This window comes from Brevibacillus sp. HB2.2 (genome assembly GCF_013284275.1).
Classification (GTDB): Bacteria; Bacillota; Bacilli; order Brevibacillales; family Brevibacillaceae; genus Brevibacillus; species Brevibacillus brevis_D.
In genome coordinates this window covers 1-57,671 of record NZ_JABSUV010000012.1, presented here as the reverse complement: position 1 = coordinate 57,671, position 57,671 = coordinate 1, and the positions used below count along the sequence as shown (strand labels likewise).

The 57,671-nt window shown below is 45.7% G+C and carries 63 protein-coding genes (1 of these 63 running past the window's edge); 1 reads left to right on the top strand and 62 read right to left on the bottom strand.

Going from position 1 to position 57,671, the window contains the following annotated elements; genetic code table 11:
* From HP401_RS10960 to HP401_RS10655, 62 genes are all read right to left on the bottom strand, one after another.
* Nucleotides 1–910 carry the 5' portion of a proline--tRNA ligase gene (locus HP401_RS10960; RefSeq protein ID WP_173605058.1) on the bottom strand. It extends 836 nt beyond the left edge of the window, so only the first 910 of its 1,746 coding nucleotides appear in the window; the start codon lies at nucleotides 908–910; its stop codon lies off the left edge, out of view.
* Nucleotides 911–953: 43 nt separating this feature from the next.
* A complete protein-coding gene (gene ispG, locus HP401_RS10955; RefSeq protein WP_015891719.1) occupies nucleotides 954–2,036 on the bottom strand; it encodes a flavodoxin-dependent (E)-4-hydroxy-3-methylbut-2-enyl-diphosphate synthase in 1,083 nt (360 codons plus the stop codon).
* Nucleotides 2,037–2,091: 55 nt separating this feature from the next.
* Nucleotides 2,092–3,357, bottom strand: coding sequence for an RIP metalloprotease RseP (gene rseP, locus HP401_RS10950; protein WP_173605011.1), 1,266 nt, complete (start codon nucleotides 3,355–3,357; stop codon nucleotides 2,092–2,094).
* 43 nt (nucleotides 3,358–3,400) lie between these two features.
* Nucleotides 3,401–4,549: a 1-deoxy-D-xylulose-5-phosphate reductoisomerase gene (locus HP401_RS10945; RefSeq protein ID WP_173605010.1), complete on the bottom strand. Its 1,149-nt coding sequence runs from the start codon at nucleotides 4,547–4,549 to the stop codon at nucleotides 3,401–3,403.
* Nucleotides 4,550–4,589: 40 nt separating this feature from the next.
* Complete coding sequence (locus HP401_RS10940) at nucleotides 4,590–5,375, bottom strand: phosphatidate cytidylyltransferase (protein WP_173605009.1); 786 nt, start codon at nucleotides 5,373–5,375, stop codon at nucleotides 4,590–4,592.
* A gap of 17 nt (nucleotides 5,376–5,392) precedes the next feature.
* Nucleotides 5,393–6,163, bottom strand: coding sequence for an undecaprenyl pyrophosphate synthase (locus HP401_RS10935; protein WP_041749488.1), 771 nt, complete (start codon nucleotides 6,161–6,163; stop codon nucleotides 5,393–5,395).
* A 65-nt stretch (nucleotides 6,164–6,228) separates the two neighbouring features.
* A complete protein-coding gene (gene frr / locus HP401_RS10930; protein WP_015891724.1) occupies nucleotides 6,229–6,786 on the bottom strand; it encodes a ribosome recycling factor in 558 nt (185 codons plus the stop codon).
* A 2-nt stretch (nucleotides 6,787–6,788) separates the two neighbouring features.
* Nucleotides 6,789–7,511, bottom strand: coding sequence for a UMP kinase (gene pyrH, locus HP401_RS10925; protein ID WP_007719254.1), 723 nt, complete (start codon nucleotides 7,509–7,511; stop codon nucleotides 6,789–6,791).
* A gap of 160 nt (nucleotides 7,512–7,671) precedes the next feature.
* Nucleotides 7,672–8,559, bottom strand: a complete 888-nt coding sequence (tsf, locus tag HP401_RS10920; protein ID WP_015891725.1) for a translation elongation factor Ts — start codon at nucleotides 8,557–8,559, stop codon at nucleotides 7,672–7,674.
* Between the two features lie 137 nt (nucleotides 8,560–8,696).
* A complete protein-coding gene (rpsB, locus tag HP401_RS10915; protein WP_015891726.1) occupies nucleotides 8,697–9,407 on the bottom strand; it encodes a 30S ribosomal protein S2 in 711 nt (236 codons plus the stop codon).
* 246 nt (nucleotides 9,408–9,653) lie between these two features.
* Nucleotides 9,654–10,349, bottom strand: a complete 696-nt coding sequence (locus HP401_RS10910; protein WP_173605008.1) for a DNA polymerase III subunit gamma/tau — start codon at nucleotides 10,347–10,349, stop codon at nucleotides 9,654–9,656.
* Entirely contained in the window at nucleotides 10,324–10,848 is a 525-nt protein-coding gene (locus HP401_RS10905; RefSeq protein ID WP_173605007.1) for a DUF6115 domain-containing protein, read from the bottom strand. The genes HP401_RS10910 and HP401_RS10905 overlap by 26 nt, the downstream gene beginning before the upstream one ends.
* A gap of 23 nt (nucleotides 10,849–10,871) precedes the next feature.
* Nucleotides 10,872–11,210 carry a hypothetical protein gene (locus HP401_RS10900; protein WP_173605006.1) on the bottom strand — a complete coding sequence of 113 codons (339 nt, stop codon included), beginning with the start codon at nucleotides 11,208–11,210 and terminating at the stop codon, nucleotides 10,872–10,874.
* A 46-nt stretch (nucleotides 11,211–11,256) separates the two neighbouring features.
* Nucleotides 11,257–12,675 (bottom strand): flagellar assembly protein A, encoded by a 1,419-nt coding sequence (locus HP401_RS10895; protein ID WP_173605005.1) that lies wholly within the window; start codon nucleotides 12,673–12,675, stop codon nucleotides 11,257–11,259.
* Nucleotides 12,676–12,706: 31 nt separating this feature from the next.
* Nucleotides 12,707–13,495: a FliA/WhiG family RNA polymerase sigma factor gene (locus HP401_RS10890; RefSeq protein ID WP_015891732.1), complete on the bottom strand. Its 789-nt coding sequence runs from the start codon at nucleotides 13,493–13,495 to the stop codon at nucleotides 12,707–12,709.
* A 16-nt stretch (nucleotides 13,496–13,511) separates the two neighbouring features.
* Complete coding sequence (locus HP401_RS10885; protein WP_173605004.1) at nucleotides 13,512–13,895, bottom strand: hypothetical protein; 384 nt, start codon at nucleotides 13,893–13,895, stop codon at nucleotides 13,512–13,514.
* 3 nt (nucleotides 13,896–13,898) lie between these two features.
* A complete protein-coding gene (locus HP401_RS10880; RefSeq protein ID WP_015891734.1) occupies nucleotides 13,899–14,384 on the bottom strand; it encodes a chemotaxis protein CheD in 486 nt (161 codons plus the stop codon).
* Entirely contained in the window at nucleotides 14,371–14,997 is a 627-nt protein-coding gene (locus tag HP401_RS10875) for a chemotaxis protein CheC (protein ID WP_015891735.1), read from the bottom strand. Before HP401_RS10875 ends, HP401_RS10880 begins: the two co-directional genes overlap by 14 nt.
* A 5-nt stretch (nucleotides 14,998–15,002) precedes the next feature.
* On the bottom strand, nucleotides 15,003–15,479 hold the full coding sequence (locus HP401_RS10870) for a chemotaxis protein CheW (RefSeq protein ID WP_015891736.1): 477 nt from the start codon (nucleotides 15,477–15,479) through the stop codon (nucleotides 15,003–15,005).
* Between the two features lie 16 nt (nucleotides 15,480–15,495).
* Entirely contained in the window at nucleotides 15,496–17,520 is a 2,025-nt protein-coding gene (locus tag HP401_RS10865) for a chemotaxis protein CheA (RefSeq protein ID WP_173605003.1), read from the bottom strand.
* Between the two features lie 21 nt (nucleotides 17,521–17,541).
* Nucleotides 17,542–18,657, bottom strand: a complete 1,116-nt coding sequence (locus tag HP401_RS10860) for a protein-glutamate methylesterase/protein-glutamine glutaminase (protein ID WP_173605002.1) — start codon at nucleotides 18,655–18,657, stop codon at nucleotides 17,542–17,544.
* A gap of 31 nt (nucleotides 18,658–18,688) precedes the next feature.
* Nucleotides 18,689–19,552: a MinD/ParA family protein gene (locus HP401_RS10855; protein WP_173605001.1), complete on the bottom strand. Its 864-nt coding sequence runs from the start codon at nucleotides 19,550–19,552 to the stop codon at nucleotides 18,689–18,691.
* Between the two features lie 4 nt (nucleotides 19,553–19,556).
* Nucleotides 19,557–20,903 carry a flagellar biosynthesis GTPase FlhF gene (gene flhF, locus HP401_RS10850; protein ID WP_173605000.1) on the bottom strand — a complete coding sequence of 449 codons (1,347 nt, stop codon included), beginning with the start codon at nucleotides 20,901–20,903 and terminating at the stop codon, nucleotides 19,557–19,559.
* The gene (gene flhA / locus HP401_RS10845; RefSeq protein ID WP_173604999.1) at nucleotides 20,900–22,942 is read right to left on the bottom strand and encodes a flagellar biosynthesis protein FlhA; all 2,043 of its coding nucleotides are present in this window, start codon (nucleotides 22,940–22,942) and stop codon (nucleotides 20,900–20,902) included. Before flhA ends, flhF begins: the two co-directional genes overlap by 4 nt.
* A gap of 18 nt (nucleotides 22,943–22,960) precedes the next feature.
* Nucleotides 22,961–24,058, bottom strand: a complete 1,098-nt coding sequence (gene flhB, locus HP401_RS10840) for a flagellar biosynthesis protein FlhB (protein WP_015891742.1) — start codon at nucleotides 24,056–24,058, stop codon at nucleotides 22,961–22,963.
* Nucleotides 24,055–24,837: a flagellar biosynthetic protein FliR gene (gene fliR, locus HP401_RS10835; RefSeq protein WP_015891743.1), complete on the bottom strand. Its 783-nt coding sequence runs from the start codon at nucleotides 24,835–24,837 to the stop codon at nucleotides 24,055–24,057. Before fliR ends, flhB begins: the two co-directional genes overlap by 4 nt.
* Nucleotides 24,838–24,840: 3 nt before the next feature.
* Entirely contained in the window at nucleotides 24,841–25,110 is a 270-nt protein-coding gene (fliQ, locus tag HP401_RS10830; protein ID WP_007719290.1) for a flagellar biosynthesis protein FliQ, read from the bottom strand.
* Nucleotides 25,111–25,140: 30 nt separating this feature from the next.
* A complete protein-coding gene (gene fliP / locus HP401_RS10825) occupies nucleotides 25,141–25,902 on the bottom strand; it encodes a flagellar type III secretion system pore protein FliP (RefSeq protein ID WP_087346826.1) in 762 nt (253 codons plus the stop codon).
* Complete coding sequence (locus HP401_RS10820) at nucleotides 25,899–26,579, bottom strand: flagellar biosynthetic protein FliO (protein ID WP_016743327.1); 681 nt, start codon at nucleotides 26,577–26,579, stop codon at nucleotides 25,899–25,901. The genes fliP and HP401_RS10820 overlap by 4 nt, the downstream gene beginning before the upstream one ends.
* Nucleotides 26,579–26,941, bottom strand: a complete 363-nt coding sequence (locus HP401_RS10815) for a response regulator (RefSeq protein WP_007719294.1) — start codon at nucleotides 26,939–26,941, stop codon at nucleotides 26,579–26,581. The genes HP401_RS10820 and HP401_RS10815 overlap by 1 nt, the downstream gene beginning before the upstream one ends.
* A gap of 36 nt (nucleotides 26,942–26,977) precedes the next feature.
* Nucleotides 26,978–28,345 carry a flagellar motor switch phosphatase FliY gene (gene fliY / locus HP401_RS10810; RefSeq protein WP_142496630.1) on the bottom strand — a complete coding sequence of 456 codons (1,368 nt, stop codon included), beginning with the start codon at nucleotides 28,343–28,345 and terminating at the stop codon, nucleotides 26,978–26,980.
* Nucleotides 28,338–29,333 (bottom strand): flagellar motor switch protein FliM, encoded by a 996-nt coding sequence (gene fliM / locus HP401_RS10805; protein WP_015891747.1) that lies wholly within the window; start codon nucleotides 29,331–29,333, stop codon nucleotides 28,338–28,340. Before fliM ends, fliY begins: the two co-directional genes overlap by 8 nt.
* A 39-nt stretch (nucleotides 29,334–29,372) precedes the next feature.
* Nucleotides 29,373–29,828, bottom strand: coding sequence for a flagellar basal body-associated FliL family protein (locus tag HP401_RS10800; protein WP_015891748.1), 456 nt, complete (start codon nucleotides 29,826–29,828; stop codon nucleotides 29,373–29,375).
* Nucleotides 29,829–29,843: 15 nt separating this feature from the next.
* Nucleotides 29,844–30,065, bottom strand: a complete 222-nt coding sequence (locus HP401_RS10795; RefSeq protein WP_015891749.1) for a flagellar FlbD family protein — start codon at nucleotides 30,063–30,065, stop codon at nucleotides 29,844–29,846.
* Nucleotides 30,066–30,134: 69 nt separating this feature from the next.
* Entirely contained in the window at nucleotides 30,135–30,953 is an 819-nt protein-coding gene (gene flgG / locus HP401_RS10790) for a flagellar basal body rod protein FlgG (protein WP_173604998.1), read from the bottom strand.
* A 101-nt stretch (nucleotides 30,954–31,054) separates the two neighbouring features.
* Entirely contained in the window at nucleotides 31,055–31,450 is a 396-nt protein-coding gene (locus tag HP401_RS10785; RefSeq protein WP_015891751.1) for a TIGR02530 family flagellar biosynthesis protein, read from the bottom strand.
* A gap of 24 nt (nucleotides 31,451–31,474) precedes the next feature.
* Nucleotides 31,475–32,692, bottom strand: coding sequence for a flagellar hook-length control protein FliK (locus HP401_RS10780; protein ID WP_173604997.1), 1,218 nt, complete (start codon nucleotides 32,690–32,692; stop codon nucleotides 31,475–31,477).
* A gap of 61 nt (nucleotides 32,693–32,753) precedes the next feature.
* A complete protein-coding gene (locus tag HP401_RS10775; protein ID WP_173604996.1) occupies nucleotides 32,754–33,662 on the bottom strand; it encodes a MotE family protein in 909 nt (302 codons plus the stop codon).
* Nucleotides 33,663–33,674: 12 nt separating this feature from the next.
* The gene (gene fliJ, locus HP401_RS10770; protein WP_016743321.1) at nucleotides 33,675–34,121 is read right to left on the bottom strand and encodes a flagellar export protein FliJ; all 447 of its coding nucleotides are present in this window, start codon (nucleotides 34,119–34,121) and stop codon (nucleotides 33,675–33,677) included.
* Between the two features lies 1 nt (nucleotide 34,122).
* A complete protein-coding gene (gene fliI / locus HP401_RS10765) occupies nucleotides 34,123–35,442 on the bottom strand; it encodes a flagellar protein export ATPase FliI (RefSeq protein ID WP_015891755.1) in 1,320 nt (439 codons plus the stop codon).
* Entirely contained in the window at nucleotides 35,439–36,257 is an 819-nt protein-coding gene (locus HP401_RS10760) for a FliH/SctL family protein (protein ID WP_173604995.1), read from the bottom strand. The genes fliI and HP401_RS10760 overlap by 4 nt, the downstream gene beginning before the upstream one ends.
* On the bottom strand, nucleotides 36,241–37,254 hold the full coding sequence (gene fliG / locus HP401_RS10755; RefSeq protein WP_007719331.1) for a flagellar motor switch protein FliG: 1,014 nt from the start codon (nucleotides 37,252–37,254) through the stop codon (nucleotides 36,241–36,243). The genes HP401_RS10760 and fliG overlap by 17 nt, the downstream gene beginning before the upstream one ends.
* A 12-nt stretch (nucleotides 37,255–37,266) precedes the next feature.
* Nucleotides 37,267–38,856, bottom strand: coding sequence for a flagellar basal-body MS-ring/collar protein FliF (fliF, locus tag HP401_RS10750; RefSeq protein ID WP_173604994.1), 1,590 nt, complete (start codon nucleotides 38,854–38,856; stop codon nucleotides 37,267–37,269).
* Nucleotides 38,857–38,886: 30 nt separating this feature from the next.
* The gene (fliE, locus tag HP401_RS10745) at nucleotides 38,887–39,183 is read right to left on the bottom strand and encodes a flagellar hook-basal body complex protein FliE (protein WP_015891759.1); all 297 of its coding nucleotides are present in this window, start codon (nucleotides 39,181–39,183) and stop codon (nucleotides 38,887–38,889) included.
* An 18-nt stretch (nucleotides 39,184–39,201) separates the two neighbouring features.
* Nucleotides 39,202–39,660: a flagellar basal body rod protein FlgC gene (flgC, locus tag HP401_RS10740; protein WP_087346853.1), complete on the bottom strand. Its 459-nt coding sequence runs from the start codon at nucleotides 39,658–39,660 to the stop codon at nucleotides 39,202–39,204.
* A gap of 2 nt (nucleotides 39,661–39,662) precedes the next feature.
* Nucleotides 39,663–40,073 carry a flagellar basal body rod protein FlgB gene (gene flgB / locus HP401_RS10735; RefSeq protein ID WP_015891761.1) on the bottom strand — a complete coding sequence of 137 codons (411 nt, stop codon included), beginning with the start codon at nucleotides 40,071–40,073 and terminating at the stop codon, nucleotides 39,663–39,665.
* A gap of 372 nt (nucleotides 40,074–40,445) precedes the next feature.
* Nucleotides 40,446–41,225 carry a GTP-sensing pleiotropic transcriptional regulator CodY gene (gene codY, locus HP401_RS10730; protein ID WP_015891762.1) on the bottom strand — a complete coding sequence of 260 codons (780 nt, stop codon included), beginning with the start codon at nucleotides 41,223–41,225 and terminating at the stop codon, nucleotides 40,446–40,448.
* A 39-nt stretch (nucleotides 41,226–41,264) separates the two neighbouring features.
* A complete protein-coding gene (gene hslU, locus HP401_RS10725; RefSeq protein WP_309145120.1) occupies nucleotides 41,265–42,662 on the bottom strand; it encodes an ATP-dependent protease ATPase subunit HslU in 1,398 nt (465 codons plus the stop codon).
* 20 nt (nucleotides 42,663–42,682) lie between these two features.
* Nucleotides 42,683–43,225 (bottom strand): ATP-dependent protease subunit HslV, encoded by a 543-nt coding sequence (gene hslV / locus HP401_RS10720; protein WP_015891764.1) that lies wholly within the window; start codon nucleotides 43,223–43,225, stop codon nucleotides 42,683–42,685.
* A gap of 15 nt (nucleotides 43,226–43,240) precedes the next feature.
* Nucleotides 43,241–44,185 carry a tyrosine recombinase XerC gene (xerC, locus tag HP401_RS10715; RefSeq protein ID WP_015891765.1) on the bottom strand — a complete coding sequence of 315 codons (945 nt, stop codon included), beginning with the start codon at nucleotides 44,183–44,185 and terminating at the stop codon, nucleotides 43,241–43,243.
* A gap of 61 nt (nucleotides 44,186–44,246) precedes the next feature.
* Nucleotides 44,247–45,560 (bottom strand): FADH(2)-oxidizing methylenetetrahydrofolate--tRNA-(uracil(54)-C(5))-methyltransferase TrmFO, encoded by a 1,314-nt coding sequence (trmFO, locus tag HP401_RS10710; protein ID WP_015891766.1) that lies wholly within the window; start codon nucleotides 45,558–45,560, stop codon nucleotides 44,247–44,249.
* Between the two features lie 39 nt (nucleotides 45,561–45,599).
* The gene (gene topA, locus HP401_RS10705) at nucleotides 45,600–47,678 is read right to left on the bottom strand and encodes a type I DNA topoisomerase (RefSeq protein ID WP_173604993.1); all 2,079 of its coding nucleotides are present in this window, start codon (nucleotides 47,676–47,678) and stop codon (nucleotides 45,600–45,602) included.
* Between the two features lie 106 nt (nucleotides 47,679–47,784).
* Nucleotides 47,785–48,903 (bottom strand): DNA-processing protein DprA, encoded by a 1,119-nt coding sequence (dprA, locus tag HP401_RS10700; RefSeq protein ID WP_173604992.1) that lies wholly within the window; start codon nucleotides 48,901–48,903, stop codon nucleotides 47,785–47,787.
* Nucleotides 48,904–49,026: 123 nt separating this feature from the next.
* The gene (gene sucD, locus HP401_RS10695) at nucleotides 49,027–49,929 is read right to left on the bottom strand and encodes a succinate--CoA ligase subunit alpha (protein WP_015891769.1); all 903 of its coding nucleotides are present in this window, start codon (nucleotides 49,927–49,929) and stop codon (nucleotides 49,027–49,029) included.
* A gap of 44 nt (nucleotides 49,930–49,973) precedes the next feature.
* A complete protein-coding gene (gene sucC / locus HP401_RS10690) occupies nucleotides 49,974–51,134 on the bottom strand; it encodes an ADP-forming succinate--CoA ligase subunit beta (RefSeq protein ID WP_016743310.1) in 1,161 nt (386 codons plus the stop codon).
* 186 nt (nucleotides 51,135–51,320) lie between these two features.
* Complete coding sequence (locus HP401_RS10685; RefSeq protein ID WP_173604991.1) at nucleotides 51,321–52,376, bottom strand: hypothetical protein; 1,056 nt, start codon at nucleotides 52,374–52,376, stop codon at nucleotides 51,321–51,323.
* 36 nt (nucleotides 52,377–52,412) lie between these two features.
* Entirely contained in the window at nucleotides 52,413–53,306 is an 894-nt protein-coding gene (locus tag HP401_RS10680) for an AlbA family DNA-binding domain-containing protein (RefSeq protein ID WP_173604990.1), read from the bottom strand.
* A gap of 84 nt (nucleotides 53,307–53,390) precedes the next feature.
* Nucleotides 53,391–53,729, bottom strand: a complete 339-nt coding sequence (locus HP401_RS10675; RefSeq protein WP_173604989.1) for an SCP2 sterol-binding domain-containing protein — start codon at nucleotides 53,727–53,729, stop codon at nucleotides 53,391–53,393.
* 71 nt (nucleotides 53,730–53,800) lie between these two features.
* Nucleotides 53,801–54,115 carry a YbjQ family protein gene (locus tag HP401_RS10670; RefSeq protein WP_015891773.1) on the bottom strand — a complete coding sequence of 105 codons (315 nt, stop codon included), beginning with the start codon at nucleotides 54,113–54,115 and terminating at the stop codon, nucleotides 53,801–53,803.
* 123 nt (nucleotides 54,116–54,238) lie between these two features.
* Nucleotides 54,239–55,051 (bottom strand): CBS domain-containing protein, encoded by an 813-nt coding sequence (locus HP401_RS10665; RefSeq protein WP_015891774.1) that lies wholly within the window; start codon nucleotides 55,049–55,051, stop codon nucleotides 54,239–54,241.
* Nucleotides 55,048–55,404: a hypothetical protein gene (locus HP401_RS10660; RefSeq protein ID WP_015891775.1), complete on the bottom strand. Its 357-nt coding sequence runs from the start codon at nucleotides 55,402–55,404 to the stop codon at nucleotides 55,048–55,050. The genes HP401_RS10665 and HP401_RS10660 overlap by 4 nt, the downstream gene beginning before the upstream one ends.
* A gap of 29 nt (nucleotides 55,405–55,433) precedes the next feature.
* Complete coding sequence (locus tag HP401_RS10655; RefSeq protein WP_173604988.1) at nucleotides 55,434–56,156, bottom strand: EAL domain-containing protein; 723 nt, start codon at nucleotides 56,154–56,156, stop codon at nucleotides 55,434–55,436.
* 491 nt (nucleotides 56,157–56,647) lie between these two features.
* Between HP401_RS10655 and HP401_RS10650 the strand changes: the two genes are divergently transcribed.
* The gene (locus HP401_RS10650; RefSeq protein WP_015891778.1) at nucleotides 56,648–56,956 is read left to right on the top strand and encodes a protease inhibitor I42 family protein; all 309 of its coding nucleotides are present in this window, start codon (nucleotides 56,648–56,650) and stop codon (nucleotides 56,954–56,956) included.
* Nucleotides 56,957–57,671 lie beyond the last annotated feature (715 nt).

The window sequence follows — 57,671 nt, the reverse complement described above, 5'->3', positions numbered from 1 at the left end:
CTTCATTGATCTCATGATCACCGCGCACCAGTACCATAACCAGCTTGTCGTCTACGCGATAAATGAGACTCTTGATGATTTGCTTTGCTTCGATTTGCAGTGCTTGTACCAATTGATCGATCGTTTTAATGCCAGGTGTATGCAATTTTTCTCGAGCTGGCGCTTCTGTTGCTGGCTTCGCAGATGGCTTGTACACGACTTCTGCCTTTTCCAAGTTGGCCGCAAAATCGCCTTCTTCAGAATAAGCAATCGTGTCTTCCCCAATGTCGCACAACGCCATGAATTCGTAAGTGCCTTTTCCGCCGATTGCACCTGCATCCGCTTCTACTGCACGGAAATTCAAGCCTACTCGGGTAAAGATGTTTGTGTACGCATCGTACATCGCCTGGAAGTTGCGATCCAGACCATCTTGTGACGTATCAAAAGAGTAAGCATCCTTCATAATAAACTCGCGGCAACGAATCAAACCGAAGCGTGGACGCACTTCATCACGGAACTTGGTTTGAATTTGATAAAGGTTGATAGGGAGTTTTTTGTAAGAGTTAATCTCATCGCGCACGAGACTCGTAATGACTTCTTCATGGGTTGGACCCAAGGCAAAAGGACGATCATGACGATCACGCAGGCGAACGAGCTCGGGACCGTATACATCCCAGCGACCCGTTTGATGCCACAGCTCAGCTGGTTGCATCGCTGGCATCAACAGCTCTTGTCCCCCAGCATTATTCATTTCTTCACGCACAATTGCTTGGATTTTGTGCAGGGAACGGAGCGCCAGGGGCAGGTACGTATAAATACCGGAAGCCAGTTGGCGGGCCATACCTGCGCGAAGCAGCAGCTTGTGGCTGGCAATCTCCGCGTCGGATGGCACTTCCCGCAGGGTAGGGATCAACATTTGACTTTGCTTCAACACGTGCGTGTCCTCCTTATGCCTTATCAGCAATCAACGTGCATTATCCTACAGTTGTAGGTTTTTGCTCGTTTACTATTTCGTTAATTTCTTTCATCAGTTCTTCAAACAACTCGGTTTCTTTTACTTTCCGAACAATTTCACCATTACGGAAAATCAAGCCCTCGCCATTTCCGCCGGCAACGCCGACATCTGCTTCACGCGCTTCACCAGGGCCATTTACCGCGCAGCCCATTACCGCCACTTTTAACGGTACTTTCAGCGTGGAAACGGCATCCTCGACTTTGGTTGCCAAGCCGATCAGGTCAATTGCGCATCGACCGCAAGATGGGCATGCAATCACCACTGGATCGTTGTTCACGATATCCAAGCTGCGAAGGATTTGTTTTGCTACTTTAATTTCTTCAACAGGATCAGCCGTCAGGGATACGCGAATCGTGTCACCGATTCCCATCGACAATACCGTTCCGATTCCAACTGAAGATTTAATGCTACCAGAGAACTGTGTACCTGCTTCTGTTACACCAACGTGCAGCGGATAGTTGCGTTTCTGTGCCATCAACGAATAGGTTTGGATCATCGTTGGAACATCGGAGGACTTCAAGGAAATGACAATGTTGTCGTAGTTCAGATCTTCCAAAATTTGCACGTGGTCCATCGCGCTTTCTACGATTGCTTCCGGAGAAGGATAACCGTATTTATCCAAAAGCCTTTTCTCGACAGAACCGGAGTTGACCCCGATACGGATCGGAACATTGCGCTCACGGCACGCTTCCACTACGCGTTGTGTTTTTTCTTTCGAACCGATGTTTCCTGGGTTGATCCGAATTTTATCAATCCCGCTCTCCAGTGCAATCAATGCCAGCTTGTGGTCGAAGTGAATGTCGGCAACAAGCGGCAATGGGGAGCGTTCTTTAATTTTTTTGATGGCACGTGCTGCATCTTCATTGATGACGGCCAAGCGAACAATTTGGCAACCGACATCGTGCAGTCTCTGAATCTCGGCCAGAGTTTTTTCTACATCACGTGTGTCTGCTGTCGTCATCGACTGGATGACTACGCTTTTTTGGCCCCCGATTTGCACTCCACCTACAAAAACCGGTTTCGTCTCCTCGCGCTTGAACATTTTGCACCATCCTTTTACATATGTCTGTTTTTCTTTCTATCGTGTTAGTACGTGATTAGGAGAATAATCGTTGCAGATCATTCCAAGTCACTACCAAAATCAGCAACATCAAAAAGGCAAAGCCCAAGAAATGAACCATTCCTTCTTTATGCGGGTCAACAGGTCGACCGCGCAGCGCCTCTACTCCCAAGAATGCGAGACGTCCGCCATCCAAGGCTGGCAGTGGCAACAGATTGAACAACCCAAGGTTAATACTCAATACAGCAGCCCATTTCAACAGAATCGCCATACCTTGTTGGGCAACCTCTCCAGTCATCTTGAAAATACCGACTGGACCACTCAAGTCCTTCAGACCGTATTCACCCGTCACGAGCATTCCTAAGCTTTTCAGGATCATCACTGTAAACTCGTAGGTGGAGGTTGCACCGTATTTAAGAACTTCTCCTGGGGCAAACGTGGTTGCATTAGTTACCATGATTTTACCCACGTTGTTCTCGTCTTTCCCCACTTTAACTGGCACAGTCATACGCTGTCCATTGCGCTCATACTCAAATGTTAATTGTTGGTCTGGCGCTTTGCTAATCTTCTCTACAATGTCTTTCCAAGAGGATACTGGCTGACCTTGAATCGCGATCACCTTATCACCTGGCAATAATCCAGCTTGAGCAGCAGGTCCATCGGGGATCACATTCCCCAGATAGCTGCCATTCGGCACGCCGTACAAGAAGCCGATCACGATAAACAAGACAAATGCCAGCAAAAAGTTTGCGGCAGGTCCTGCAAAAATTGCCCAAAAACGTTGTGAAACTGTCTTGCCTTTGAACTGTCTGTTTAGAGGGGCAATCTGTACTTCTTGTCCATCCTTGACCAGCTGAGCCTGTGGATGAACAGCAAACGTCTTCTGCTCTCCGTCCAGTTCCAGTACGATATTTAAATTTTGCTCCAAATCGAATTGTACCACCGTACCAGTAATCGCACGAGCAGAACCAGAACTTGGCCCATCGAGCAAAATATGTGTGACCTTTCCTAACGCATCCCGCTCCACGGTAACTTCCATGTGCGGTTTTAACATATCCATCTCCGGGTCTTCTCCCGCCATACGAACGAGACCACCGATGGGTAACAGGCGTAAGGTGTATTCCGTTTCTCCCCGCTTCACGCGAAAAATTTTTGGCCCCATTCCCAGTGCAAATTCACGACATAAGATTCCTGCCTTCTTGGCCAGAAGGAAGTGTCCTAGTTCGTGCACAAAGACAAGTACCCCAAATACAACGACAATCGCGAGAATTGATTCAACGGAATCCAGGTTGGGCAAAGGCAAGTGAACAGCCACCTTTCTGTCAAGTATCTAACACTCATATTCCTTAGATGGAGACGAGCGCATAAGAGCGTGCCCATTCATCAGCTGCAAAAATATCTGCAAGCTCCGGACTCGCTACACCAGGGTGAGCTTCGCATGTTTTTCGGACGACCTTTTCGATGTCTAAAAAACGGATCGCTCCCTTCAAGAACATATCAACTGCGACCTCATTGGCTGCATTCAGTACTGCAGTATGCGTACCTCCTGCCATGCCGCACTCATACGCTAATTTTAACAGAGGATAACGCTCATAATCCATGGCTGCAAAATGAAGCGTGGCGATCTTGACCAAATCAAGTGGTTCCGTAGGCAGTTCTTTTCTGATGGGATAGCTCATGGCGTACTGAATCGGAACCTTCATATCCGGTGTACCCAGTTGGGCCATGACCGCTCTGTCTTTGTATTCTACCATAGAGTGTATGATACTTTCATAATGCAATACGCATTCGATTTGCTCATAAGGTAGATCAAACAGCCAATGAGCCTCGATCACTTCGAAACCTTTGTTCATCATGGTCGCAGAATCGATGGTAATTTTTGCACCCATGCTCCAATTCGGATGAGCCAATGCCTGCTCTACCGTCACTTGCTCTAGATCCTCGCGTGAGAGGTGACGGAAGGAACCGCCTGATGCGGTCAAAATAATCTTTGCCACATCTTCCATACGTTCGCCTTGCAGACATTGGTAGACAGCTGAATGCTCGCTGTCTACTGGAATAATGGATACGCCTTTTTCTTTCGCTCGTTTCATGACGACAGGGCCAGCGCTCACCAGTGTCTCTTTGTTGGCCAGTCCAATTGTTTTTCCCGCCTCAATCGCAGCGAGTGTAGGTGCGACCCCTACACTGCCGACAACAGCGGTCATAACGAAATTGGCAGCTTCATGACGGGCAACCAGTTCCAATCCTTCCGCCCCGTAAACGATTTCTGGTCGAGACTTGCCCGCCAATCTATCACGCAGTTCAACGGCAGCCTTCTCATTTCCTACAGAAACGAGCTCGGGCTTGAATGTTTCCACCTGGAGTGTCAATAGATCGATGTTTGTTCCAGCAGCCATAGCCACCACTGAAAAATCCTCAGGATGCTGGCCTACGACTTCAAGTGTGCTCGTTCCAACTGACCCCGTTGAACCTAAGAGCGCTATTTTTTTCACGGATTTCACCCTCTATATCTCTTTCTATATGCAAAAGGTTTTAGACAATACCTAATAGATGTAGAACCGGAAAGACGAGCAAAAAACTATCAAAGCGATCCAAAACGCCCCCATGACCTGGGATCAGCTGCCCTGAATCTTTTACATGGAAATGTCTCTTGAAAGCCGACTCAACCAAATCACCCAATTGCCCGACGATCCCCGCAACAAGTGCGATGGTCAAAGCCTGATCAATCGCAAAATGTCCAAAGCTTGCATTGATGGAAAGAACAATCAAGACAGAAGCAGCGAGACCGCCTAAGGCCCCTTCCACCGTCTTGTTTGGACTTATTTCTGGCCACAGTTTACGTTTACCTATTGCTTTTCCGACAAAATAGGCGCCCGAATCAGTCGACCAGATTCCCATAATAACCATGACCGTAAGCATGAATCCCTCAGGTAGGTTTCGGGTAGCGGCCATATAAGTAAAACCGTAGCCTATGTATAACGCCCCCACCAACGTAAGGGCGACGTGTTCAATGTGAAACTGATTTTTCCGTAAAACGGAGTAAATCAACAAGAGCAGGATGACGGGCAGCATCAGATCCGGCATGCTGATACTGAGCCAATCCGAAAATAATAGAGACGGCCACAAAATGCTTAACATCAATACATATCCGAGCAATCCTGCCAAATAAAATGACTGAATGCCAGCCATTCTCATAAATTCAAAATAGCCAATGACAGCCAGTAAAAACACCAATAGTGAGTACCAAACTCCACCAGCATACATCAATAATAGAAATGCAGCCCCACCAATCAGGCCTGTAATTATACGTTGCTTCAACTGATTCCACCTCTCGGCTATACCGCCCCGTAGCGACGAGCTCGGCCTTGGTATTCCACGATTGCTTGATAAAAATGTTCACGGGTAAAATCAGGCCATAGCACGTCCGTAAACCATAATTCTGTATATGCTAATTGCCACAGCATAAAGTTACTCAAGCGAATCTCTCCACTTGTACGAATCAAGAGGTCTGGATCGGGAATTTCGCTTGTGTACAGATAACTCGATATCAATTCCTCAGTCAGTTGTTCTGGTTGAAGTTCGCCTGCTTTTACTTGTTCTGCCATTACTGAAAATGCTTTTGCAAGTTCATCTCGCCCGCCGTAATTCAGGGCAAAATTCAATTGCAAACCGCTATTGTCCTTCGTTCTCTCTTCTGCTTCCAGTAGCGCTTTCAACGTATGAGAAGGCAGCTCGTTTTTACTGCCCAGCATGCGTATGCGGACACCTCGTTCAATTAATTCATCCAATTCTGTCGACAAAAATTCCTGCGGAAGTTTCATGAGAAAATCCACTTCATCGCGTGGACGCTTCCAGTTTTCGGTAGAGAATGCGTACATCGTCATATAACGCACGCCAATCTCGTCAGCAGCCTTGACGACCTCTTTTACTGCTTTCATTCCTGCACGGTGCCCGGCAACCCGGGGTAAACTGCGCTTATTGGCCCAACGACCGTTACCATCCATAATAATCGCCACATGTTCCGGAATCTTACCGGAACGATCCAACTCGGCTGGCTCCGATTGCTTTTCTTTGCGGCCCCATTTGCGCGCCAGATGTTCTAACATAAGTGTTCCCCCGTAATGAGAGATATAGACGTACATCCCCCTCAAACGAGGGGGATTACCATTACCTATACTTCCAAAATGTCTTTCTCTTTGTCCTTAACGATCTTGTCAACTTCGGCGATGAATTTATCCGTCGTTTTTTGAATGGTTTCTTGATGACGACGGGAATCGTCCTCAGAAATGGTAGCAGCTTTTTCTAGCTTTTTGATTTCATCGTTTGCATCACGACGGATGTTACGAATCGCTACTTTTGCTTCTTCTCCACCTTTTCCTGCCAGCTTCACGAGCTCTTTCCGACGCTCTTCTGTGAGGGGAGGAATGATCAAGCGGATAATCACACCATCGTTGGATGGAGAAATTCCCAAATCCGATTGTTGCAGCGCACGGTCAATTTCTTTAAGCGCCGTTTTATCCCAAGGCTGGATTGTCAGCATACGTGGTTCTGGTACACTGATGTTTGCCAATTGGCTAATCGGCGTTGGAGTGCCGTAGTAGTCTACTGTAACACGATCCAGCATCGCTGGGTTCGCACGACCTGCACGCAGGCTGGACAGATCTCTTTTCAAAGCATTGATCGCTTTATTCATGCGATCTTCCATGTCATTTAGCACAGTTTGTGGCATAATTATTCCCCTTTCACTAGAGTACCGATTTTGTCGCCCATTACTGCCCGACGAATATTGCCTTCTTCAGAAATGTTAAAGACGATCAACGGAATACTGTTATCCATGCACAAGCTGGACGCTGTTGAATCCATGACACCTAAACCTTTATTCAGCACTTCCAGGAATGTCAGCTGGTCGTACTTCTTAGCGTTCGGGTCAAGGCTTGGGTCTGCAGAGTATACACCGTCTACCTTGTTTTTCGCCATCAGGATCACTTCAGCTTCAATCTCAGCTGCACGCAGAGCAGCTGTCGTATCCGTTGAAAAGTAAGGGTTACCAGTACCGGCAGCGAAGATGACCACACGCATTTTTTCCAAATGACGAATGGCACGGCGGCGTATGTATGGTTCTGCTACCTGTCTCATCTCAATCGAGGTTTGAACACGAGTCGGGACGTTCACTTTTTCTAACCCATCCTGCAAGGCGAGTGAGTTCATAATTGTGGCCAGCATCCCCATGTAATCGGCTGTTGCCCGATCCATTCCTTTTGAGCTGCCGGAAAGTCCGCGCCAGATGTTACCTCCTCCGACGACTACTGCGACTTGTACACCCAATTCTACGATTTCCTTGATCTGGTTAGCGACGGAGAAGATTACCTTTGGGTCAATTCCATACCCTAAGTCCCCCGCCAAAGCTTCCCCACTCAACTTTAACACAACCCGTTTATAGGCAGGAAGTGGCATGTGAAACGGCCTCCATTCATGAATCATTCTCTGTGCCCAGTCTTCATTCCTTCTCATTGGGAACAGGTACACACTTGTTATTTACATGCAGAAAGTTTCACACAAAGTGAAACTTTCGCTTTGAAAATAGGGAACACGAAGGTGTTCCCTATAACCTTTATTATTGCTTATTAACTTGAGCCATTACTTCAGCTGCGAAGTCTTCTTGTTTCTTCTCGATACCTTCGCCAACTTGGAAGCGAGCGAATCCTTTCAAGGTAGCACCTGCTTCTTTCAGAAGTACAGCTACTTTCTTGTCAGTATCTTTTACGAATGGTTGCTCAACCAGTACGTATTCTTCGAAGAATTTGGAGAGGCGGCCTTCTACCATTTTCTCAACGATGTTAGCAGGTTTACCTTCAGCCAGTGCTTGGTTTTTCAGAACTTCACGCTCACGCTCGATCTCATCAGCGGAAACTTCTTCACGGTTAGCAAAACGAGGGTTAGACGCTGCTGCGTGCATGCCCAGGTCGCGAGCCAGTGTTTCGTCTTGTGTACCTTCCAAAGTAACCAGAACGCCGATGCGGCCACCCATGTGCAGGTAAGCACCGAAAACGCCGTTGTCTGTTTTCTCGGAGAGTGCAAAACGACGGAAGGAGATGTTTTCTCCGATAGTCGCGATTTTCTCGTTGATTACATGACCCAAAGTCTCGCCAGCACCTTTGAAAGGTTGCTCCAGAGCTTCTTCAACAGATGCAGGACGTTGGGATACAACGTGCTCAGCGATGTCTTTCACGAGTGTTTGGAACTCAGGGTTTTTACCAACGAAGTCAGTTTCGCAGTTTACTTCTACAACTGCTGCTACGTTTCCAGCTACCGCTGTCGCAGTCAAACCTTCAGCTGCAATACGTCCGGATTTCTTCGCTGCTTTCGCTACACCGCGCTCACGGAGCAAGTCAATTGCTTTTTCCATGTCGCCTGCTGTTTCTTCCAGCGCGCGTTTGCAATCCATCATACCTGCGCCTGTACGCTCGCGCAGTTCTTTAACCGCTTGTGCACTAATTGCCATTGAGTGAAACCTCCTCGAAAAGTTACGATCCTATTATAATCGAAAAGCAAGTCACCTGTTAACCTCGGCGACGCTATTCAGCAAAAAAGGATGGACGGGGGTTCTGACACCCTCAGTCCACCCTTTAACACACATGCTTACGCAGTTGTTGTTGCTTGTTGCTCTGTACCTTGGTTTCCTTCCAGGAGAGCGTCTGCCATTTTAGCAGTGAGCAATTTCACAGCGCGAATTGCGTCATCGTTACCTGGGATCACATAATCGATTTCATCTGGATCGCAGTTAGTATCTACGATCGCTACGATTGGGATACCCAATTTACGAGCTTCTGCTACAGCGATGCGCTCTTTACGAGGATCGATGACAAACAGAGCGTCAGGCAGTTTATCCATGTGAGCGATACCGCCCAAGAATTTTTCCAGACGATCCATTTCTTTGCGCAGAACGATAACTTCTTTCTTAGGCAATACTGCGAAAGTACCATCGTTTTCCATACGCTTCAGCTCAGCCAAGCGAGCAGTACGTTTTTTGATGGTTGTGAAGTTTGTCAGAGTACCACCCAACCAACGTTGGTTGATGAAGTAGTGACCTGTACGTTCTGCTTCTTCTTTAACGGATTCTTGTGCTTGTTTCTTCGTACCAACGAAGAGAATTTTCCCGCCGTCTTGAGCGAGTTCACGTACGAAGTTGTACGCTTCCTCTACTTTTTTAACGGTTTTTTGCAGGTCGATAATGTAGATTCCGTTACGTTCGGTGAAGATATAGCGAGCCATTTTCGGGTTCCAACGACGAGTTTGGTGACCGAAGTGTACACCAGCCTCGAGCAATTGTTTCATCGAAATTACTGCCATATTTCACACCTCCTTCAAAGATGGTTTTTGTGATGCGTACCTCCGCCTCACCGCATGTTCCAAGCAATTCTGCCATTGGCAGCACCGTTGCTGGAATTGGTGGACGTGCGATTTCAACACCGTAAATGAATATATCATATGGGAGTTTCAATTGCAACAAACGAATTCCATTTATTTCGTAAAAAAAGTTTTGTTCCTTCTTGGCTGACGACAAATGGACACATTTGGTTACATTGAAAAAACCGCCTATTTTTTAGGCGGCGTTGTTATCAACTTGACGATATCTGCTTCCTTAGCGGCGGTCGACACTTCATAGGTACCGACACGAATACGATTTAGCTTGTCGCTCGCTCGTAGCTGGGACACAAATTGATTTTCGGCAGGAAGGATTCCTTCCTTTACGAGAATCTGCGCTACATCCTCTGCAGTTGCTTTGTAAGGAACGGTGAAAGAAACCTTTTTATCTGCTACAGGTGCTTCCACTGTCGGAGCTTTAGGTGCCACCGTATTGGGAGACGTTGGTGTCTGCGTATTCGGTACGGTTGGAATAGCCTGGCCGTCCTTACTCACTGGATTTGTTGGTAGATTCACCTTTTGTTCCGATGTAGCTCCAGGAGTCGTTGGCTGTACAGTTGGCGTTTGTGGTTGCTTTGTCACGGGCGTCACTGTTTGACCTACCTTTGGCGTAACTGGCGCCTTAGGCACTCCAGGAGCTGGCTGTACGTTTACTTTCTTTTCTTCCTGCCACTGTTTGTATTCTTCTGCCGTAAGTACGACCATTTTCAGCTCTTGTGCAGCTACCTTCATTTGATCTACAGACATGGCTGGGGCTTGCGCAGTCTGCTTAGGCGCTATCAGTCCGATAATGGAGGTAGCCACAATTAGTCCTGCTCCAAATCCAAATAATAGCTCTTGTTTACGCATCGGCAAGACCTCGCTCATGCCTGTCAGCCAAGGAAAAGATCAGATCGATTTCCCCTCTGCCGGCACCGAGTCGTTTTGCGATCTCATCCCGAGACAAACCTTCCTTACTCAGTTCAAAGGCACGGCGATAACGTTCTCGCAAGGCCAGCATATCCACCTCTTGAACTTGAGGTGCTGGTTCTATCCTATTCGTATCCTTTGGAGCTTCTGGTTTGTGACTCGAACTCTTTTGCCATTGTTCTTCCATATTGTCTAAGCGTGTGCGCAAATCAGCTATATCCTCAAGAAGATCCGCTCTCATTTCCTGCCATTCTGCCGCAAGAAGATTGGTTTCTTGCTTTACCTGTTTTTGAAGACGCTGCACGCTTTTTTCGAGCTCGTCCTTGTCCGTCGTGCGTTGTGTCGGTAATGAGGAAAAGGAGTCAACAGGCTGCTTCTTATTAATAACAAAAGCAAGAAGCATGCTGATCATTCCTGCTCCAATCAGGATGGGATACACTACGTCCATGTTGTCCACCTTTATTTCTGGCTTGACTTCATTTATAAAGAAATATCTATAATCCGTCCACGCAATGGATCTCTCATGAGGTCAGCATTCATAGATACACCTTCGCTCGATTCGGACAATTGGCTCCCAGTGGATTCTTTTTTGTCCTGATGTTCTTGCTGCCCCTGTTTTTTTTCTCGTTCGCGTATCTGGTTTTTTTGTGATTGCTCAAGATCGCTCGGGCGCTGGCGCATATGTTCATCCAGATCTCTTCGCTGATCAATCATTGATTGTTGTTCATGCATGGTTCGTTGTTGCTGATGCTCCTGAATTCGGCTGACTTCTAACGTGCGTGGTATTGCCACCTGCAATTCAACCGCTTTCAAACTCATATGGCCACAACTCCCTTTGTCACACTAAGTATGTACGCATCCTGGATTAGATAAGAGTTGCTGTGCTAATTTCACCGTCCAGCACGATAAATCGGGTTCTCGCATACTCGTGCTTGATAAAGTGCACCAGCTTTCCGAACGTCATTTTAATTCCTGGATACATCACATGATATGCCTCAATAGCTGCTGGGCCTTCCCCTTTTAGCTCGAGTTCAATATCATTTCTGCGTGCTTCCAATTCCTTGCTTTCTTTTTCCAGAACCAAACGAGTGTTGGTTAGCTTAATTTGCATGAGACGTTTGTCTGCTGGAAGCTCTTTGCTGACTTGAAGGATCTGATTCATAACACCAAGGCCTTGATCTGTTTTGCGTAAATTTTCATACACATTTTGTAGTTCTTTTTGAATGTTCGCCAGTTCTTGTCTTAATTCCGGTTTTACTCCTACTTCGAGTATCGTAGGAGTGGCACTGCTGTTCCCAAATACTCTTGCCACAATCTTTTCCCCAGCCTGTAGCACGCCGCCAATAATAAAGCCTTTTGACCCTTTGCAAATGATTTGCTTTCCGGCTCGTACAGTTGAGAACATGATGCTTTGTGAAACAATCACTTGATTGCCAGCTGTTACATTAGCGTTTTGGATAAACGATGTCCGGACATCTTTCCCTGCAACAATGCAGCCTTTGTCCTGGGCAACAATTCCGCTTTTGATCTCGATGGAGCCTTCCGCGTACAACTCGGCGCCTTCTACACTGCCAAGTACACGAATATCTCCTGATGACTTTACGCGAAAGCCATTCAATACGTTCCCGCGAATGACCACCGTTCCCACAAAATCAATATTGCCAACACCAAAATCAACATCGCCGTTTACTTCAAATACGGGAAACACGTTCATTTTTGACTGTTCCGTAAAGGAGACTTGTCCGTCAATAGCAGCGTATAGCATCGTCCGCTCTTGATTGAGCACAACATTTTTCCCAGGCTTCATGTTTATTTCCTTGCCGGCTTTGGGAGCGATGGGCTCTCCGGTAACTGCTGTGCCTGGTTCACCCTGGCTTGCTGGTATTTTACGTGCCAAGAGTTGTCCTTTTGCTACATTAGGGATTGTCGTCACATTATAAAAATCAACTCGGCCATCCTCTAGCTCTTTAGGACCTTCCCCTTCATTAATAGATGCTAAATAAGGGTACTCGATAGTCCCATCGGTTCCCGCCACAGGCGCAACCCCTTGAGCAACCTTTACTCTCGCGTTGGCATACTTCGCGGGTAAGGTGCATATGTCCCGAACTACATCATCAAAAATTCCATACTTCACATTGCTTGCTTGCAATGCTTTATATACATCTGTTTCCAAGATGACGATTTCATCGATATCTTGTTCGTCTACACGTAGAAGTACTTCAGCCTCCAATTTATCAGCGGAAACTTTTACGTCTATTTTATATTTCCCGATCCCTTCCATCATTCTACCCCTCTCAAGCTTGGGTAATGGCCCCTCACATCAATTGCGATTTCCATCTGGACAACGCAGAACGAAGTCGGAAAAGAGCTTTGGAGTGCAACTGGGATATTCTTGAAGGTGACAAGCTCATGATTTCCGCAATTTCTGATAAGGTCATTTCTTCAAAATAAAACAAGGAGATAACCAGTCGTTCCTTTTCAGGCAACTTATCGATGACCGTTACAAGAACCTCTTTTAAGCTGGATACTTCCGCCACATTATCAGGGCGAGGTGTGAGCTCGTCGATGATATACGAATGTCTTGCTGTTTTTTGTTCATCTTCATCCCCTACTGCCTCATCGATAGAAACCATGCTGGCAAGAGAGGTTTCCAAGAAAACCTGTTGAAGCTCCTTTTTGCTTATTCCCAGATAATCAGACACTTCTTGATCGGTTGGCATTCGCAGCATTTGCTGTTCCAAGGTGGTGTATGCTTCTTCGATTTTTTTGGCCTTGTCCCGAACAGTACGAGGGATCCAGTCGTTCTCGCGTAGTCCATCGATCATTGCACCACGAATCCTCCACATGGCGTACGTCTCAAATTGGAGACCCCGGGTATGATCGAATTTAGCCAAAGCGTCCAATAGCCCAAAGCGCCCATAACTAATCAAGTCATCCTTGTCCACATTGGCTGGCAGATTAATTGCCAACCGATTTGCCACCTTATCTACCAGTGGCAAAAAACGCGTGATCAAGTCAACCTCGGCCTCCCGACTTCCCTCTTGCTTCCACATGACCCATTTATCGAACTCTTTTGCTTTTTCTTGACTGGTTAGCCGTGCCACGAATAGTCACCAACCTTTACTCATCTGATAAGCGCCTAACGACCTCTGCAACGGTGGCTGGATCCTCAGTAGGATGAATCCTTTCCATCTTGTCGATTGAGGTTGGTGCAAATGTTTCATCTTCCTGTTCCAATTGTTGTCCAATTTCCAGAACAACCCCACCTTCTGCTAGAGGAGAGCTTGTCCCCTCTAGCGAATCCGTAACCATCGGTGGAGTAGATGACTGTATGAACGTTGCGAGCAGCCAACGAATTGGAAATGCAGCGAGGAAGAATAGGACAAATGCAATACCTGCCCTCTCCAGAGATACGAGCCAGACATTACTAGCCACAGCCGTACCCAGCGTTACAAGAAATGCGAGCATCCCTAATCCAAAATTAATCCAAATGGTTCCTAACATTTGTTATACTTCCTTCACACCTTGATTTACGGTCCTGATTTGAAGAATGCCGTTTGTGGCATCTAACTCTATTGTCCGACCGCAGTTTCCCCCTGTATCTTCTGCCACGATCTTTATATGAGCATCCTTCAATGCAAGTTTGCACGCCTCTACATTCCGAGGGCCAATCCGCATGGTGTCATTATTCCCTAAAAATGCGAACATTTGTGCTCCACCAGCCAATTTCGCAACTGTGTGTCTGGTCTCCGCACCAGCCTTCACCATCAACTGAATCAGATGAGGGATTGCTGTATCCGCATATTTGCCTATCGTTAACTCCCCGCCTTTAGCCAAAGACGACTCCGGAAGCATAACATGTGCCATACCTGCAATTTTATGGATATGATCGTAGAGCACTACCCCTACGCAAGAACCTAAACCGGTAGTACGTAGCTTGCTCGGCGGCTTTGCCACACCGAGATCAGCCATCCCTATCTTAATAATCTCCATCGAACGGAACCCCTAATGAACGAAATAGTATTGGGAGCGATTCAGGATCAGGAATTAAGAAAAAGTTCCCTTTTACTTGATCATTGCCTTCGAAAAAAGCGGTGTCAATCGTGAGGGCAAAGTCACCCGCTTGACCCAACGCTATTAATCCGTAACTTAGAATAGCTCCAGCCATATCCACAGCGAGTGCAGGTACGGACGGCTGTAAATTTAAGCGTGTAAAATCAGCTAACGATGATAAATAAGAACCTGTTAAGATGTTGCCAATCTCATGCAGCGCCGAGATCTCCAACTCTTCCCACTCGTACACATCTTTATTAATTCCTGTAATTTGTTCGAGCAGATGCTTGGCAGACTCCAGATCAAGGATAAAAAACATGTTACCTGGACAATCGCCTTCAACCCGGAGGAAGACGGTCACTACTACAGTTTCCGCTCCTCCTACAAAATCTGCCACTTCGTCGAAGGAGATAATCTTGACTTGTGGAACTTTCATATCGATTTCTTTTTGTATGAGCTTGGAGAGAGCAGTGGCAGCGTGACCAGCACCGATGTTCCCGATTTCCCGTAAAACGTCAAATTGGAAATCCCCAAACTTCGTAAAATCGCCCATTTTACTTACCCCTCAATTGCGTCCAACTGCTTGATTTCCTCAGTACTCAATACTTTATCGAGGTTTAAGAGGATTAACAGTCGTTTATCCAGCTTAGCGACGCCTCGCAAATAAGCAGCTTCCACACCACCAACAACCTCTGGAGGCGGTTCAATCGCATCAACTGGTATATCGATAACATCGTTTGCAGCATCTACAATGAGACCCACTTCCAATTCACCTACGGCCACGATAATGATTCGAGTGGTTTCGGAATAGACGCTTTCTTCGAGACTAAAACGATTGCGCAGGTCAATAATCGGTGTCACAACGCCACGCAGATTAATAACCCCTTTGACGAAACTAGGCGTTCGAGGAACTCTTGTAATGTGCTCCAGCTTTTCAATAGATTTGACCTGATGAACCTCTACGCCATACTCTTCGTCCTTCAACCGAAAGACAATCACTTTGACTTCGCTAATGACTTCTTTTTGATCGAGCATGTGGCTGCCCCTCCTTCTACTTAATCAGCGAGTTACAATCTATGATGAGCGCGACCTGACCGTCTCCCAGAATCGTTGCACCTGAAATGGCAAATACATTAACCAGATATTTGCCGAGAGATTTTAGAACAATCTCTTGTTGACCGATGAACGAATCGACGACAAGGCCTGCCATTTTCTCACCTTTACGTACGATGACGACTGCCACTTCATCTTCCGTCGTTTCCCCATTATCAGGCACTTGGAAAATGTCCTGCAGCGAAACGAGCGGAACTACACGTCCCCGGAAGTCGATCACTTTTTGGCGGTGAGCCATCATGATTTGATCTTTTTTAAATACAGCCGTCTCAATGATGGAGCTGAGTGGGACAGCGTACTTCTCATCTTTCACTTGTACCAGCATCGCGGAAATGATAGAGAGAGTAAGTGGCAATTGAATGAGGAAGGTCGTGCCCTGACCGCGCACAGAATCTACGCCGACACTACCGCCCAACGATTCAATTTTGGACTTCACGACATCCAGTCCAACACCACGGCCGGAAATATCAGAAACAACTTCCGCTGTACTAAAGCCTGCTGCAAAAAGCAATTCGTGGATTTGCTTGTCGCTCATGCTATCTGCAGTAGCAGGATTGACAATGCCTCTCTCAAGCGCTTTTTTGAGGACTTTATCTTTATTGATTCCAGCACCGTCATCTTTTACTTCAATAAATACGTGGTTCCCACTGTGGAAAGCGCGGAGCTCGATTTTTCCTTCTTCTGGCTTACCCGCCTTTTTCCGATCTGCTGGAGACTCAATTCCGTGGTCAAGCGAGTTACGCAGCAAGTGATTGAGTGGGTCCCCGATTTCGTCGATGACGGTACGGTCCAATTCTGTCTCCGCACCGATGATCTCCAGATTCACTTTTTTATTCAGATCTTTTTGCAGATCACGAATCATACGTGGGAAACGATTGAATACTTGCTCCACCGGTACCATGCGCATGGTCAGAATGATGTTTTGCAAATCGCCACTAATCCGGCTCATGTGCTCCACGGTTTCCTGTAGTTCGTTCTTTCCGATCTCCCGGGCCAACTGCTCCAGACGACCGCGGTCAATGACTAATTCGCTAAACAGATTCATCAAGATATCCAAGCGTTCGATATCCACACGAATGGTTTTACCACCAGCTGTCGCCTTCTTCACGGGTGCTTGAGGAGCTTCTGCTGCTCCTTTTTCAGCTGGTGCTGGTGTCTGTTGTACTACAGGAGCAGGTGGAGCTTCACTCTTCATTTGAATCGTTTCGATTGTCACATCTTGGATTTCCGAAATGTTAAGAATCGTAGTGCGAACTTTTTCAATCGATTGCTCCGTCACATAGGCGATTTCAAACGATTGCTCAAATCGCTCATTCTCGATATCTTCAACAGCTGGCTTCGTTTTGATCACTTCACCCATGGATTCCAATTGATCAAAAACCATGTAAGAGCGAGCGGCTTTGAGCAAGCAGTTTTCATTCAAAGTCACTTTGATCCACAAAACGTTGTTCCCGAGCTCCTGAGACTGCTTCAAGACCATCATGGCATAGTCATCCAGCTCATGATCTTCAGCTGGTGTACTTTCCTCTTGCGGTGCTTCCACAGCCATCGTAGCAGCAGCTACTTCCTGCTCAGCTGAAAAGTCTCCCGCTACAATCGCTCGCAGCTTCTTTACAATAGCGGTTACATCCGCGGAACCGTCTCCGCCTTCTGTGATATCGATGACCATGCCTTCAATCAAATCTACACTCTGGAAAATAGCGTCCATAATGTCGCTGGTAATCGTTAACTTCTGATTGCGAATCAGGTCCAATACATTTTCCGCTTCGTGAGTCAAACTCGCCATGTCTTCAAAGCCCATAGTTGCCGACATACCTTTCAATGTATGTGCGGAACGAAAAATTTCTTTGACGTGGCCAATGTTACCCGGATCACTTTCCAAGAGTAACAAGTTGGCGTTGATCGCCTGTAGGTGTTCCTTTGACTCCTCAATAAACATGTCCAAATACTGATTCATATCCATAGGTGATCCACCTCCCAAAAATCAGTGCAAGAGCTTGCACAACAGCTCTGGAATCTTTTCCAATGGGGCCACGTTGTCTGCCAAGCCTGCTTGAATGGCTGCTCGTGGCATTCCGTATACGACACAGCTTGACTCATCTTCGATAATACTTGTGACATGGCCAAGCTCCTTCATGAGCTTTAGCCCTTTAGTCCCATCATTTCCCATGCCTGTCATGATGATTGCCCATTTGTCTACATTTGTCAATTGACTGACTGATTCAAACAGGATATCAACAGATGGTCTGTGTCCGCCTCGTGGCTCCTCTTGATGCAAATAGGCCTGTAGTCTCCCATTCACTTGACGAACTTCGAAATGGAAGCCTCCTGGAGCGATGTACGCTGTCCCATTTTCCAAATACTCGCCATCGACAACTTCGGTTACTCGAATTTGGCATAACGAGTCTAGTCGATTTGCTAACGATTTTGTGAAACCTGCTGGCATATGCTGAACGATGGCAATTGGTGCCGGAAAATTCGCCGGAATTGCAGTTAGTACACTTTGCAATGCTTTAGGACCACCTGTTGAAGTACCTAAAACCACCAGTCTTGCCTTTCCACCCACTTGTGACCGCATCACAGCAGGCGGGCTCGGTATTTTCGTACGTATTACTGGAGTTACCGGTGTAACAGGTGCTGCTTTTGATTCAGAAGATACCGGTTTGGCTACCCGAGTCATCTGCTGTTTCAAACGTACTTTCGATGCCGCCGCCGCCTTCACGCGCTCGATGAGACGATCGCCCACTTTGTGGATGTCGAGAGAAATTGGTCCAGAGGGCTTGGTTACAAAGTCAAACGCACCTAGTTCCAACGCATGAATCGTAGCTTCTGCCCCTTCTTTCGTCAGGCTGCTCAACATGACGATCGGAACTGGGCACTCAATCATCAGCTTTTCCAGAGCGTCCAAACCGTTCATGACTGGCATTTCAATGTCGAGTGTGAGAACATCCGGCGCCAGTTGCTTACATTTCTCTATGCATTCGAGTCCATTTTTGGCTCGATCGATCACTTCAATCTCAGGATCCGTAGATAAAATGTCCGAAATCACTTTACGCATGAATGCAGAATCGTCCGTGACGAGAACGCGGATTTTGCTCATTCGAATGTCGCTCCCTTCCTACTTTTGTGTCTCATCGTATGAAGTGCCTCAACCTCGCAAGAAAACCTTTGAGACCACTGATAGAATCATCTGTAGTAACCGGACGATCCAAGTACCGCTCTACCAGATTTCGTATGCTTCTCGCAGCTTGCGATTGTGGATATGTAAGTAGAAAAGGACGCTGCAGTTTAACAGCTTTAGAAACATAAGGATCATCCGAAACATATCCAAGCGACTGAATATCCATATTCAAAAAACGTTTGGAAACCATCGCAAGCTTGTCTGCCGTCATTTTCCCTTCTCTCTCCGACGATGTCCTGTTTATCACCAATCGAATGGAAACAGCGGGGTTACGTGAGTGTAGCATCTTGATGACTGCATATGCATCCGTTATCGCTGGTGGTTCGGGAGTGGTAACAAGGATGACCTCGTCTGAGGAGAGCATGAATCTCATGGATTCTTTTGAAAAACCTGCTCCCGTATCAAAAATGATAGTGTCAGCATAGCCCTGCAATGGGTCTAGATGTGAAAATAAGCGATCAAGCTTCTCATCATCTAACTGCATGATCTGCGTAAAGCCAGAACCCCCCGCGATGAATTCTAAGCCTCCAGGTCCGTGCTCGATAATGTCCCAAACAGTCGTATCTGGCTCTAACAAATGAAACAGATGCTTTTTTGGGGTAATTCCCATTAATACATCCAGATTTGCCAGACCCAGGTCCAAGTCAAACAAAACCGCCTTATGACCCTTCTCAATCAAACCAAGTCCAAAATTCAGGCTGAAATTGGACTTGCCGACACCACCTTTTCCACTCGTCACTGTCACCAGTCTAGTCGGCCGTGTCTTCTTGTTTTGTAGCATCCTCTCACGGAGTTGCTCTGCTTGGTCACGCATCTGTTTACTCTCCCATAATCATCGTTGAAACCAGCTCGGGTGTAGCTACAACGATATCATCTGGTACATTTTGACCTGTCGTTACATAGGAGAGCTGTAGATTCATCTCCTGACAAACATTCAACATCGTGCCAAAGCTGTTCGTTTCATCTGCCTTTGTAAAAATGACTTGCTTCACTTGAACTTCCGCAAAATTTTGGACGATCGCTTTCATATCATTGAATTTGGAGCTCAAGCTAAGTACTAGGTAGTTCACGCTGTCTTTTCCATGCTCCAGCAATTCACGAATGCCTTCGACGTACTCATCGTTGCGAAAATTTCGTCCAGCCGTATCTACAAAAATGAGGTCACAATCACTTAAGCGCTCCATCGCCGCCGCCATTTCTCTCGGAGAAAAGACAACCTCCAGCGGGACATTCAGGATGTTTGCATACGTCTTCAGCTGTTCTACAGCCGCCATTCGATACGTATCCGCCGTGATAAAGCCGATTTTCCGCTTTTCCTTCAACATGCTGTTCGCTGCAAGCTTGGCAATGGTCGTTGTTTTTCCTACCCCTGTCGGACCGAAAAAGAAAGCATACCGTACGTTCTTACCCAGCCTTGGCGATGATGCTGTATATGGCTCGATCATAGAAGTGATGATTGTCCGGCATACCGTAAACGCTTCTTCCTCCGTCCACTTTTCACCCGGTTGCGACTTTTCCATTATTTTGCGAATGATTTCCGCTGTCAGCTCTTCAGTCACTTCCTGCTTCAATAACTGTGCGCGAATAGACTGTACCGCTGGAGGAAGTTGTTCACTTAAGTCATGCACCAACAGCTTTTGAAACATTTGACGCATATCTCGCATTTCAGTAGCAATCGCGTCATGATTGCTTGCGGGTAAAGCACTTTCTTGGGAAGTCGTGACAGGAACATGCTGCTCAGTTGGCTCTCCTTGCTTTGGCATAGCTCTCGTATCTGTGATCTCTTCCTTTGGAAGCGTCGCAACCGCGGTTTGTGTCATCGCAGCAACGACCTGCTCCCTACCTGTAGTTTCAGCTTGTTGATTCTCTGATGTTTTGGTAACAGTCGGTCTTCGATACGCTTGAGCAGCCGTGTACGTACCTGTCTGCGATTTGGGCAAAACGTTGTTGGTTCGATGTTCAGCTGCTATTGTGGAATTTTCTCGCTCGGATGCCTTTTCATCGACAGCAGCGATTACTTCGATTCGTTGTTTGCCAAACATCCCGAACAATCCACCTGTTTTGATCGGCTTAGAATTCAGAATCACTGCATCCATTCCTAAGTCCGTCCTGATTTTTTCCATTGCTTCTGGCATCGAATCGACAATGTAACGTTTTACCCTCACGAAATGTTCACCATCCCTACGCTTTGCACTTCAACATGTGGTTCGAGCTCGCTGTACGACAAAACGGGAACGTCTGGCATCATGCGATCTACTAATTGACGCAAGTACATTCGAACTGCTGGTGATGATAGAATGATCGGCTGTTGACCCGAGTTGATCATTTTGCTCACTTCAGTCGACATGTTTTGGAAAATTCGCTGAGACGTTTCCGGATCCATCGCCAGATAGCTTCCTTGCTCAGACTGTTCCACACGTTCGGAGATTGCTTTTTCCAATCCTGCTCCAGCTGTAAGCACGCGAAGTGGTTGTCCTGGCTCCGTAAATTGGAGTGTGATCTGTCTCGCCATCGCTTGTCTCACATATTCTGTCAGTACATCCGGATCTTTTGTATACAAGGCATGATCCGCAAGTGCCTCGAGAATGACGTGGAGATTTCGAACAGAGACTTTTTCACGCAACAGCTTTTGCAATACTTTTTGTACGTCCCCTATGGCGAGCATACTTGGAATCAGCTCGTCTACGAGAACTGGTGCTGTCTCCCGAACATTGTCGATCAGGGCCCTTGTCTCTTGGCGACCTAACAATTCGTGGGCATGTCGCTTGATGACCTCTGTCAGATGTGTAGCCACAACAGATGGCGGATCGACAACTGTATAGCCAGACAGCTCAGCAATCTCCTTATTCTCTTCTGTTACCCATAATGCGGGCAATCCAAACGCAGGTTCTACGGTTTCTATCCCAACAATGGAATCGTCTTCAATCCCCGGGCTCATCGCTAGATAGTGATCCAGCATGATTTCCCCTTTAGCGACCTGGTTGCCTTTTATTTTGATCATGTATTCATTCGGTCGAAGCTGGATGTTGTCACGTATACGAATAACCGGTACAACGATCCCCATCTCGAGTGCGATTTGTCTTCGAATCATAATGACTCGATCTAGCAGATCTCCACCCTGCTTCACATCAGCAAGCGGGATTAAGCCATAACCGAATTCGAATTCGATCGGATCGACCTGCAGCAGGTTCACGACGCTTTCGGGACTGCGTACTTCTTCCATTTGCTGCTCTTCCACCTTGTCGGCGGATTCCTGTATTTGCATCTTTTGGTTCTTCTCCATTTTCCAAGCAGCAAATGCCATGATCCCGGAAACCGGAAGCACAGGCAGAATTCCAATCGGTGTAAAGAGTCCCAGTAATAGCATGCATCCGGATACGATATAGAGAAGACGCGGAAAGCTGAACATTTGCTTGACGATGTCTTCTCCCAAACCTTCACCAGAAGTGGAACGCGTTACAATAATACCCGCAGCAGTCGAGATTAAGAGCGCTGGAATCTGACTCACCAATGCGTCACCGACAGACATGGTAGTGAAACGAGAGGCAGACTCAGCGAAGCTCATATCGTGAATGAGCATCCCGATGATAAAACCACCAATAATATTTACGATAAAAATGATAATACCCGCGATGGCGTCCCCTTTTACGAATTTGCTGGCACCATCCATTGCTCCATAAAAGTCAGCTTCGTTTTCAATCTTTTTTCTTCGGACACGTGCTTCAGCTTCTGTGATCATCCCTGCATTCAGATCCGCATCGATACTCATCTGCTTACCAGGCATCGCATCGAGCGTAAAGCGTGCTGCTACCTCAGCGACGCGCTCAGAACCTTTGGTGATTACGATAAACTGAATGATGATCAAGATCAGAAACACGACGAAACCGACGACTTGATTACCACCGACTACAAAGCTACCGAACGTTTCAATAACTTTACCGCCTTCACCGTGCGAGAGAATATTTCTCGTCGTCGACACGTTTAGGGCTAGTCGAAAAAGTGTTGTAATAAGCAAAACCGTCGGAAAGATCGAGAATTCCAAAGTCTCTTTTGTATACATCGACACAAGCAAGATGGTCAATGCAAGGGAGATATTCAAAATCAACAGCAAATCAAGAAGCGCTGAAGGAAGTGGGATTACCATCATGACAACAATGCTTATGACAAAAAGGATCGTACCAACTTCTTTAAATTTGAATCCCACTGGTTATCCTCCTTCCATTTATTTCACTTTCCCTTGCAGCTTGTAGACGTACGCGAGAACTTCCGCGACCGCTTTAAACATCTCTTCGGGAATTTGTTGCCCAACTTCAACTTGACTATAGAGAGCCCGGGCCAAGGGCTTGTTTTCCATGGTAACGATACGATGCTTTTTCGCTACTTCCCTTATTTTTAATGCTAGATAGTCTTGCCCTTTGGCGATTACCGTTGGTGCACTCATCGCACTTGCGTCATAGCGAACGGCAACGGCAAAGTGGGTCGGGTTCGTAATAATGACATCTGCTTTGGGAAGCTCCTGCATCATACGGCGAATGGCCATACTTCTTTGCCGTTCACGAATCTTCCCTTTGATGAGCGGATCACCTTCCGCTTGCTTATGCTCGTCCTTGAGATCCTGTTTGGACATCCGCAGATTCTTTTCATGCTCATAACGTTGATAGGCATAGTCCAGAACCGCGAGAATGAAAAGCAATAACCCGAGATAGATTCCCAGCTTTGTCACCTCTTCGGCAGTAAACGATAGGACTGCTCCGAGAGACAATAAGGAAAGTTGTACAACTTGTTCCTTTGCATTCCACAAAATGACGTACGCGACGTATATGCCTGCGCTTATTTTTAATAAAGACTTCAGCAGCTCTACGAGTGAGCGTAAGGAAAAAATTCTTTTTGCCCCTTTAATCGGATCGATCTTTTCCAACTTCATTTGAAGGGGCTCTGTACTAAAATGCCAGCCTACTTGCATGTAGTTCACCGCAAACGCAACAAGAAAACTCAAGCCTAAGATAGGTCCTACAATTTTTATTGCTTCAAATACGAGTTGCATCACCATGACTTTTAAATTTTCTTCATTTAATTGCCACGTGGTGTATGTAATCAATGACTCCCGCATCAAATCTTGAAAGGTGCCTAGCATGGTAGAGCCAAGCATCATTAACAGAAAGAAAAATGCTGTCAAAGATAGGGCTGGGGAAAGATCCTGACTTTTTGCAACTTGCCCTTTTTTTCGTGCGTCTTGTTTTTTCTTGGGCGTAGCTTTTTCCGTCTTTTCCCCATTAAAAAATTGAAGATCTACTTGATAAGAAAGCCTCAATTGATTCATGGTGATCCTCCGAGCGATTTCATCATTTCTGCAAGTGCCCGGAACATATTCCCAAACAATCCGTTCAGGGTCAGCAAGAACGCAGGCATCACTACGATAAGTAGTAAAAAGCCGGCAAGCAGTTTAATGGGCAAACCCACCACAAAGATATTAAACTGCGGGACAGATTTGGCGATAATACCAAGAGAGAGATCAACCAGAAACAATGCAACGACGATCGGTGCCGCAATCATAAACGCACTCGTAAACATCGTTAGAAATGTCTTTACTGCTGTCATCATGACGTTTTCGCTTCCGAAAGCCGCCCACATGATGTCCACCGGTATAACCTGGTAACTGCTTATCACACCTCGTATTAGCATGTGATGCCCGTCAATACTGAAAAAGTACAAGACAGCGAGAATGTTTTTGAAGTTACCTGTCACTGGGATATACGCACCCGTTTTCGGGTCAATCACGTTTGCCATGGCAAGACCCATCTGCATGTCCATCAGTCCGCCGGCAACCTGAATGGCAATAAACATCATTTCACATATGTAACCAAGAATGACACCAACAAGCGCTTCTTTTATGACATACATAACAAATGTCAAATCCATTGGAATCTCGCCTTGTACGGGCAAGGATTGAAAGCTGATGACGGCAATGATAAACGCGAGCGCGATTTTAAACTGATTCGGTACTCCACGAATGGAAAAGAACGGAGCCGTTACAAAAAAAGCACTCATTCGGACAAAAACAAGCATGAATATGGGTAAATACATCAGAAAAAGATTCATATGCTACCCAACAAAACGATGAAGGTTACCGAAGATCCCCATCGTAAAATCAAGCAGTACCCGAAGCATCCATGGACCAGCAGCCAAGATCACAACAAATACGGCCACGATCTTCGGAATGAAAGCGAGTGTCTGCTCCTGAATTTGTGTCGTTGCCTGAAAGACACTGACCATCAAACCGACCAGCAAGGCGACCCCAAGTGCGGGTGCCGAAATCAGCAGGATGGTATAAACAGAGCTTTGGGCAATCTGCATAAGTAATTCTTGTGTCATGCTCTACCTCCTGAGGCATTCGGAATGTCGCTAAAAACTGGTCAAAAGTGATTTCACAATGAGATACCAGCCGTCCACCATGATGAACAATAAAATCTTAAACGGCAATGAAATCATCACCGGCGGTAACATCATCATCCCCATCCCCATCAAAATACTGGAGATGATCATATCAATTACGAGAAAAGGAATGAATATCATAAAGCCGATCTGAAAAGCCGTCTTCAATTCGCTGATGGCATAAGCAGGTACCAGCGCATTCAAAGGAATATCTTGGATCGATTTTGGTCGTTCGGCTTTTGTGTATTCCAGAAAAAGTGCTAAATCTTTTTCACGCGTCTGTTTTGCCATAAATTGCTTAAAGGGTATGACCGCCGCGTCAAATGCCTGCTGTTGCGTTAGCTTTCCTTGCATAAATGGCTGCACAGCTGTTTCGTTTACTTGTCCGAGTGTTGGGGCCATTATGAAAAATGTCATAAATAACGCAAGAGCAATCAATACCTGATTCGGTGGCATTTGCTGTGTTGCCAACGCATTTCTTACAAAAGACAAGACAATGATAATTCGCGCAAAACTAGTCATTAAAAGCAAAATCGCTGGAGCTACAGATAATACTGTCAAAATCAGTAACAGCTGAATGGCCGTCGATGTCTCCTGCGGTGTTCCTGTTCCGCCGCCTATCTTCAAATCAATGCTTGGAACAAGCGGTGTCCCCACTGGCGCCGCCATGGCCATTTCAGGTACGGATAGCAACACTGCGACAAGCATCAGCACCTGCAAAAAATATTTCATTTTTGGTCCCCTCTGTCCTGAGCTTGCTCGTTCTTCCAATGTTCTGTTTGGTTTGGACGATTTTTCAAGTCGTTCCATTGACCTTGCAACAGATCTTGAAAGCTTTTCCCGTCCATTTCAGAAGAAAACAAGATTTCTTCTTCTGCCTGCTTTTTCTTACCGAACGGAAGCCATTCTAGCGAGAATGGACTTTTCATCGGTTTGATCTCAGCGTCAGCCAAAATCAAATCTACCTCTTCACCCGGTTCGATTCTACGAAGCAATTGAACGTTTTCTCCTACTCCCACGATGTACAATGACTCACCGATCATAACAACCTGCAGTGTTTTGCCATTACCTAGCGCAGTTGCGCTAATCACTTTAATCGGTCCATGACTTTGAGCCCCTTGACGTCGACCAAGAAAACGGAGCAATAAAAAGATCAATACTGCAATAAAGCCAAGCGAAAAGATGACTTGAACCAGATACCCGATCATACTTCCTGTTCCGCTGCCCGGAATGGCCGCCGGCTGTTCACTGCCGGCGGGCGCATTGCTAGTTGGCACTTTTCCCTGATTGTACGCATCCGCTACTGAACCTTCCGCAAAAGCGGTACTCGGCAGGGAGGAGACGAAAAGCAACAGGATCAGACTGAAGGCTAAAATGAGTCTTGCCCCTGCATTCCGGATCATCATCATTAGCTCATTGTCTTTTTGATCGCTTCCAAAACGCGATCCGCTTGGAATGGTTTTACGATGAAGTCTTTTGCGCCCGCCTGGATCGCATCGATTACCATCGCTTGTTGTCCCATCGCAGAGCACATGATAACGCGCGCGTTAGGATCCAACTTTTTAATTTCTTTCAGTGCAGAAATTCCATCCATCTCTGGCATGGTAATATCCATGGTTACGAGATCAGGTCCCAATTCTTTGTATTTTTCAACTGCTTGTGCACCGTCACTTGCTTCCCCTACGACGCTGTACCCGTTTTTCGAAAGAATTTCCTTGATCATCATACGCATGAACGCTGCATCGTCGACGATTAATACTTTGTTAGACATAAAAAGCTCCTCCCTAATGCTTCCCACTTGATTGGTTTATTGTAATTTTTGAACACGATCTATCTGACTGATGATGTCTGTAACACGAACCCCAAAGTTCTCATCAATGACGACAACCTCGCCCTTGGCAATTAATTTGTTGTTCACCAATATGTCTACATGCTCACCTGCCAGCTTGTCCAACTGTATAATCGATCCAGCGGACAAGTCAAGGATTTCTCTAATAAGCTTTTTCGTACGTCCTAACTCAACTGTTACCTGTAATGGAATATCGTGAAGCAAGTTCAAATTCTGTATGTCTCCTGTATACATAGGAGCACCTCCAAGTGGAGCAAATTGTGCTGGTACTACATTCGCCTGATTAGCGGCAGGACCTCCGAAATGCTGTGGTGTTGGCGGAGCCATTGGAGGCTGCTGATACATTCCTGGGTACGGAGCGTAGCCAGGTGGCATCATTTGTTGTCCATACGCGTCAGGATACATCGGCGGCTGTCCTGGGTAGCCCATTGGCGGTGCGTAACCCGGCGGTTGCTGATACATTGGCTGTTGCTGTGCCTGTGACGGCTGCGCTACAGGCGGTACGTGGCTCTGTGGCTGCTCTTGCATACTTGGCTGGACAGAAGGAGCCGACAGACCCATTGCTGGCAGAGAAGGCATCTCTATCTCATCTATGAGGGCCGCTGCTGCTTCTTCATCCCCTGCACCTCCAACCAGTCGATCAATCATCTTTTTCGCAAAGGAAAGAGGGAGAAGCTGCATAATATTTGAATCAATAAGTTCGCCATGTTCTCCTACCTTTAAGCGGAAAGATACCTTCACGAGAGGACTGTCATCATCAGAGAAGCTGTCTCCACCCTTGCCTTGCGCCAGATCCATTACATCGATGCCTGGTGGCGTAATATTAATGAACTGGTTGAAAATCGTCGACATGGACGTAGCAGCGGAGCCCATCATCTGATTCATTGCTTCCTGAACCGCGCTGATATGAAGCTCAGACATTTCAGTGCTCGCTGGTCTACCATCTCCGCCCATCATCAGATCCGCAATAACAGCAGCATCTTCCATGCGAATGACGAGCAGGTTTATTCCTTTGAATCCATCTGTATATTCCACGTGGACAGCCACGTGAGGAATCGGAAATTCGCTTTCCAATTCATCAACATTGACTACGGAAACAGTAGGGGTTGTAATATCTACCTTTTGACTTAACAAAGTAGATAACGCAGTAGCTGCGCTCCCAAAGGAGATATTACCAATTTCTCCGAGTGCATCCTGTTCAAACGGGGACAGAAATTCGGCAACATCCTGGGTTACTGCCGATACAGCTTCCTCTTCGTCCTCAACCAAGTTGTTCGCACGTAACAGCGCGTCAATCTCGTCTTGAGAAAGCATATCTCTACTCATTTTGTTCCTCCCCCTCCTCTATGACTTCATCAATCTGTACGGCGACTCTTCCTTTATGCGTTCCTGGCTGACCCAAGAACTTTAAGTGGTTGCCAACTTTAATTTTCAACTTGTTGTCGATCGATTGATCTAATTGAATGACGTCGCCTTTTTGTAGCTGCAAGAAATCTCCTACTGTAATCGTAGCTGTTCCCATCTCAGCAACAATCGGTAATTTTGCAACTTTTACTCGCTCTTCTACACGCAGGCGCTCTTCTTCATCCCGCGTTTTCTTCTGTTTGGAGAACCAGTATTGTCCAGACAGCTTTGTCATGATTGGCTCCAGTACCACGTGAGGCAAACAGAGATTGATCATTCCTGTTGTATCGCCGATTTTGGTACTAAAAGAGATTACCACGACAATCTCATTAGGTGAGACGATCTGCATGAACTGTGGATTCATTTCCAAGCCTTCCTGATACGGGTCCAGTTCAATGATTTGCTTCCATGCCTCGTGGAAAGTATCCAGCGCTTTGCCGAATACGCGTTCCATCACCGTTGTTTCAATTTCCGTAAGGGCGCCCATTTTTTCCGGAATCGCCCCCTGTCCTCCCAGAAGTCGATCCAACATGGTATAGGCGATGTTTGGATTTACTTCCAAAACCATTCGTCCTTCCAGCGGAGGAGCTTCAAAGATGTTCAAGATGGTCATCTTGGGAATAGAACGTATAAATTCGTCATACGGCAATTGATCGACGGAGGCAACCGTAATTTGCACGAAGGTACGGAGCTGAGCTGAAAAATACGTAGTCAACAGCCTCGCGTAGTTTTCATGGATTCGCGTTAAACCACGGATCTGATCTTTCGAGAATCGCAGGGCGCGTTTGAAATCATATACTTTGACTTTACGCTCAGTTTCTTCCTTTTTCAGCTCGTTGGCATCCATTTCGCCCGAAGATAGGGCGGCCAACAGCGCATCAATCTCACTCTGTGAGAGAACCTCGGCCATATGTCGTCACCTCCTTGCTATGTATACCATAATCGCTTCCTATGACAAGACGCGTTTGGTTGTCACTACTTGAACAATCTTACCCTCTTGCATCAGGGAGCTGATTTCATTCATAATTTTTGCTTCCAGCTTGTTCACACCTTCAGTTCCTTTTATGTCTTCTGGTGTCAACCCCGCCAATGTTTTAATAATCACCTGATTGACTTGCGGCAAACGCTGTTCCAACTCTGTTTTGGCAGCAGAACTGTCAGCCGTAATGCTAAAGCGTACAATCATGTAATTATTCGTTAGCAAGTTCGTAGTAATTTCGCCAGTGTCAACGGAGAACTCTTTTATTTCCCCTGCCGTGAGCGGCTTCACTTCTTGCTCTTCCGTCGAAGCTGTTTGCGCAGCTGGAGAGAGATAGGTTTGCCAGAGAACAAACGAGATCACTCCCAGTAGCGATATCGCGATGATAATAATTAGAGCCATGTTAAACAATCGATTTTGAAACATCGCTAATGCCTCCCGCTATTCATTTGAATCACCCGGCATTTTCGGTACAGAAGTTGCCGGAGGAACATTATGATAAAAAGCCTGAACACGTTCAGCGATGGATTCCACCGAATCCTTCACGATGTACTTTCTGTCGTTGAACAGCGTAATTACGCTATCCGGAGTTCCTTCAACAGTTTCAATGTGAGTGATGTTCAGATAAAAAGTAGAACCGTTAAACCGCGTTAACTTAATCATTGGCTGCTCCTTTCCGGATCAAGCTGGGGAAGGCTTAGAACACTTCCCCGGCTTTTCCGTTAAACGAAATTATCGTTTCAGGTTCACCAGTTCTTCCAATACTGTGTCAGATGTCGTGATGATCCGTGAGTTTGCTTGGAAACCGCGTTGTGCCACGATCATTTCTGTAAATTCTTCAGAAAGGTCAACGTTGGACATTTCCAGTTGGCCCGCGATGATGCTTACTTTTGCATCAGCTGGCGACACTGGTGTCATCGGGTCACCATCATTCGCACCAGCGTTTACTGTATTTTCGTAAAGATTGTTCCCGATTTTCTTCAAACCACCTGGGTTATTGAAAGTCATTACCCCAATGGTATTCGTAGAGTCTAGGGCACCAGTTTCATCCACTGTTGTGATGACCCCATCTTTTCCGATGGAGTAAGAAACAACCCCATCATTTTGGCTGATCTGAATCGCACCTGGATCGGTGTTCATGAGCTTCATCCCTTGGGAGTTCACCAGGTATCCCTCTGCATCACGTGTAAAGTTGCCTGCACGCGTATAATAGATCGTTGCCCCTTCATCCGGGCTTACCATAAAGAATCCATCGCCCTCGATAGAAAGGTCTGTTGGCAGGTTGGTTGTCATCGGACTACCTGCAGAGAAGACGGTATCAATGGATGCGATTGAAGCTCCTAGTCCAATCTGAGTTGGGTTAGTTCCACCCTTCCCACCTGCTGTAGGTGCCCCAGCCCCTTGAACGTTTTGGCTCAAAATATCTTGGAACATCACGCGTCCCTTTTTGAAACCAACCGTGTTTACGTTTGCGATATTATTACCAATAACATCCAACTTAGTTTGAAATCCACGCAAGCCTGAAATACCTGAATACATAGATCGAAGCATACTAACTTCCTCCTTTACCTTCTCATTTACAGCGGCTACCTCTGTCAGTCGGTAGCCGAATGGGCTTCCTCAAGAGGAGGTCCAGCCCAGTAAACAGCCACCTACACGAAAATGGCACTGTCAATGTTAGTAAATACGTTGTCCTTCATGCTACCATCGTCTACGGCGGTAATAATTTTCCGATTTACGATGCTCACGACGTAGGCCACATTATCCATCATAACGAGAGACTCTCTGGCGCCTTTGGCGGCTGCTTTTTGCACAGCGGATTCCAAACGCTCCATCTGTTGTCGCTCTAGCGTAATGCCCCGCTCCTGCAAGCGATTGACGGCATGCTGGCTAAAACTGAGTGGTTCCGTCTTGGTTGCAGCGCCAATCGATTCCGTCAAATACTGCTGAAATAACGCGTTGTTTCCCGGAGCGGTTTGGGTAGTAGCTTTTGCGGCGTGATTCGTTTTCGGAGGAAAATAGGGTTGCCCCACACGAAAATGGTTCATGGCGCTTCCTCCTTATAGCCAATCCTAGACGATGTCGTCAATGCCGCGAGCCGTGTCCCGCAATCGATTCCATAGCACTTCTGTTGATTCATTGCTGTCTACCAGGGCATCGAGAGCAAATTCTTGCTCGTCTTTATCTTGCTGTTGTCGATTCTCTTGTTGCTGTCGTGCTTGTTCACGCTGCTGTTGGAAGTTAAAAGCGGTATCCTGCTGCTGGTTTACCTCCAAGCGATCAACCTGTAAGCCTTGTTGTGTCAGAGCAGCTCGAAGCTGTGGAAGCTGATTATCCAGCATATCCTTTCCAGCCTGTGTTTCAGCATGGAACTGTGCTGTAATCACGCCATTTTGGGAAGTAATCGTTACGTCTACTTGGCCCAAAGATTGTGGATTCAGAATCAGCTTTGCCTCATGTACGCCATTATGTTGGGTCAACTGCATCTTGGACACGAAAAGCTGTGTGACTTGCTGTGTCAGTTGATTGGCGTTTACATGGTGTGTTGGAACAGACTGTTGTTGAAAGGTCTGTACAGATTGTGTCTGTGTATTAGATGAAGCGATAATTGGTGTCTGACCATTTCCATTCAACATGCCGTCTTCTGGATTGCCCTCTTGATTCAAAAGGCCGCTTTGAAGGGTTGACTGTACGGTCTGGGACTGAATCCCTGCTTCTAGCTTGTAAGCCGAGAGACCTTGATTCAACCGCAGTGGAGAAATTGTCTTAAACGAATCCTGCTGGGTTATGTTCACGTTTGTCATCACATCGGATCGCAAGTTCAGTCCACTTCGTTTTGACTCCTCAGCATTTCCTTTTTGATTCTTCAGGGATTCGAGAAGCGCTGCCAGCTTGTCCAGTTCGTTTGGAGTTGCTTCCCCTTTTTTCAGGTTAGCTAGAATCTGCTTTAAATCCTCACTCACTTGACCAGCATTTCCTTGCGCTTTGCCCAAGAGTTGTTCCATTGCAGTTGCAAATTTTTCTTGAGCGTCAGACGGTAATTCGTCTTGCGTCGTTTGACCAGCGCCAAGCAGTTGGGCAAATAATGCCATGAGATCAGCTAATGCTAGCATATCCTCTTCATTTAAATCCTCTGGAGCCACCGTTGTCTCTTCTGGGTTCTGATCCAACACCTGCATCAATTGCATAGAAAACATTTGACCTAAACCAGTTCCTTCTGCATTCGCTACAGGTGTCGCTGTAACAGATCCTGCTGATCCTACGGCAGGAGTCAAATTGGCTACATTCATCTCGTTCACCTCCTCTTTTTGATTTGTTGCTTATAGGAACGAAAACAGATGATTACTCCATCTATTTTCGAAGCAACTCTGTCGTTATGCGAGCCGCCAGATTATCTGGTTCTTTCTGTTTCTTGTCATCATTGGCTATCGCTGAGAGAGTTTGTGCCCGTTTATCCGCAGGCAAATCTTTCATTAAGGCAATGGCTTGACCACTGTTGGTAACCATGAGTGAACGAATGATAGCAGCAGCATCCGCAGGAGGCAATTGAGTGAATGTTTTCATTAGATCCTCTTTCGATTCAGACCCATCACGCGTATCACTTAACGCCTTTGTCAGAACATCAACACGTTGTTGCAGAGCTGCAATGTCATCATCTTTGTTCACTACTGAATCTTTTAACAAGATGGAAATATCGGCAGCTTTCTTCGGTTCCATCTTGGCCAAAATGTCTGCCTGTTGTGCAGGCTTCATTTTTGTCATGACGGCAACTGACTCTTGCAATTTTAGATTTCCGATGATGGCCGCTGCATTCTTTGCAGACATGGTTGTATACACTTTCGCCAAATCCGCAAACTGCCTCTGACGCTCTTCCTCAGTCGCACGCTTGTCCTCCATTGCCTTGTTCACATCATCGATTTGTTTTTCCAGTGCCGCAATGGTGGCATCTTTCTTTGCTGACTCTTCTTTTAAAGCGGTAATCTGCTGCTGGTTTTTTGCTTGATCTTGCTGTAGGGTTGCCACTTGTTTGTCCATGTCAGGTTTTTCTTCTGAGCCGGGAGTTGCTGCATAGTCGTCCGGGACTAATTTTTCCACGTACGGTATGGAGTTAGCCCAGTGGAGAACAGTCCCTAACACGTTTACTCCGAGCAAGCTCAGGAGCACACCGCCAAGGAGGCTGGCAAACAGTGCAGGAATGACAATCATATAAAAGAACCATTCCCACCTGCCGTATTCCCGTTCTTCTTGGATTTCTTCCATTTGGAACCTCCCTCAGTAGCTTCGGCGAAGATAGAGCTGCGTACCGATCTCATCCAACTCTTTTTGCTCTCTTTGCTTCTGGTCGTCCAGAAATTGGTGGAGCGACTTTTCCCGAAGGCGTTGCCATAGTTGGGACTCTTTCATACGTTCCGTCAATCGTGACTGACAGCGTTCCACATCCTGTTCGCAACCATGCAAGGTACGTTGCTGATTCTGAATGGATCTCGCAACAGATTGCTGATATTGCGTAATGGAAATCAACTGCGCAGCACTGCATGTCTGCATCTGTACTTCCTGGAGCCTCATCGTCATCTCGTCATGATGCTCGGTTAGTTGAGAAAGCTTCCACTCTTCTTCGTTTTTACGCTGGATCGACTTTCCGAAAGCCCACTCTGCTTGTTCTTTTTCTTTTTCCTTTAAATCAAGAACCTTTTGGAGATGAAACTGAAACACACGCACATTAGTTCACTCCTCCGAAATGAGCTGTCAATGCTTGGATAGCGCCCTGCAAAGTAGACGGTTCATGCGTTCCTTGTGCCGTAAAACCAGAAATGATATCACGATAGCGGATGGCTGCATCGATTTCCCGATTGCTGCCTGGCTTATACGCCCCAATATTTATGAGGTCCTCCGCTTCACGAAACGTAGCCAAATGTTTTTTTAACTGACGAGCAGCATCCAAATGGTTACTATCGACGATTTCATTCATGACACGACTCACACTCGCCATCACATCAATGGCAGGAAAGTGACCTTTGTGAGCAATTTTCCGGTCAAGAACAATGTGACCATCCAAAATCCCCCGCACTGCATCCGCAATCGGATCGTTCATGTCGTCAGAATCAACTAATACGGTATAAAAGGCCGTAATACTTCCCTTATCCGCTGTTCCTGCGCGCTCCATCAGCTTTGGTAGCATCGCAAACACCGATGGCGTATAACCACGCGTAGCCGGCGGTTCACCGATCGCCAAGCCTACCTCACGTTGCGCCATGGCAAAGCGCGTGACAGAATCCATCATAAGCATGACATTCATTCCTCGGTCGCGGAAATATTCCGCTATGGAAGTCGCAATCATCGCGCCCTTGATTCGAATCATGGCAGGTTGATCGGAAGTAGCTACGACAACAACAGACCGCTTTAGTCCTTCTTCCCCAAGATCCCGCTCGATAAACTCCATGACTTCACGGCCACGTTCTCCAATGAGACCAATCACATTGATATCTGCCGTAGTATTTCGGGCAATCATTCCCATCAATGTACTTTTTCCTACCCCTGATCCAGCGAAAATGCCGACCCGCTGACCTTTCCCGATGGTAAGAAGACCGTCTATCGCTCTTACTCCCACACTCAATGGTTCTTGAATGCGCGGTCGGAGGATAGGATTTGGTGGCATATTGTTGGTAGGATAGGACGTCAGCCCAAATGGCAGTGAGCCTTGATAGGGCCGCCCCAATCCATCGAGGATCGAACCCAATATTTCAGGTCCAACTTTTACATCTAGCGAACGTCCTGTCGCGACCACGTCACAACCTGGACCAATTTCGGTCAATTCGCCTAATGGCATTAACAGCACTTTGTTTTCGCGAAAGCCAACCACTTCTGCGATGATCGGTTCCTTTGTGTTAGCCGGATATAGATGGCATATCTCGCCTAATTTCACTTCTGGGCCTTGCGACTCGATAGTGAGCCCAACAACCTGTGTCACTTTGCCATTCACGCGCATCGGATCTAATCCATGCAGCATGTGCTTGTACTTCGAGAGATCTAGGATGCTCATGGAGCCTCACTTCCTCTGGCAATCGTAAGCAGCGCCTGCTTAATCTCCTCCATTTGTGTATCGATGCGGGCATCGACACTCCCCAAAGCAGTACGGATGACACATCCACCATCTTGTACGGTATAGTCAGGATAAATGGATAGCTCTGCTTGTCCATCTAACAATTCCAGAAAACCAGCCCGATGCTCAAGCACATAATCGAAGTACTTATGGTTGACGCACACCGTAATCTCACCATGAACACGTGAGCGGCGAAGTGCTTTTTTCGTCATTTCCAGGACCTGCTCGGGATGCTGTTGCACTTCCTGTCCAATGATTTTTTTCGCAATTTCTATGCTGAGTTCCACTACAAAAGGCTCCGCCTCAGCGATAATTTGTTTTTTCTCGGCAAATGCTTGTTCCAAAATGGTTTTTGCTTGGACGAGTGAAGCTGTTTGCTCCTCGTATGCCTCACGTTTACCCGCTTCGAAACCTGCCTCTTGCCCTTCCGTCATAGCCTGCTCTTGCACTTGCTGAAACAGTTGCGCAGCTTCCTGACGTTTTTGTTCCCACCATTCTTCCATCTGAGCAAGCGTCTCTTGTCTTAGTTGCTCTGCTTGCTCCGTAGCTTGCTGCAAGATGTTTTGCGCGGTTTCTTCTGCATCTGAGATGATCGCTTTCGCCTCAATCTCAGCTTGATTAAAAATTTCTTGATTTTCTTGCAACCTTTCGGCAACTTCTTCCGTCTTAAGTGGTACAGGCGTTACCGAGAGGAGAAAAGATTCCTCAGAAGGCCGATAATTGGCGCTTTTGATGATCCTAGACAATGATATCATCTCCTCCACCGCGGGCGATGATGATCTCACCAGCCTCCTCTAAGCGACGGATAATTGCAACGATACGAGATTGTGCCTCTTCGACGTCGCGAAGGCGAACTGGGCCCATAAACTCCATTTCTTCTTTGAAGGTATCCGCCATCCGTTTGGACATGTTCCGGAAAATAACTTCCCGAACTTCTTCGCTGGATACTTTGAGAGAAAGTTGTAGATCGGCATTTTCCACATCGCGGATAACGCGCTGAATCGAACGGTTGTCGAGTGTAGCAATATCCTCGAAGACGAACATACGCTTCTTGATTTCTTCTGCCAGCTCTGGATCTTGAATTTCGAGGGAATCCAGAATCGTGCGTTCGGTTCCACGATCGACCCCGTTGAGTACAGCCACGATCGCTTCGATCCCGCCTGCCTGTGTGTAATCCTGGGTAACAGTGGCAGAGAGTTTTTGCTCCAATACTTGTTCTACTTGAGCGATTACTTCCGGTGAAGTACTATCCATAGTCGCAATTCTTTTCGCAACCTCTGCTTGACGTTCTTGCGGAAGAGCCGACAGGATCATGGCTGCTTGTTGAGCCTCCAGATAAGAAAGCACCAAAGCAATCGTCTGCGGATGCTCATTTTGGATAAAGTTGAGGATTTGACCTGGGTCAGCTTTTCTAGCAAAGTCAAACGGTCGAACTTGAAGGTTTGCCGTCAAGCGATTGATAATATCCATTGCTTTGGTCTCACCCAAAGCTTTTTGCAAGATTTCTTTGGCGTAAGTAATCCCGCCTTGTGCAATTACCTCTTTGGCAACCGCAATCTGGTGAAATTCAGATAAAATTTTATCTTTTTCATCCGTATCCACTTTTCGCACATTGGCGATTTCTAATGTCAGTTGCTCGATCTCATCCTCACGCAAATGCTTGAACACCTGGGCAGAAACTTCTGGCCCTAGTGAGATGAGGAGGATAGCTGCTTTTTGTCGTCCTGACAACTCTTTAGCGCCGCGAGCCATACCATTCACTCCTTAATCTTCTGCTAACCATGTACGAAGCAGAACAACAAACTCATCTGGTTTGCTTCGCGCCAATTTTTCAAGTTGCTTTCTGACCACTACCTGGTCTCCATCTTCTTGGTAAATCAAGTCTGGTATTTCGCCCGCGTTTAACGGTGTCAGCAAATCTGGCAATTCCTCTTCATCTTGTTGCTGCTTCGCTTGACTGCGTCTGCGATAAACGAGGAAGGCAACAGCAGCAAGTGCCAAGACTGCAATAGCACCAACTGTCCAAAGAACAGCAGGACTCAGCGCACTGGAATCCTCAATCTCAGCTTTTCCTGAGAACTGACGAGGGAGTACAGAAATATGCTTGTCCAACTCAGCATCCGATAAATCAGTAACCTGATCACTTAAAGTGACACGAACAACATTGCGCAACACTTGTTTAATGCTCTCGAGCGTAGCAGCATCCATCGTTCCACCAGCTGGCGGTTCTACGCCAACGTTGATTGTGATGTCTTCGATCTTGTAAGGACTTGATGTAACATTTCGTGTGATGCGATTTACTTCACGGTTAATCGTATCATTCAACTCTTCGTACTGACTGTTACTTCCTTGTGGGGTAGCTCCCGGGTAGTTCGTAACTGCATTGTTATTGGTTCCTGCAATTCCCCCTGGAGGTTGACCTTGTCCAGAGAAAGCTTTTGATAATTTTTGAGAAGAAATGATAAGTCCTTCGTTATTCTCTTTGTCAGGGGCCTCAACGATGTTCTCTACGCGATTTTCTTTGTCAAAGTTCATTTTGAGGAACGTATGGACGATGACTTTATCGCGTCCCATGATTGTACCCAACAAATTGTACAAGTTTTGTTGAATTTTCTTTTCAACATCTGCTTTGATTGTTTCCTGTTGTTTAAAGCTACTCAATGTTCCTTCGCTTTCATTACCTTCGGAACGTTCTAGTGGATTGGAATACTGGTCTGTAATCGCGATCGCTTCCATCGGCAATTTCGGAACGCTTCGGGAAACAAGCAGATAAAGCGAGTTAATTTGCTTTTGATCAAGCGTTGTTCCAGGTTCAACATCCACGATAACAGAAGCCGTCGCTGTATCTGGAGTCTCCGTTACCCAAACGCTTTCCTGCGGCAACGTAATCATCACTTGTGCTGATCGTACACCTTTTACACGTTCCAGCATCTTGCGTAGCTCTTGTTGCAATGCCTCTTTCTTCATGACATCAAATTGGCGATCCGTCACTCCAAGGGTACTTGAGAAAATTTCTGCATTAATTCCTGCTTGACTCGGAATACCTTGTGCAGCCAAATCGACAATGACATCCTGTGCCATTTTTTCTGGAACCTCGATACTTGTACCATTCCCCGTGATCTGGTATGGGATTTTTGAAGCTTCCAGCTCTTGCTTGATCGTCCCGATTTCTTGTTCACTCAATTTTTGGTTGTAAAGTGGTTTGTACACCGGCTGAGAAGCGATGTATATGTATAGGCCTAGAGAGATCAAGAGGAAAAGCGAAATACCGAGAATCATCCATTTTTGTTTCTTGGAGAATTGGTTCCATTTTGACGTAAACCGGTCTTTGTATACTGCTAAACGTTCGTTCATGTTTCACCTCTCAAAGGATACCAACAACGATCAAATCGACATGCGCATGATTTCTTGATAAGACTCAATCATCTTGTTCCTGACCTGCATAGTCATTTGTAGCATCACGGAAGCTTTTTGACCTGCAACAGTCAATTGGTGCACGTCGGTAATTTCTCCCGCTGCAAACTTGTCGGCAAGATTCGACGATTCTACTTGCGCCTGATTCACTTTATCCATGGCATCCGATAGAAACGATGAGAATTCTTGGGAAACTTCAGCTGGGGTTGGCTTGTTCACGCTCGGTGTACGAATTGGCGTTAGTTGGGAGATTGCACTCATTTCCATTCCTTACTGTCACCCGCTTTACTTAATTTCCAATGCTTTTAGCATCATCGCTTTGGAAGCGTTCAGTGCTGTCACATTGGCTTCGTATGATCTTGATGCGGAGATCATGTCCACCATTTCTTTCATCGGGTCGACATTCGGCATCAAGAGATATCCGTCTTGATCTGCATCTGGATGAGATGGATCATATACTCGCTTGAACGGAGTATTGTCTTCTTGAATCGCTGTGACCTTCACACCTTGTCCACCCTGACTTCCTGAGACCGTCCCAACGGCTGCTTGCAGGAAGTTATCAAATGTTCCATTTGTTTGAGGTGACAACTCCACCATTTTCCTGCGATATGGCTGCCAGGCCCCATCTACGAAGTTTGCTCGAGTGGTTTCCGCATTCGCAATATTGGAAGAAATCGTATCCAATCGCAAGCGGTTAGCTGTTAAGGCAGAAGCACTTGTGTTAATTCCCTGAAACAAGCTCATCTTTATTTACCTCCACCCTCAATTACACTGCGCAGTTTTTGAAAATGTCCTGCTGTTAATTGCGTTAAACCACTGTACCAAATTTGGTTTTTGGCCAATTCTGTTGTTTCTGCTTCCAAGTCAACATCATTGCCACTGTTCTGAATGAAGTTATTCGGATTGGACACTACCTGTGGTACTGCAACGCCTGCATTACCAAACGGAAGGTGTCTTTGATTGGTCCGATACGCTTCTAACTTGCCATTTCCCGCTCTTGCGTTCAACTCATCTTGCAAAAAGCTCTCGAAGATGACTTGCTGACTTTTGAATTGAGGGGTGTCTATGTTGGCAAGATTGTTTGCGATTGTTCTATGTCGCAATGTTGCAGCGTCGAGTGATCTCTCCAGGACCTGCAGATGGTAACTATCCAGCATTTTTCCTTCTCCCCCAATATGAGTCAATTCTTTTCCCTAAAACCACCTATATTTCCTGTATTTTCGACACCCTAATACGATTCAATCATAGCAAAATCAATTTGGACAAAAAAGCCCCTTTTCATGACGTTTTTCAAAATGATTCAATGGGACTAAATCCCTTATCCTTCCTGTTTTTTTACTGCATTTTACAAGGAAACCATATTCAAACCATTGCAATTGTCGAAGCATGCATTAAAAATCAATATATATTTTATGGTAATAATGTGTCGTTTTTTACTTTTACTAGGACTATAGTCCCATGAGAAAAGGTGCAGCAACCTGAGTTGCTACACCTTTTGTTTACTTTCTTGTAACTTTTCGCAAGGTATATTACGAGGTTTTGAGCTTCTCAAGCTCAGGCAACAGCTTTTCATTCAGTACCTTAATGAAGGTACCTTTCATTCCCAAAGAACGGGATTCGATAACACCCGCACTCTCCAGCTTGCGCAGTGCGTTTACAATGACGGAGCGGGTAATTCCTACGCGATCCGCGATTTTGGAGGCAACAAGCAAGCCTTCTTTGCCTTCGAGCTCTTCAAAAATATGTTCAACTGCTTCCAATTCACTATAAGAGAGGGAACCAATCGCCATTTGTACAACTGCTTTGCTACGCGCTTCTTCTTCGATTGCTTCAGAACGCTCACGCAAGATTTCCATGCCTACTACTGTTGCCCCTACTTCTGCAAGAATCAGGTCGTCATCGACAAATTGATCGTTAATACGACCCAAAATCAGCGTACCAAGACGATCTCCTCCACCCATGATTGGAACAAGCGTGGTCCAACCTGTGCGGAATACTTCTTTCATTTCAACAGGGAAAATCGTGTATGGGCTATCTACATCCAGATTCGCAGATGTTTCATCTACTTTCAGTAACCCCATGCTGTACTCTTCTGGAAAACGGCGATCTTCCAGCATTTTGCGCATACGGCTGTTATCCATCTCTTGGTGAATCGCAAAGCCGAGAAGTTTTCCTTTGCGGCTTACAACATAAGTATTTGCTTCGATAACGTCACTCAAAACTTGAGACATTTCATTGAAGTTCACGGCATGACCCGCGGATTTTTGCAACATGCGGTTAATTCTTCTTGTTTTTGACAGTAGATCCATCTGTATTTCCTCCTAATTATATGTGCTGCCTATCCAATGTTATAAAATATATTGACTCAAGTCTTTGTTCCCCACGATTGTTCCTAATTTCTGTTTAACATAATCGGGGGTAATCTGTACAACTTCCAGGTGGATTTCTGGGGCTTCAAAAGAGAGATCCTCCAGCAGCTTCTCCAATATAGTGTGCAATCGTCTAGCACCAATGTTATCTGTGCTCTGATTGACCTCAGCAGCGAGACGAGCGAGTTCCTGAATGGCTTCCGGTGTAAATTCAACTTGCACACCTTCCGTTTCCAAGAGAGCTACGTACTGCTTAAGCAACGCGTTTTTAGGCTCTGTCAAAATTCGGACAAAATCTTCAACACGCAAGCTAGTCAGCTCCACCCGAATCGGAAAGCGACCTTGCAATTCCGGAATCAAATCTGATGGTTTTGCCATGTGAAAAGCACCAGCTGCAATAAACAGAACATAATCTGTTTTGACTGGACCATACTTGGTCATGACAGTTGAGCCTTCCACAATGGGTAAAATATCACGCTGGACTCCTTCACGGGATACATCCGGGCCACGCCCATCCTTACCCGCAATCTTGTCAATTTCGTCAATGAAGATAATCCCGTGTTGTTCAGCTCGACGAATTGACTCCTGCGTAACTTCGTCCATATCCACCAGTTTTTGCGCTTCCTGCTGAATTAATACCTTTCGCGCATCTTTTATTCGCAATTTTCGTTTCTTCAACCGCTTAGGCATCAGGCTACCGAGCATATCTTGCATTTGCATCCCCATTTGTTCTGTACCCGGAACCTGGAACATGTCAAACATCGAAGGTGATTGATCTTCGACTTCAATCTCAATCATTTGCTCTTCTAACTGGCCATTCGTCAATTGCCACATGACTTGTCTGCGTTGCTGCTCAATCGATACTTCTTCTTGATCAGTGGTATCCTGTTGCTGTTGCTGCTGTCCACCGAAGAACATCTCCAACGGATTTTTGAATGAGTTCGACTGCTTGCGAGATGGAACAAGTACGTTCACAATCGCTTCATTCGCAAGCTTTTCGGCTTTCTCTTTCACCGACTCTACTTTTTCCTGTTTGACCGTACGGATAGAAGCTTCCACCAGATCACGGACCATCGATTCCACATCTCGTCCTACATAACCGACTTCCGTAAACTTCGTTGCTTCTACCTTAATAAAAGGAGCACCTGTCAGTTTTGCAATCCGACGTGCAATTTCCGTTTTTCCAACACCAGTAGGTCCGATCATCAAGATGTTTTTTGGAACAACCTCGTCAATCATTTGCTCTGGCAAACGACTGCGACGGTAGCGGTTGCGAAGCGCAACAGCAATGGCTTTCTTGGCTTGTGCCTGCCCGACAATGTATTTATCCAAATGCTCTACGATCGTACGCGGGGTTAATTGCTCAAGATTCAGCACAGTAGGTTCCTCCCTTTCGCTCAATTCAACTCATCCACAACAAGATTGTTATTTGTGAACACGCAAATTTCAGCAGCGGTACGAAGCGATGCTTCCGCAATTTCACGTGCGCCGAGATGAGGCGCATATGTTTTCAATGCACGACCTGCTGCAAGGGCAAAGCTACCGCCAGAACCAATTGCAAGAATCCCATCATCAGGCTCAATGATTTCGCCATTTCCGGAAATAAGCAGCAAATGCTCCTTATTGGCAACAATCATCATAGCTTCCAAACGGCGCAAAATTTTATCCATGCGCCACTCTTTCGCCAGCTCTACAGCAGCTCGCTGCAGATTGCCGTGATACTCCTCCAGCTTTCCTTCAAATTTCTCAAAAAGCGTAATGGCATCAGCAACAGAGCCAGCGAATCCTGCTAAAACTTCGCCGCGATATAGACGTCTTACTTTTTTGGCACCGTGCTTCATTACCATGCTGTTGCCAAAAGTAACCTGACCATCTCCGGCCATCGCTACAGACCCATTGTGCTGTACAGCAAATATGGTTGTTGCGTGAAACTGTTCCATCACTGATTCCTCCCGTTATGTCGTCCGATTGGCGGAACCTGTATTACCCGGGTTTGCTCGTGGGTGAGCGGTGTCATATACATGCCGAAGTCGCTCTTTGGTCACATGCGTGTACACCTGTGTCGTCGAAACATTAACGTGCCCCAGTAATTCTTGCACGGTACGCAGATCCGCGCCACCATTCAACATATGGGTTGCAAACGTATGACGAAAGGTATGTGGTGAAACCCGCAATTGAAGAGCGTACGTATCTACGTATTTGTCTACAATCCGTCGAACACTACGGTCGGATAACGGTTCTCCCCGATAGTTAACCAGCAAATTGCCGTGTTCTACTTTTCCTGCCAACAGTTTTTCTCTTCCATGTTCTAGGTATTGCCGAAGAACGTCGCAGGCATAACTTCCAACCGGCACATATCGTTCTTTCGCTCCTTTTCCATAAACCAAGGCGACTCCCATGCTCGGATTCACATCACTCACAGATAAAGTGGTGAGCTCCGTAACACGCATGCCGCTTGCATACAGCAGTTCAAAAATCAGCCGATCACGAATTCCTAATGGAGTGGTTGTATCAGGCAGATCGAAAAAAGCTTGAACTTCTTGCGGATATAAAAAGGAAGGAAGTTTCTTCTCCATTTTGGGAGTGGAGACTAGTTGAAATGGGTTCTGTTCCAGTTGACCTTCACGCAACAGAAATCGGTACAAGCTACGCAAACTAGATAGCTTGCGGGCAATACTTCGCCGGGAAAGCCCCCTACCAGCCAATTGCGCGAGAAAGGAGCGACCATGCAAATAAGAAACAGCAGCAAATACGGTGATTTGGTGCTGTTCCATAAAGGAGACAAATTCGCTGATATCTGCCACATACTGCTTCACCGTATGAGGAGAGGCGTTTTTTTCAACTCGCAAATAGCGGGTAAACATCTCAATATCCGCAGAATTTTGTTGCGAAAAGTCCATACGGGATGCACCCTCCTCGAAGCACCTATATAGTAACACAGACGAAAATCGGATATCAATGTTAATTGTGTCGTTCTTGTGTAAAATTCTGAATTGTATCTAGCGCCCGCTCAGCGAGCTTTTCATTTTTCAAACGCTTGTCTCGGATTCTTTCTGGCCATTCCGGTACAAGCCCGAAGTTTGCGTTCATCGGTTGAAAATGCTTTGGATCTGCCGTTGTAATATAACGAGCCATACTGCCCATAATTGTTTCTGGCGGAAGCTCGATCAATTCTTCCCCTTTTGCGAGTCGTGCTGCATTTATCCCCGCAAGCAAGCCAGATGCTGCTGACTCTACATATCCTTCTACACCAGTCATTTGACCAGCAAAGAAAAGTGTTTCCCGATCTTTATACTGATACGTAGGCTTCAAAAGCTTTGGCGAATTGATAAAGGTGTTTCGGTGCATGACACCATAACGAACGATTTCGCAGTTTTCCAACCCAGGAATGAGTGAAAAGACTCTTTTTTGATCCGGCCATTTCAGATGGGTCTGGAAGCCTACGATGTTATACAATGTCGCAGCACTGTTGTCCTGGCGAAGTTGAACAACCGCATAAGACTTTTTACCTGTCCGTGGATCAACCAGACCCACAGGCTTCATGGGACCAAATGTCATGGTTTTGTGCCCACGCTTTGCCAATACTTCAATCGGCATGCAGCCTTCGAAGAAGATCTCCTTTTCAAACTCCTTCAATGGAACAGTTTCCGCAGAAATCAACGCATCATAGAAGCGATTGAACTCCTCTTCTGTCATCGGGCAGTTCAGGTAGGCTGCTTCACCTTTATCATATCTGGAAGCAACGAATACCTTGTTCATATCGATCGAGTCTTTCTCGATAATGGGTGCTGCTGCATCATAGAAGTACAGATATTCTTCACCCGTCAGCTCTTTTAACTTTGTAGACAAAGCTGGAGAAGTAAGTGGCCCGGTGGCAATTACGACAATCCCATCAGGAATTTCGGTAATCTCTTCCGAAACGACCTCAACTAAGGGATGATTACGAACAGCATCTGTCACATGAGCAGCGAATTCGTGTCTGTCTACGGCAAGCGCGCCTCCAGCTGGAACCGCGCAACGATCTGCCGAATCGATAATGACAGAGTTCAGCCGACGCATTTCTTCCTTTAATACACCCACTGCATTCGTCAACGTGTTAGCACGCAATGAATTACTGCATACCAACTCTGCAAATTTATCGGTGTGATGTGCAGGCGTTTGTGTCTTCGGTCTCATTTCATACAGCTTAACTTTTACACCCGCCTGCGCGATTTGCCATGCTGCCTCACTACCAGCGAGACCAGCGCCTACTACTGTAATTGTTGGTTGTGACATGCTGTTAATCCTCCAAACTACAAAATCGAATCAGGCTGCTTAGGAGTCTGCCTCTTCTTGATAATCACACTTGGTGCAAACTACGCTAACTCCTTGCTTCTTGCGCTTTTTCTCCACGAGCATGCTGGAGCATTTTGGACAAGGTCTGGCAATCGGTTTGTCCCACGATACAAAATCGCATTCCGGATATTGATTGCAACCGTAAAAAATACGGCTCTTTTTAGATTTACGTTCGATAATCTCTCCGGTTTCACACTGCGGACATTTTACGCCGATTTCTTTTACAATCGGCTTCGTATTACGGCAATCCGGGAATCCCGAACAAGCTAAAAACTTGCCAAATCGACCAAGCTTATAAACCATCACACGGCCACAAAGCTCACATGTTTCATCCGATTCTTCAACTTTCAGCTCTACTTCCTTCATTTCTTCTTCTGCAACAACTACGCGCTTCGCAAAGTCTTGATAAAAATCGTCCAGCACCTGCACCCAATTGGTGATTCCTGCTTCGATGTTATCCAAGCCCGATTCCATGTGCGCAGTGAATTCTACGTTGAGAATCTCCGGGAAGAACTCCTCAACAAGTGTGATCACAATCTCGCCCAACTCGGTTGGGACAAATCGCTTCTCTTCTAATGCCACGTAGCCCCGCTTTTGAATGGTTTCTAATGTAGGCGCATAGGTAGATGGACGTCCAATCCCCATCTCTTCCATCGATTTGAGCATGCGCGCTTCGGAGAATCGTGGTGGTGGCTGTGTAAAGTGCTGACTCGGCTCGATTTCTTTCTGATCGAGGATTTGTCCTTCTTCAATGGGCGGAAGGAAGCTTTCTTCCTCTGTGCCATCATCGTTTCCTTCAATATATACCTTCATAAATCCAGGGAACTTCACTTTTGATCCCGTTGCTCTGAAGGTAACTCCACCTGCGTCAATATCTACGCTCATCGTATCAAGAACAGCAGATGACATTTGACTGGCAAGGAAACGCTCCCAGATTAATCGATACAAACGCAACTGATCTCTTGACAAGTATTCCTTGATTTCATCGGGTGTACGCATCACACCAGTTGGACGGATTGCTTCGTGAGCATCTTGAGCATTCTCGTTTTTCGCCTGATTGCGTGGCTCAGATAACACATAGTCTGGACCGTATTTCTCGAGTATGTATTCCTTTGCTTCGTTCTGTGCAGTTACAGACAGGCGAGTAGAGTCCGTACGCATATAGGTAATCAAACCAACTGCGCCTTCTTTATTGCCAACGTCGATCCCCTCATAGAGCTCTTGAGCAATTCGCATGGTCTTAGAAGTGCGGAAGTTCAGCTTACGCGCTGCCTCTTGCTGTAAAGAACTCGTGATAAAAGGAGGTGCAGGATTGCGCTTACGTTCACGCTTGGTTACCTTTTGTACCACATATGGTTTGTTCTTCATTCGTTTCAATACCGCTGCTACATCATCTTCCGAATGAAGCTCCACCTTTTCATCGCCATAACCATAGAACTTCGCGTTAATTTCTTTTCCGTCGCTAATTAATGTACTTGCAATTGTCCAATACTCTTCCGGGATAAACTCTTGGATCTCCCGCTCACGATCCATGATAAGCTTTACCGCAACTGATTGAACACGTCCAGCACTCAAGCCTTTTCGAACCTTTTTCCATAGAATTGGACTAATATTGTAGCCAACGAGTCTGTCGAGAATACGACGTGCCTGTTGAGCATTTACCAAGTCCATGTTTATGTGTCGTGGATGCTTGAACGCTTCTTTGATGGCATCTTTGGTAATCTCATTAAATACCACACGAAGCGGCTGATTCATATCGAGACCCAAGTATTGCGCCAAATGCCAAGCAATTGCCTCCCCTTCGCGATCCGGGTCGGCTGCGAGATACACTTTTTTTACTTTTTTAGCGGCATCTTTTAAGCCCTTCAATACATCGCCTTTGCCGCGAATGGTTATGTATTTGGGTTCAAAATTATGTGTAACGTCTACACCCATTTGACTTTTCGGCAAATCGCGTACATGTCCGATAGACGCTTTCACGATATATTTACTACCCAGGTATTTTCCAATGGTTTTGGCCTTCGTAGGGGATTCTACGATTACTAGCGTATCAGCCATTTTTTTCCTCCCCTTTTAGTAAGGAATCTTCCCTATTATTAAATACCCTCATCCGGTTTGTCAAACACTTGTGCCTCTAGGCATTGCCAAAAAGCTAGCGGATATGCTATCTCCGCGCAAAATAACCACCAGGAAGTGCCAAAATTGCTCCTTTTGCTTCCAAACGAATGACCAGCTGATGTAGCATCTTGCGTTGGTCTTTTTCCAAGCAGCTCATTAACTCATCCAAATGAATCCCATCATAGGTTACAGCTTCCACAATCGCTTTTTCTTCATTAGATAAGGGAATAACATCGGTTGCATTGTTCTTTTTGACCTGCTGCATTTGCTTGGCTTCTGGAAGATGATGTTTGATTTCATCCCATATATCGTTACTGCACGTTACTAGCTTTGCACCTTGTTTGATCAAGTTATGCGGCCCGGCACTCATCAATGAAAAAATAGGACCAGGAATCGCAAAAACTTCTTTGCCCTGCTCAAGTGCACAGTCTGCCGTAATCAAGGATCCGCTTTTTTCTGCTGCTTCCACCACTAATACACCGATAGAAAGACCACTTATGATACGATTTCGCTCTGGAAACAATCCAGAAATAGGTGGAATATGAGGAGGATACTCGCTGAGGAGTAGGCCAAAAGATTCAATTTCGCGATAAAGTTCTCGATGTCGAGAAGGATAAACGTGATTCATTCCGCAACCGAGCACGCCTATAGTCTTACCACCTGCTTTCAAGGTAGCTTGGTGAGCCTCCGCATCAATTCCATACGCTACCCCTGAGACAATGACAAGACCTGCTTGTACCAGTTCTCGGACAAAAAAGCTACAGCTCGCTCTTCCATATGGTGTCGGTTTGCGCGAACCAACGACGCCAATCGACAATTTATCCAATAATGTGTGGTCGCCACGATAAAACAACGTCCATGGAAAATCGGGAATATTGCGGAGCGAAGCAGGATAAGCATCGTCAAAAGGACATAAGAAACGCGTTCCCTCTTCTTCACGCTTTTCCAATAGTGCCATAGCAAGAGCTTCATTGCTTTGCTGGTCAACTTGCCCAGTGATCAAGGAAGTCAATCTGAGCTCACTTGCCAGTTCATGCCAGTTTTCGATGGCAATCTGAAAAGAACCTGTGATTTCAAAGATTTCTCGGATTTTCCTTCTTCCCAAACCTGAAACCATCGTTAACACATACACCCAGTCTCTCTCGTCGAGCTTCGCCTTTTCCACTCCAAAATCCTCCTTCATCCCGATCACAATTGCTTTTGAAAGTTATTCTATCGAAAGAAAGAGGCTGCTTCAAAAATAAAAAAGTGGACAAGCCTAAAGCCTGTCCACTTCTGTCTTATCTGCTTACTTGCCCATTACTTTCTCGAGCATACCGCGCTCTTTCAGCAATTCAACAAGTGTTTCACCGATAACTGCAGGTGTTTTCGCTACGCGAATACCACATTCTTCGAGCTTCGCGATTTTTTCAGCAGCTGTACCTTTACCGCCAGAGATGATCGCACCAGCGTGGCCCATACGTTTTCCTTCAGGAGCAGTTTGTCCCCCGATGAAGCCTACAACTGGTTTTTTCATGTTAGCAGCGATCCACTCTGCTGCTTCTTCTTCCGCAGTACCACCGATTTCACCCAGCATGATAACAGCTTCTGTGTCTGGATCTTCGTTGAACATTTTCAGTACGTCGATGAACTCCATACCTTTTACTGGGTCTCCACCGATACCTACAGCTGTGGATTGACCAAGGCCGCGAGTAGAAGTTTGGTGAACTGCTTCATAAGTCAAGGTACCGGAGCGAGATACGATACCCACTTTACCTGGAACGTGGATGTAACCAGGCATGATACCGATTTTGCACTCACCTGGAGTGATTACGCCAGGGCAGTTAGGACCTACGAGAAGGGTTTTCTTGCCTTCCATGTAGCGCTTAACTTTCACCATGTCCAGAACTGGGATACCTTCAGTAATGCAGATTACCAGATCCAGTTCAGCGTCAACTGCTTCCATGATCGCATCAGCAGCGAAAGGAGGAGCAACGTAGATAACAGATGCAGTTGCACCAGTTGCTTCAACTGCTTCTTTTACTGTGTTGAAAATTGGAATACCGTCAACTTCGGTTCCACCTTTACCAGGTGTTACACCGCCCACCATTTGTGTACCGTATTCAACGGCTCCGCGAGTGTGGAACAGACCAGTTGCACCCGTAATCCCTTGCGTAATTACTTTTGTATTTTTATTAACGAGAATACTCATCGCGTAATTTTCCCACCTTTTTTAACGTATCTACTCGAAATATCTTACTTCACCAAGGATACGATTTTCTCAGCGCCATCCGCCATAGATTCTGCAGCTACAATGTTCAAACCGGACTCATTAAGGATTTTCTTACCCAAATCTACGTTTGTACCTTCGAGACGTACAACGAGAGGTTTGTCCAATTTGATTTGTTTTGCTGCATTCACTACGCCGTTTGCGATAACGTCGCATTTCATGATGCCGCCAAAGATGTTGACGAAAATACCTTTTACTTTTTCGTCACGGAGAATAATTTTAAACGCTTCCGTTACTTTCTCTTCAGTAGCTCCGCCACCAACGTCAAGGAAGTTAGCTGGGTCTCCACCGTAGAATTTCACGATGTCCATTGTTGCCATCGCCAGACCTGCACCGTTTACCATGCAACCGATGTTACCATCAAGTGCGATGTAGGACAGATCGAACTTGGAAGCTTCGATTTCTTTCTCATCTTCTTCATCCAAATCGCGCAGAGCTACGATGTCAGGGTGACGATAGAGAGCGTTGCTGTCGAAGTTTAGTTTTGCATCCAGTGCCATTACTTCACCGTCGCCAGTTACAACCAGTGGGTTGATTTCAGCGATAGAAGCATCTTTATCAACGAAAGCTTGGTACAAGCTCATCATGAACTTGGCAGCTTTGTTAATCAATTCTTTTGGAATGTTGATTGCGTAAGCCAGGCGACGAGCTTGGAAGCCATTCAGACCTGTTACTGGATCAACTACTTCTTTGAAGATTTTTTCTGGAGTGTTTGCTGCTACTTCCTCGATGTCCATACCGCCTTCTTCGGAAGCCATCATTACAACACTTCCAGTAGCACGGTCAACAACTACACCAACGTAGTATTCTTTCTTGATGTCGCAGCCTTGCTCGATCAGAAGGCGCTTAACTTCTTTACCTTCTGGTCCTGTTTGATGAGTAACGAGTACTTTGCCAAGAATCTCGCTGGCATATGTACGAACTTCATCAAGATTTTTTGCAACCTTTACACCGCCAGCCTTACCACGGCCACCAGCGTGAATTTGCGCTTTTACTACGTTTACTTGGGTGCCCAGTTCTTTTGCTGCTTCAACAGCTTCTTCCACTGTGAAAGCTACGCGTCCTTCAGGAACTTTTACACCGTACTGCTTAAGTATCTCTTTACCTTGATACTCATGAATGTTCATTCTCCATCCTCCTATGGCAGATAAAGATCGGCAGGCTTTTAGACCGGTTCAAAGACGTCTGTCTTCTTCCGGTCATAACCTCCACTATCAGTGCAACGTAACTATTCTACGACAAAAACTGCAAAAGTGGTAGTAATATGTTCGTTTTATCGTGACCAGAAATGCGAAACTTCATGAGGAAGTTCCTCATTTTCGTAGAGATTGAAACAATTTCCACACGTTTTCAGCGAGTTCATCGTGAATGTACCAAGTTTGTTCATACTTAAAATAACGTGGGTATAGTTCAATTCTCTGCTCTTTATCATTCACCAAAAAATGAAGTTCATATTGTTTTTTGCCCGGTTCTTTTGGTGGAACAATGAGTGGATCTGCATTTTTTAAAAATCGGACAGATTGATGGGCAATTCCTTGCTCGATCGTTGTTTGGGTGACATCCAACTTTGTTTCTTGGACGTTCATTTCGCCATTTGCTGTGATGCGAATCCGTGTAGATTTAAATAACGGGTCAATCCTGTCATCCTTACGATTGCTTGGCGGCATCCATTCCGTTAACCGCGAAAAGAGACTACCATCTACGTGAAAGAAAAACGTTTCTCTCCCAAAGGGAACTGCAATCAGCGTCGGCGTTAAAATGGCCACTTCGACCGGCTTGTCAGCAAAATTCATTCTCATCCGATAGTTCGGGTAGAGTGGATACTGCTTGTTGCGACTGTCCACCTCTGGGACTGCCGATCCCATTACTTTCCTGATGTATTCTGCTTCTGATTCGTTCAACACGCGCGCCTGCCCAAGGTCCTCTGCAGCTAAACGCACGCTTTGAATTTTTTGTGAGAGTACTCCTTTACCAGTTAACTTGTTTACCCACTGATAAAAATAGGTGGCACCCGCACCACGATACGTGTGTCCCCCAAACTCACTTGCCGACTCACCCACCGTCACGACAAGTGGAGCCTGCTGTGTTCGATAAAGGACGAGCGTAAAACGTACATCTTCTTGCTTTAAAGGCTCGGATGATATTTGTAAATCTTGTCCCTGTCCGGACAGTTCTTGCAAGAACAAGCGCATGTCCAATAATACTTCCTGTCCATCCGTTGACATCACTGTTACTTTTTCAACCGTACCAAGCTCTGTCTCGATATGATCTTTCATGTCATCAGAAACCTTGCCTGACTGTGCACAGCCAGTGATGAACAAGCTACTCACAATCATAATCAGTAGACACGTACGTAAAGACGATATCACGCAGTAACCCTCCTCGTGTATTTCTGTAAGATAACGCTACAGAAGTCCCAATCGACGGCTGATCTCACTGCCTAGCTTTCGTTTCACGTAAATTTCACCAATTTGGTGCGGATCTTTCACGATAACGGAGCGATTGTTCGTACGAATTACCACATACTTTTCATTGTTTTTGTCCAAACCACAGATCAAATCAGATGAGGCTTCTACAAAGATAGCTACCACTGTTTTCCCATCTATTTTTTTCAATGAAATTTTTGGAAATGGGGTCACAAACGGTGACGTCTTATCTTGGATGTATTGCGTAATAGCTAGAATGTATTTGTCCGGGTCTCCGTACTGCTCGATCTCATGATCAATCCCGCACACTGTCCCCTCATCTGTAATACCTAAAAATAAATTCCCATTGTTTGAATTCGCAAACGCCACAATAGACTTAATAATTCCCGTCTTCGAATAAAGAAAGTCGCGTTTGAATTCAATCATGTCGTTCTCACCAAGCTTTGTTGCTGTTACAGGATCATCAATTCGACCTAAATAGCGAAAACGACTGATGGCGCCTAAGCGATAGACATATTCTTCAAATATATCAGCAGGTAGAGAAAGGTCATCTATGCTTGCATCTGTGTTTTGCCACAATTTATATGTTTGCGGAGCAAAGCACATGTCAAACAATACGTTTCCACCGAGCGAGCGTATGTTCATACCAATGGAAGCAGGCATGGTCTTCCCCGGCTGATATGGGGCATCTGTTTCCACTTCCAATACTCCTGAATGAATTAAATAATCGAAATAATGACGCGGTAATCGTACATCATGCTTTAATATCTGACGTTCTGGCTTGCGTCGTCTGATTTCTTGGTAAAAATCAAAACGCACAGATTGTTCTTCCAGTTGGCTTACCATCGCAATCAATGAACAAATATGGCGCATGTTTCCCCTCGTTTTGTGTTAGAGTAGGTGTCATTGTTTGGTCATATTTTAACGCAACCTTTAAAGAAATGACTAGTTTTTTCGTTATTTTTGCAATTGATAGTGATGCAAGATTGTTTGTAATTTAAATGAAAGCCCCATTTGTCCGCTAATCTTCAGCTTGCCCGTTACCAAAGCAACTGTGGGATTCAAGCGTCCCTCTACGAGCTTAATTAAATCTTTATCAGATAACTCCAGCATGCAGCCCGCTTCCCTTGTCACACCCATCGTATAGTCCGCTTGATTATCGGCAAAAACCACCTCGTAGGTGCCCCCCTCTTCTCCACTTAGGACAAAATGGTAAACCGCATGTAATCCAGCGATTCCTTGAGGCTGGGTGTTTATTCTATTCGATAAATCCTGAAGAGTTTTTTGTACCTGCATGCTCACTTCTCCTTGCTTGCTATGTATAAGAACCGCTTTCGGTAAAAAAAGAAAGCCGGGTGTTTACCGGCTTACTTTACACGGACAGCTGTGCCTGTGGCAATAACCATCATCATACCTTCCCGCAATGTTTCGAAGTCGAGATCAACCCCAATCACTGCGTTTGCACCTAATGCACGTGCTTTTTCTTTCATTTCACGCAAGGCCAGTTCACGACCTTCTGCGAGCTTACTCTCATAAGAGCCACTTCTGCCTCCGATGATGTCCGTAATTCCTGCGAGAAAGTCACGGACTACGTTTGCACCCATGATTACCTCTCCGCTGACGATATCCAAATACTCTACCACTTCTTTTCCTTGGATCATGCTGGTAGTAGTTACGATCATGTCATTGCCTCCTCATGTTGCTCTATTCACACTATATATTACGTACCATAAAATAATCGGTTGCAAAGAAAGATCTAAACCTGTCCAAAAGTGTATGCGCATTACTTGCAAACTATACTTTTCCTATCCCATTGTGGAAGTAAGTGTTTTGGATAATTTGGCAGCTGAGGAGCCTAAACTTGCTTCAGCGATTAATTCCCGCCAGGACCTAGCGAAGAAGTCTGGTGTTTGGTACCCATTCACATGGCCAACAGCTGCAGATACAAAGACATCGAGAACGTTTGTTGGACGTGTAATAAGCGAAATGTATTCCTGAATCTGTTCATCCGAAATCGTAGAGATCAAAACAAACTCGTCCCCTGCATAACGACATAAGTAATCCCCCTGTTCTTCAGCCAAAGAAGAGAGAACCGATGAATAGGTGCGGATGACATCATCCCCGAATGGATGACCATGCAGCTTATTAATTCGGCCAAAGTCGTTCAAATCGATGAAAAGCAAATGGAAAGGTTTACGCTCCTTTAAAAAATTTTCCCCAATAAACTCGATGTAGGGAGCGCGATACAAACCCGATAATGGGTCTCGATACTCTGCTATTTTCATCTCTACGATTTCTTTTGTGATGAATCCGATCAGTTGATCCTCTTGCATGACCAAAGCCAGACCACCTTGTTCTTGATGAAGCGCGTGATAGGCCTCCCAAACATTGTGATTGGCAGACAGGTAGAATGGTTGACTGCTCATGGCATCGGCAACGATTCGGTTAGGATGAGCGGACAACACGTCTCTTGTCGTAACCATTCCCAGCACCTCTCCGTGATCCATGACAACTAACGAATCAACTTGAGATTCGTTCATTCGCTCCGCCGCATAAGAGACACTTTTGTCAGAGGTGATGGTACAAATCGTCGTCGTCATGATGTCGGAGATGTTCATAATAGATCCACCTCTCGTTGAACAGACAATGCTATTTTTAATTCAGATCGCAGAACCATGGAGTCGCTAATCATGCGCTCTGCCTCTTCCAGAATGATTTTCATTAATAATTTTTCATCAATCATTTGCAAAAGGGTATTTCTTAACAAGACTGCCTCAATCTTTGGATGATTCATCTTTATTAAGGTAAACTGCTCCGGGGAAAGCGCATCCGCCATTCTCCTTACAGCCTCAGGACCAATAGGTGCTTTCCGTCCGATGATCAACAGATCCTGCATCGGAGGGACTTCAAACTCGGATATTTTTAAGGAAAGCGTTGCTTTCCGGGAATATACGTTGTTATCACTAGCCATAAAAATTCCTCCAATTCTGCATTGCCCTCTTATTCGTTCGGCAAACTGCCTGGTCTACCAAACAAGTATCCCTGGCCGATTGCAACCCCCAATAAAGAAGCACAAGCAAAATCCTCTTCTTCTTCAACTCCTTCGAGAATGAGTTGAGGTGCATCTTTGCAAAAATCGACAAACAATTTTACAGTCTTTTGCTTTTCTAATGAACTCGAGAGTTCTTGCGAAAAAAAGCGGTCAATCTTAATGTAATCAGGCGAGATATCTTCAATTTTACCGAATATGTTTGCGCCATCTCCGACATCATCCAACGCAATTAGGAACCCCAACTTTTTCAGTTCAGCTATTCGTCGTGTAAAAATGGGTTCGCTCCAGCATTCTCCTTCCATAATCGATTCGTTAATTTCCAAAACGATTTGGGTTAAAAAGGGACGGAAGGAACGAGCAATCTTTTGAATGAAGCCAGGAAATGTGTCTTCTATTATGGTAGAAGGAAAAATATTCACGAATAAAAGCTCGTTTTTGTGTTCAATCGACGAATGAAAAAAAGTCAAGAGCGCATAATGCAGGGAATGGGCGTCGAGTTCTTGCAGCATTTTGTTTTCCTTCGCCGAAGAAAACAATGCCTCTGGATGGATCCCCGCTTTGTTGCGAAGTAATACTTCATACCCTATCCTACTTTTCTCAGGAAGTTGACATATTGGCTGAAATGCGTGGTAGTACTCTTTTTTCTTAAATAATTCTGCAATGCTCTCCATCAATTTTCCTTTCCCTTTCCTAGCAAGTATGAATACAAAGAAAAAGCTTCTTCCATGCCAAGGTATTCTACGCCATGGAAGTGCTGGGAAATGTACCTACATGCACGAGCAAAAGAAATTCTACTCTCTGTGGATATTTCTAGTCATCACACCAACTAGGTAATAAAGATTACAAATATCAACAGACATTTCGACAATATATGTCTTTGTCCCTACTTATTCGCCAGCATCATGCATATTCCTTTCCAGATCATACTAATTGTTTCAAATTAATTAGGAACATTGTACGTATAATGGCTATTTTTTATCGTTATCTTTTCGCAAAATGATAGATGTATCAAGTAATTCCACAACTTGTAAACGAACGGAATCACTTGAAATACATGCAAATAAATTTTTTCTGCTTGTTCTGTAGTGAGCAGCTATCGTGTCTTTTTCATATGGTATGGAAAATGGGTATCGTCCTCATTTAAAGGGAGGAAAGAAGGCCAGTGGTCAAAACCTCAACGTATACTCTGCAAGTGCAGGAAGGCCACTTGTTCACGATAACGCTAGTGGCAAATCCCTCTACAGGCTACCAGTGGGATTTGTCTAATCCGGTGGATGCTCGCTTTTTATCGTTGCATGCGAATCATTTTGTTCCTCCATCATCGCCAGCTCGTATTGGGCAAGAGGGGCATCAAGTGATGTCCTTTCAGGCTTTGCGGCGAGGAATGACGTCGATTTCAGTGAAGTATTGTCGGCCTTGGGATAATGGGGAATGTGGGGAGTTTGTGTTTTATGTTGTTACGATTGTGTAGGGTTAGGTTTCAAAAGTATTTACTGTTACTTTATTGGTAGTGAAGTGGTTAGTCTGTATGTGGTGTGTTCATTTACAGGCGCATTCAGACTAACCATTTGTTTTCCTTGAAAACTTGACTATTTGACATTTGGACAGGTGTTGACATCTTTGCAGACGTGACTATGCAGCAAAGAAATCAAACTTTGCATCAAAGCAGCAATAGTTGAGGAACCAAAATCGAGGGAACCAAGACTTTTTTGCTTAGGAAATGAGCAATTTTCTACTGAATGCCAATCGAATCGCATCCGCATCATATCCCCATTCTACATATGGGAGCAACCTAACAGAAAGCCTCCCACAAAAAAGTATTGAATCAAGATTCTTAGATGACGAAATTGCTTCATTAACAATCGTTCAGGTAATTAATCCCAGATATTTTAGCGACATTTTTTCTCAAAAATGTTGTACTAGTAAATTTTATTACCACCTTAGGATCTATTTTTATTCATTTACTCTACTTGATTATTGAATACTGTCTCGCTTTATTATGTTATTAACTTTAGTTCACTCGTTTAAAGAATGCTTTACTTAACCCCCCTACTTGTTTATCCCTTTATCAGATACTATGTTCTGCATTGATCATATCTCCACTCCACTAAAAAAGTAGCCCTCGGTCCAAGGCTCTGTAGCGAATTGCTTCTGCTACATGTGCAGCATCTACACGGGAAGCCCCC

Excerpts from the sequence above, each read along its gene's own strand:
- rpsB (WP_015891726.1), bottom strand. The coding sequence starts at position 9,407 with ATGGCAGTAATTTCGATGAAACAATTGCTCGAGGCTGGTGTACACTTC.
- HP401_RS10910 (WP_173605008.1), bottom strand. The coding sequence starts at position 10,349 with ATGAGCGAGGTCTTGCCGATGCGTAAACAAGAGCTATTATTTGGATTT.
- frr (WP_015891724.1), bottom strand. The coding sequence starts at position 6,786 with ATGCCACAAACTGTGCTAAATGACATGGAAGATCGCATGAATAAAGCG.
- fliQ (WP_007719290.1), bottom strand. The coding sequence starts at position 25,110 with ATGACACAAGAATTACTTATGCAGATTGCCCAAAGCTCTGTTTATACC.
- HP401_RS10655 (WP_173604988.1), bottom strand. The coding sequence starts at position 56,156 with ATGGAGAGCATTGCAGAATTATTTAAGAAAAAAGAGTACTACCACGCA.
- flgG (WP_173604998.1), bottom strand. The coding sequence starts at position 30,953 with ATGCTTCGATCTATGTATTCAGGTATTTCAGGCTTGCGTGGATTTCAA.
- HP401_RS10665 (WP_015891774.1), bottom strand. The coding sequence starts at position 55,051 with ATGAACATCTCCGACATCATGACGACGACGATTTGTACCATCACCTCT.
- hslV (WP_015891764.1), bottom strand. The coding sequence starts at position 43,225 with ATGGAACAGTTTCACGCAACAACCATATTTGCTGTACAGCACAATGGG.
- trmFO (WP_015891766.1), bottom strand. The coding sequence starts at position 45,560 with ATGTCACAACCAACAATTACAGTAGTAGGCGCTGGTCTCGCTGGTAGT.
- flhB (WP_015891742.1), bottom strand. The coding sequence starts at position 24,058 with ATGAATCAATTGAGGCTTTCTTATCAAGTAGATCTTCAATTTTTTAAT.
- HP401_RS10935 (WP_041749488.1), bottom strand. The coding sequence starts at position 6,163 with ATGTTAGAACATCTGGCGCGCAAATGGGGCCGCAAAGAAAAGCAATCG.
- HP401_RS10775 (WP_173604996.1), bottom strand. The coding sequence starts at position 33,662 with ATGGAAGAAATCCAAGAAGAACGGGAATACGGCAGGTGGGAATGGTTC.
- flgB (WP_015891761.1), bottom strand. The coding sequence starts at position 40,073 with ATGCTGGATAGTTACCATCTGCAGGTCCTGGAGAGATCACTCGACGCT.
- HP401_RS10680 (WP_173604990.1), bottom strand. The coding sequence starts at position 53,306 with ATGCGCCATATTTGTTCATTGATTGCGATGGTAAGCCAACTGGAAGAA.
- sucC (WP_016743310.1), bottom strand. The coding sequence starts at position 51,134 with ATGAACATTCATGAGTATCAAGGTAAAGAGATACTTAAGCAGTACGGT.
- flgC (WP_087346853.1), bottom strand. The coding sequence starts at position 39,660 with ATGAGCTTGTTTCAGGGAATTAACACAAGTGCTTCTGCCTTAACAGCT.
- HP401_RS10880 (WP_015891734.1), bottom strand. The coding sequence starts at position 14,384 with ATGGAGATTATTAAGATAGGGATGGCTGATCTCGGTGTGGCAAAGCCG.
- pyrH (WP_007719254.1), bottom strand. The coding sequence starts at position 7,511 with ATGCCACTTCCTGCCTATAAACGGGTTGTGTTAAAGTTGAGTGGGGAA.
- fliP (WP_087346826.1), bottom strand. The coding sequence starts at position 25,902 with ATGAAATATTTTTTGCAGGTGCTGATGCTTGTCGCAGTGTTGCTATCC.
- HP401_RS10865 (WP_173605003.1), bottom strand. The coding sequence starts at position 17,520 with ATGGATATGAATCAGTATTTGGACATGTTTATTGAGGAGTCAAAGGAA.
- HP401_RS10870 (WP_015891736.1), bottom strand. The coding sequence starts at position 15,479 with ATGCTCGATCAAAAAGAAGTCATTAGCGAAGTCAAAGTGATTGTCTTT.
- HP401_RS10785 (WP_015891751.1), bottom strand. The coding sequence starts at position 31,450 with ATGAACCATTTTCGTGTGGGGCAACCCTATTTTCCTCCGAAAACGAAT.
- fliI (WP_015891755.1), bottom strand. The coding sequence starts at position 35,442 with ATGAGCATCCTAGATCTCTCGAAGTACAAGCACATGCTGCATGGATTA.
- fliF (WP_173604994.1), bottom strand. The coding sequence starts at position 38,856 with ATGAACGAACGTTTAGCAGTATACAAAGACCGGTTTACGTCAAAATGG.
- HP401_RS10900 (WP_173605006.1), bottom strand. The coding sequence starts at position 11,210 with ATGAGTTTGAAAGCGGTTGAATTGCAGGTGGCAATACCACGCACGTTA.
- codY (WP_015891762.1), bottom strand. The coding sequence starts at position 41,225 with ATGGATCTACTGTCAAAAACAAGAAGAATTAACCGCATGTTGCAAAAA.
- HP401_RS10795 (WP_015891749.1), bottom strand. The coding sequence starts at position 30,065 with ATGATTAAGTTAACGCGGTTTAACGGTTCTACTTTTTATCTGAACATC.
- HP401_RS10895 (WP_173605005.1), bottom strand. The coding sequence starts at position 12,675 with ATGATGGAAGGGATCGGGAAATATAAAATAGACGTAAAAGTTTCCGCT.
- HP401_RS10820 (WP_016743327.1), bottom strand. The coding sequence starts at position 26,579 with ATGATGATGATCCGGAATGCAGGGGCAAGACTCATTTTAGCCTTCAGT.
- ispG (WP_015891719.1), bottom strand. The coding sequence starts at position 2,036 with ATGTTCAAGCGCGAGGAGACGAAACCGGTTTTTGTAGGTGGAGTGCAA.
- HP401_RS10780 (WP_173604997.1), bottom strand. The coding sequence starts at position 32,692 with ATGAATGTAGCCAATTTGACTCCTGCCGTAGGATCAGCAGGATCTGTT.
- HP401_RS10660 (WP_015891775.1), bottom strand. The coding sequence starts at position 55,404 with ATGGCTAGTGATAACAACGTATATTCCCGGAAAGCAACGCTTTCCTTA.
- HP401_RS10800 (WP_015891748.1), bottom strand. The coding sequence starts at position 29,828 with ATGTTTCAAAATCGATTGTTTAACATGGCTCTAATTATTATCATCGCG.
- fliE (WP_015891759.1), bottom strand. The coding sequence starts at position 39,183 with ATGGAAATGAGTGCAATCTCCCAACTAACGCCAATTCGTACACCGAGC.
- topA (WP_173604993.1), bottom strand. The coding sequence starts at position 47,678 with ATGGCTGATACGCTAGTAATCGTAGAATCCCCTACGAAGGCCAAAACC.
- fliR (WP_015891743.1), bottom strand. The coding sequence starts at position 24,837 with ATGAATCTTTTTCTGATGTATTTACCCATATTCATGCTTGTTTTTGTC.
- xerC (WP_015891765.1), bottom strand. The coding sequence starts at position 44,185 with ATGGACTTTTCGCAACAAAATTCTGCGGATATTGAGATGTTTACCCGC.
- HP401_RS10760 (WP_173604995.1), bottom strand. The coding sequence starts at position 36,257 with ATGATATCATTGTCTAGGATCATCAAAAGCGCCAATTATCGGCCTTCT.
- sucD (WP_015891769.1), bottom strand. The coding sequence starts at position 49,929 with ATGAGTATTCTCGTTAATAAAAATACAAAAGTAATTACGCAAGGGATT.
- HP401_RS10860 (WP_173605002.1), bottom strand. The coding sequence starts at position 18,657 with ATGAGCAAAATCCGCGTTCTCGTCACGGACGATTCTGCATTCATGCGT.
- HP401_RS10885 (WP_173605004.1), bottom strand. The coding sequence starts at position 13,895 with ATGTTAGGAACCATTTGGATTAATTTTGGATTAGGGATGCTCGCATTT.
- fliY (WP_142496630.1), bottom strand. The coding sequence starts at position 28,345 with ATGAGTAGAGATATGCTTTCTCAAGACGAGATTGACGCGCTGTTACGT.
- HP401_RS10875 (WP_015891735.1), bottom strand. The coding sequence starts at position 14,997 with ATGGGCGATTTTACGAAGTTTGGGGATTTCCAATTTGACGTTTTACGG.
- fliG (WP_007719331.1), bottom strand. The coding sequence starts at position 37,254 with ATGGCTCGCGGCGCTAAAGAGTTGTCAGGACGACAAAAAGCAGCTATC.
- tsf (WP_015891725.1), bottom strand. The coding sequence starts at position 8,559 with ATGGCAATTAGTGCACAAGCGGTTAAAGAACTGCGCGAGCGTACAGGC.
- HP401_RS10675 (WP_173604989.1), bottom strand. The coding sequence starts at position 53,729 with ATGCAGGTACAAAAAACTCTTCAGGATTTATCGAATAGAATAAACACC.
- HP401_RS10670 (WP_015891773.1), bottom strand. The coding sequence starts at position 54,115 with ATGATCGTAACTACTACCAGCATGATCCAAGGAAAAGAAGTGGTAGAG.
- HP401_RS10855 (WP_173605001.1), bottom strand. The coding sequence starts at position 19,552 with ATGCGTGACCAAGCAGAGCAACTCCGTGAGAGGATGCTACAAAACAAG.
- fliM (WP_015891747.1), bottom strand. The coding sequence starts at position 29,333 with ATGGCCGAGGTTCTCTCACAGAGTGAGATTGATGCGCTGTTGGCCGCC.
- HP401_RS10815 (WP_007719294.1), bottom strand. The coding sequence starts at position 26,941 with ATGTCTAACAAAGTATTAATCGTCGACGATGCAGCGTTCATGCGTATG.